This window comes from Methylobacterium haplocladii (assembly GCF_007992175.1).
GTDB classification, from domain to species: Bacteria; Pseudomonadota; Alphaproteobacteria; order Rhizobiales; family Beijerinckiaceae; genus Methylobacterium; species Methylobacterium haplocladii.
On sequence record NZ_BJZT01000018.1, the window covers coordinates 1 to 56,447 of the forward strand.

At 68.9% G+C, this 56,447-nt stretch carries 49 protein-coding genes and 1 pseudogene (1 of these 50 running past the window's edge); 20 read left to right on the plus strand and 30 right to left on the minus strand.

The annotated features are described in order from the left end of the window. Positions 1-73 precede the first annotated feature (73 nt). The 11 genes from surE to MHA02_RS09220 form a co-directional block, all read right to left on the minus strand. Positions 74-838, minus strand: coding sequence for a 5'/3'-nucleotidase SurE (gene surE / locus MHA02_RS09170; protein ID WP_147078345.1), 765 nt, complete (start codon positions 836-838; stop codon positions 74-76). Further along, positions 838-2,304 carry a serine--tRNA ligase gene (gene serS / locus MHA02_RS09175; RefSeq protein ID WP_147078346.1) on the minus strand — a complete coding sequence of 489 codons (1,467 nt, stop codon included), beginning with the start codon at positions 2,302-2,304 and terminating at the stop codon, positions 838-840. The genes surE and serS overlap by 1 nt, the downstream gene beginning before the upstream one ends. A gap of 199 nt (positions 2,305-2,503) precedes the next feature. Further along, on the minus strand, positions 2,504-2,716 hold the full coding sequence (locus tag MHA02_RS22105; RefSeq protein ID WP_170249137.1) for a helix-turn-helix domain-containing protein: 213 nt from the start codon (positions 2,714-2,716) through the stop codon (positions 2,504-2,506). A gap of 211 nt (positions 2,717-2,927) precedes the next feature. Next, positions 2,928-3,173: a type II toxin-antitoxin system RelE family toxin gene (locus MHA02_RS09185; protein WP_147078347.1), complete on the minus strand. Its 246-nt coding sequence runs from the start codon at positions 3,171-3,173 to the stop codon at positions 2,928-2,930. A 55-nt stretch (positions 3,174-3,228) separates the two neighbouring features. Further along, positions 3,229-4,029, minus strand: a complete 801-nt coding sequence (gene tatC, locus MHA02_RS09190; protein WP_147078348.1) for a twin-arginine translocase subunit TatC — start codon at positions 4,027-4,029, stop codon at positions 3,229-3,231. Next, positions 4,026-4,553 (minus strand): Sec-independent protein translocase protein TatB, encoded by a 528-nt coding sequence (tatB, locus tag MHA02_RS09195; protein ID WP_147078349.1) that lies wholly within the window; start codon positions 4,551-4,553, stop codon positions 4,026-4,028. Before tatB ends, tatC begins: the two co-directional genes overlap by 4 nt. Before the next feature lie 48 nt (positions 4,554-4,601). Next, a complete protein-coding gene (locus MHA02_RS09200; protein ID WP_147078350.1) occupies positions 4,602-4,871 on the minus strand; it encodes a twin-arginine translocase TatA/TatE family subunit in 270 nt (89 codons plus the stop codon). 148 nt (positions 4,872-5,019) lie between these two features. Further along, positions 5,020-6,027: a beta-N-acetylhexosaminidase gene (nagZ, locus tag MHA02_RS09205; protein WP_147078351.1), complete on the minus strand. Its 1,008-nt coding sequence runs from the start codon at positions 6,025-6,027 to the stop codon at positions 5,020-5,022. A gap of 371 nt (positions 6,028-6,398) precedes the next feature. Next, positions 6,399-7,817, minus strand: a complete 1,419-nt coding sequence (locus tag MHA02_RS09210) for an SPOR domain-containing protein (RefSeq protein ID WP_147078352.1) — start codon at positions 7,815-7,817, stop codon at positions 6,399-6,401. Positions 7,818-7,844: 27 nt separating this feature from the next. Beyond that, the gene (argS, locus tag MHA02_RS09215) at positions 7,845-9,602 is read right to left on the minus strand and encodes an arginine--tRNA ligase (protein WP_147078353.1); all 1,758 of its coding nucleotides are present in this window, start codon (positions 9,600-9,602) and stop codon (positions 7,845-7,847) included. A 166-nt stretch (positions 9,603-9,768) separates the two neighbouring features. Next, positions 9,769-11,340 carry a hypothetical protein gene (locus MHA02_RS09220; protein ID WP_147078354.1) on the minus strand — a complete coding sequence of 524 codons (1,572 nt, stop codon included), beginning with the start codon at positions 11,338-11,340 and terminating at the stop codon, positions 9,769-9,771. Between the two features lie 485 nt (positions 11,341-11,825). Between MHA02_RS09220 and MHA02_RS09225 the strand changes: the two genes are divergently transcribed. After that, the gene (locus tag MHA02_RS09225; RefSeq protein ID WP_176599792.1) at positions 11,826-12,371 is read left to right on the plus strand and encodes a hypothetical protein; all 546 of its coding nucleotides are present in this window, start codon (positions 11,826-11,828) and stop codon (positions 12,369-12,371) included. Between the two features lie 35 nt (positions 12,372-12,406). On the opposite strand, the gene MHA02_RS09230 is transcribed toward MHA02_RS09225, so the two are convergent. Continuing rightward, positions 12,407-13,672, minus strand: coding sequence for a deoxyguanosinetriphosphate triphosphohydrolase (locus tag MHA02_RS09230; protein WP_238180235.1), 1,266 nt, complete (start codon positions 13,670-13,672; stop codon positions 12,407-12,409). 152 nt (positions 13,673-13,824) lie between these two features. Here MHA02_RS09230 and MHA02_RS09235 point away from each other — a divergent pair, with 152 nt between their 5' ends. Continuing rightward, positions 13,825-14,151: a HesB/IscA family protein gene (locus tag MHA02_RS09235; RefSeq protein ID WP_147078355.1), complete on the plus strand. Its 327-nt coding sequence runs from the start codon at positions 13,825-13,827 to the stop codon at positions 14,149-14,151. A gap of 165 nt (positions 14,152-14,316) precedes the next feature. Beyond that, positions 14,317-16,197, plus strand: a complete 1,881-nt coding sequence (locus MHA02_RS09240; RefSeq protein ID WP_174804658.1) for an aq_1923 C-terminal domain — start codon at positions 14,317-14,319, stop codon at positions 16,195-16,197. A 20-nt stretch (positions 16,198-16,217) separates the two neighbouring features. Here the strand turns inward: MHA02_RS09240 and MHA02_RS09245 are convergent, their stop codons facing one another. Continuing rightward, on the minus strand, positions 16,218-16,505 hold the full coding sequence (locus MHA02_RS09245) for a hypothetical protein (RefSeq protein ID WP_147078440.1): 288 nt from the start codon (positions 16,503-16,505) through the stop codon (positions 16,218-16,220). Between the two features lie 136 nt (positions 16,506-16,641). Continuing rightward, positions 16,642-17,793 (minus strand): ribonuclease D, encoded by a 1,152-nt coding sequence (gene rnd / locus MHA02_RS09250; RefSeq protein ID WP_147078356.1) that lies wholly within the window; start codon positions 17,791-17,793, stop codon positions 16,642-16,644. A 157-nt stretch (positions 17,794-17,950) separates the two neighbouring features. Here rnd and aspS point away from each other — a divergent pair, with 157 nt between their 5' ends. The 6 genes from aspS (at position 17,951) to MHA02_RS09280 (ending at position 24,051) form a co-directional block, all read left to right on the plus strand. Further along, positions 17,951-19,765 (plus strand): aspartate--tRNA ligase, encoded by a 1,815-nt coding sequence (gene aspS / locus MHA02_RS09255; RefSeq protein ID WP_147078357.1) that lies wholly within the window; start codon positions 17,951-17,953, stop codon positions 19,763-19,765. A gap of 96 nt (positions 19,766-19,861) precedes the next feature. Continuing rightward, a complete protein-coding gene (locus MHA02_RS09260; RefSeq protein ID WP_147078358.1) occupies positions 19,862-20,740 on the plus strand; it encodes a glycosyltransferase family 2 protein in 879 nt (292 codons plus the stop codon). Next, the gene (locus MHA02_RS09265) at positions 20,737-21,807 is read left to right on the plus strand and encodes an acyltransferase family protein (RefSeq protein WP_147078359.1); all 1,071 of its coding nucleotides are present in this window, start codon (positions 20,737-20,739) and stop codon (positions 21,805-21,807) included. The genes MHA02_RS09260 and MHA02_RS09265 overlap by 4 nt, the downstream gene beginning before the upstream one ends. Positions 21,808-21,809: 2 nt before the next feature. Continuing rightward, positions 21,810-22,127 (plus strand): hypothetical protein, encoded by a 318-nt coding sequence (locus MHA02_RS09270; RefSeq protein WP_244612412.1) that lies wholly within the window; start codon positions 21,810-21,812, stop codon positions 22,125-22,127. Positions 22,128-22,210: 83 nt separating this feature from the next. Then, positions 22,211-23,290: a hypothetical protein gene (locus MHA02_RS09275; RefSeq protein WP_147078360.1), complete on the plus strand. Its 1,080-nt coding sequence runs from the start codon at positions 22,211-22,213 to the stop codon at positions 23,288-23,290. Further along, positions 23,287-24,051 carry a hypothetical protein gene (locus MHA02_RS09280; RefSeq protein WP_147078361.1) on the plus strand — a complete coding sequence of 255 codons (765 nt, stop codon included), beginning with the start codon at positions 23,287-23,289 and terminating at the stop codon, positions 24,049-24,051. The genes MHA02_RS09275 and MHA02_RS09280 overlap by 4 nt, the downstream gene beginning before the upstream one ends. On the opposite strand, the gene MHA02_RS22655 is transcribed toward MHA02_RS09280, so the two are convergent. The 4 genes and pseudogenes from MHA02_RS22655 to MHA02_RS09295 all read right to left on the minus strand — a co-directional run bounded on the left by MHA02_RS22655 (position 24,006) and on the right by MHA02_RS09295 (position 25,615). Then, on the minus strand, positions 24,006-24,374 hold the full coding sequence (locus tag MHA02_RS22655) for a YdeI/OmpD-associated family protein (RefSeq protein WP_238180238.1): 369 nt from the start codon (positions 24,372-24,374) through the stop codon (positions 24,006-24,008). The two genes, MHA02_RS09280 and MHA02_RS22655, sit on opposite strands and share 46 nt — an antisense overlap. Positions 24,375-24,413: 39 nt before the next feature. After that, positions 24,414-24,681 (minus strand): annotated as a pseudogene (locus MHA02_RS22660) (YdeI/OmpD-associated family protein); the annotation flags it as partial. 13 nt (positions 24,682-24,694) lie between these two features. After that, on the minus strand, positions 24,695-24,955 hold the full coding sequence (locus tag MHA02_RS09290) for a DUF3297 family protein (RefSeq protein WP_147078362.1): 261 nt from the start codon (positions 24,953-24,955) through the stop codon (positions 24,695-24,697). Positions 24,956-24,997: 42 nt separating this feature from the next. Further along, a complete protein-coding gene (locus tag MHA02_RS09295; protein WP_147078441.1) occupies positions 24,998-25,615 on the minus strand; it encodes a CatB-related O-acetyltransferase in 618 nt (205 codons plus the stop codon). Positions 25,616-25,678: 63 nt separating this feature from the next. Between MHA02_RS09295 and MHA02_RS09300 the strand changes: the two genes are divergently transcribed. Further along, positions 25,679-28,012 (plus strand): NADP-dependent malic enzyme, encoded by a 2,334-nt coding sequence (locus tag MHA02_RS09300; RefSeq protein WP_147078363.1) that lies wholly within the window; start codon positions 25,679-25,681, stop codon positions 28,010-28,012. Positions 28,013-28,055: 43 nt separating this feature from the next. Here the strand turns inward: MHA02_RS09300 and MHA02_RS09305 are convergent, their stop codons facing one another. Both MHA02_RS09305 and MHA02_RS09310 read right to left on the minus strand, forming a co-directional pair. Further along, positions 28,056-28,706, minus strand: a complete 651-nt coding sequence (locus MHA02_RS09305) for a response regulator (protein ID WP_147078364.1) — start codon at positions 28,704-28,706, stop codon at positions 28,056-28,058. Continuing rightward, complete coding sequence (locus MHA02_RS09310) at positions 28,703-30,130, minus strand: sensor histidine kinase (protein ID WP_147078365.1); 1,428 nt, start codon at positions 30,128-30,130, stop codon at positions 28,703-28,705. Before MHA02_RS09310 ends, MHA02_RS09305 begins: the two co-directional genes overlap by 4 nt. A 161-nt stretch (positions 30,131-30,291) precedes the next feature. On the opposite strand from MHA02_RS09310, the gene MHA02_RS09315 reads away from it, so the two are divergent. The 3 genes from MHA02_RS09315 to MHA02_RS09325 all read left to right on the plus strand — a co-directional run bounded on the left by MHA02_RS09315 (position 30,292) and on the right by MHA02_RS09325 (position 33,044). Continuing rightward, positions 30,292-30,498, plus strand: coding sequence for a hypothetical protein (locus tag MHA02_RS09315; RefSeq protein ID WP_147078366.1), 207 nt, complete (start codon positions 30,292-30,294; stop codon positions 30,496-30,498). Positions 30,499-30,501: 3 nt separating this feature from the next. Further along, on the plus strand, positions 30,502-32,010 hold the full coding sequence (locus MHA02_RS09320; RefSeq protein ID WP_147078367.1) for a sodium:solute symporter family protein: 1,509 nt from the start codon (positions 30,502-30,504) through the stop codon (positions 32,008-32,010). A 104-nt stretch (positions 32,011-32,114) separates the two neighbouring features. Beyond that, positions 32,115-33,044, plus strand: a complete 930-nt coding sequence (locus MHA02_RS09325; RefSeq protein WP_147078368.1) for a class I SAM-dependent methyltransferase — start codon at positions 32,115-32,117, stop codon at positions 33,042-33,044. Between the two features lie 22 nt (positions 33,045-33,066). Here MHA02_RS09325 and MHA02_RS09330 read toward each other — a convergent pair whose 3' ends face one another. From MHA02_RS09330 to leuC, 3 genes are all read right to left on the minus strand, one after another. Further along, entirely contained in the window at positions 33,067-33,984 is a 918-nt protein-coding gene (locus MHA02_RS09330; protein ID WP_147078369.1) for a DMT family transporter, read from the minus strand. A 227-nt stretch (positions 33,985-34,211) separates the two neighbouring features. Further along, entirely contained in the window at positions 34,212-34,463 is a 252-nt protein-coding gene (locus tag MHA02_RS09335) for a hypothetical protein (protein WP_147078370.1), read from the minus strand. Between the two features lie 87 nt (positions 34,464-34,550). Continuing rightward, the gene (gene leuC / locus MHA02_RS09340) at positions 34,551-35,966 is read right to left on the minus strand and encodes a 3-isopropylmalate dehydratase large subunit (RefSeq protein WP_147078371.1); all 1,416 of its coding nucleotides are present in this window, start codon (positions 35,964-35,966) and stop codon (positions 34,551-34,553) included. A 286-nt stretch (positions 35,967-36,252) separates the two neighbouring features. Here leuC and shc point away from each other — a divergent pair, with 286 nt between their 5' ends. From shc to MHA02_RS09355, 3 genes are all read left to right on the plus strand, one after another. Then, positions 36,253-38,259: a squalene--hopene cyclase gene (shc, locus tag MHA02_RS09345; protein ID WP_147078442.1), complete on the plus strand. Its 2,007-nt coding sequence runs from the start codon at positions 36,253-36,255 to the stop codon at positions 38,257-38,259. A gap of 183 nt (positions 38,260-38,442) precedes the next feature. Further along, the gene (locus tag MHA02_RS09350; protein WP_147078372.1) at positions 38,443-39,417 is read left to right on the plus strand and encodes a 2-hydroxyacid dehydrogenase; all 975 of its coding nucleotides are present in this window, start codon (positions 38,443-38,445) and stop codon (positions 39,415-39,417) included. Then, a complete protein-coding gene (locus tag MHA02_RS09355; protein ID WP_147078373.1) occupies positions 39,414-40,370 on the plus strand; it encodes an AprI/Inh family metalloprotease inhibitor in 957 nt (318 codons plus the stop codon). Before MHA02_RS09350 ends, MHA02_RS09355 begins: the two co-directional genes overlap by 4 nt. 61 nt (positions 40,371-40,431) lie before the next feature. Here MHA02_RS09355 and MHA02_RS09360 read toward each other — a convergent pair whose 3' ends face one another. Beyond that, a complete protein-coding gene (locus MHA02_RS09360) occupies positions 40,432-40,596 on the minus strand; it encodes a YqaE/Pmp3 family membrane protein (protein ID WP_147078374.1) in 165 nt (54 codons plus the stop codon). A 216-nt stretch (positions 40,597-40,812) separates the two neighbouring features. On the opposite strand from MHA02_RS09360, the gene MHA02_RS09365 reads away from it, so the two are divergent. Beyond that, complete coding sequence (locus tag MHA02_RS09365; protein WP_170249140.1) at positions 40,813-41,808, plus strand: DUF2336 domain-containing protein; 996 nt, start codon at positions 40,813-40,815, stop codon at positions 41,806-41,808. Between the two features lie 25 nt (positions 41,809-41,833). Here MHA02_RS09365 and MHA02_RS09370 read toward each other — a convergent pair whose 3' ends face one another. The 4 genes from MHA02_RS09370 to MHA02_RS09385 all read right to left on the minus strand — a co-directional run bounded on the left by MHA02_RS09370 (position 41,834) and on the right by MHA02_RS09385 (position 47,975). Beyond that, on the minus strand, positions 41,834-44,035 hold the full coding sequence (locus tag MHA02_RS09370) for a 3-hydroxyacyl-CoA dehydrogenase NAD-binding domain-containing protein (protein ID WP_147078376.1): 2,202 nt from the start codon (positions 44,033-44,035) through the stop codon (positions 41,834-41,836). A gap of 94 nt (positions 44,036-44,129) precedes the next feature. Beyond that, complete coding sequence (locus tag MHA02_RS09375) at positions 44,130-44,618, minus strand: DUF2059 domain-containing protein (RefSeq protein ID WP_147078377.1); 489 nt, start codon at positions 44,616-44,618, stop codon at positions 44,130-44,132. 108 nt (positions 44,619-44,726) lie between these two features. Then, positions 44,727-45,935, minus strand: a complete 1,209-nt coding sequence (locus tag MHA02_RS09380) for an acetyl-CoA C-acetyltransferase (protein WP_147078378.1) — start codon at positions 45,933-45,935, stop codon at positions 44,727-44,729. 249 nt (positions 45,936-46,184) lie between these two features. Next, on the minus strand, positions 46,185-47,975 hold the full coding sequence (locus tag MHA02_RS09385) for an acyl-CoA dehydrogenase C-terminal domain-containing protein (protein WP_147078379.1): 1,791 nt from the start codon (positions 47,973-47,975) through the stop codon (positions 46,185-46,187). 268 nt (positions 47,976-48,243) lie between these two features. Here MHA02_RS09385 and MHA02_RS09390 point away from each other — a divergent pair, with 268 nt between their 5' ends. The 3 genes from MHA02_RS09390 to MHA02_RS09400 all read left to right on the plus strand — a co-directional run bounded on the left by MHA02_RS09390 (position 48,244) and on the right by MHA02_RS09400 (position 53,285). Continuing rightward, positions 48,244-51,381, plus strand: a complete 3,138-nt coding sequence (locus tag MHA02_RS09390) for an SEL1-like repeat protein (RefSeq protein WP_147078380.1) — start codon at positions 48,244-48,246, stop codon at positions 51,379-51,381. Positions 51,382-51,635: 254 nt separating this feature from the next. Then, positions 51,636-52,073 (plus strand): DUF3429 domain-containing protein, encoded by a 438-nt coding sequence (locus MHA02_RS09395; RefSeq protein ID WP_147078381.1) that lies wholly within the window; start codon positions 51,636-51,638, stop codon positions 52,071-52,073. A gap of 57 nt (positions 52,074-52,130) precedes the next feature. After that, positions 52,131-53,285 (plus strand): FAD-dependent oxidoreductase, encoded by a 1,155-nt coding sequence (locus tag MHA02_RS09400; RefSeq protein ID WP_147078382.1) that lies wholly within the window; start codon positions 52,131-52,133, stop codon positions 53,283-53,285. Here MHA02_RS09400 and pdeM read toward each other — a convergent pair. Next, the gene (gene pdeM / locus MHA02_RS09405) at positions 53,282-53,995 is read right to left on the minus strand and encodes a ligase-associated DNA damage response endonuclease PdeM (RefSeq protein WP_147078443.1); all 714 of its coding nucleotides are present in this window, start codon (positions 53,993-53,995) and stop codon (positions 53,282-53,284) included. The two genes, MHA02_RS09400 and pdeM, sit on opposite strands and share 4 nt — an antisense overlap. A 35-nt stretch (positions 53,996-54,030) precedes the next feature. Then, positions 54,031-56,447: the 3' portion of a ligase-associated DNA damage response DEXH box helicase gene (locus MHA02_RS09410; RefSeq protein ID WP_147078383.1), read on the minus strand. Its footprint extends 268 nt past the window's final position; only the last 2,417 of its 2,685 coding nucleotides appear in the window; its start codon lies off the right edge, out of view; the stop codon is at positions 54,031-54,033.

A 56,447-nucleotide genomic window follows, 5' to 3' on the forward strand; every position in this document is an offset into this window, starting at 1 on the left:
GGGGCTCGCCTTCGGCGAGCCCCGGAATGACGGGGCGGTGCGCGAAATCCGACAGTCCCGCCATGGCAGGGCACTAGCCCTCGAAGGCCTGGGCGAAGCGCGTCAGCGTCGGCTCGTCGGTGAGGTTCAGCCGTAGCGGCGTCACCGAGATGCGGTTCTCGGCGATGGCCTTGAGGTCGGTGCCGTTGCCTGGTTCGAACCGCGCCTTGGCGAAGGCGAGCCAGAAATACGGGTTGCCGCGCCCGTCGTGGCGGGCGTCGATGGCGAGCAGCGCCTGATTGCGCTGTCCCTGCGCCGCCACCACCGTGCCCTGCACCTCGCCCGGCTCACAATCGGGAAAGTTCACGTTGACGACGATGCCGGGCTCGATGCCGGTCTCCAGGATCTTGCGCACGACGCCGGCGCCATGTTCGGCCGCGCACTGGAACTTGATGCCGGCCCGGCCGCCATGGCCGTAGGCCTGGCTCAGCGCGATCGATCGGACGCCGAGGATCGTCCCCTCCATCGCCGCGGCGATCGTGCCCGAATAGGTTACGTCCTCGGCGACGTTCTGGCCGCGGTTGACGCCGGAGAGCACGAGATCGGGCTTATGCTCGGCCAGGATGTGGGCGATGCCCATGATCACACAGTCGGACGGCGTGCCCTTCACCGCAAAACGCTTTTCCGCAATCTGGCGCAGCCGCAGCGGATCGTTCAGCGAGAGCGAGTGCGAGACGCCGGACTGATCGTATTCCGGCGCGACCACCCAGACATCGTCGCTGAGCTGGCGGGCGATGCCCTCCAGCGTTTCCAGGCCCGGCGCATGGATGCCGTCGTCGTTCGTGACGAGAATGCGCATCAGGTCCTTGGTCCCTCGATCCGGGTGAGGCCGCCCATATAGGGCTGCAGCACGGACGGGATCGTGACGCTCCCGTCCGGGTTCTGGTAGTTCTCCATCACCGCGATCAGCGCCCGGCCGACCGCGACGCCCGAGCCGTTCAGTGTATGGACGAAGGCCGGCTTGCCGTCCTTGCCGCGATAGCGCGCGTTCATGCGTCGCGCCTGGAAGTCGCCGCAGACCGAGCAGGACGAGATTTCGCGGTACGTCTGTTGGCCGGGCACCCAGACCTCGATGTCGTAGGTTTTTTGCGATGCAAAACCCATGTCGCCGGTGCAGAGCGTCATCACCCGGTAGGTCAGGTCGAGTTTTTTGAGCACCGCCTCGGCGCAGGCGAGCATGCGCTCGTGCTCCTCCGCCGATTTCTCCGGCGCCGTGATCGAGACCAGCTCGACTTTGTTGAACTGATGCTGCCGCAGCATCCCCCGCGTGTCGCGCCCCGCCGCACCGGCTTCCGCGCGGAAGCAGGGGGTGAGGGCCGTGAAGCGGAGGGGGAGTTCGTCTTCGGCGAGGATCGACTCGCGGACGAGGTTGGTGAGGGGGACTTCGGCGGTGGGGATGAGCCAGTGTTTTTGCGATTTTGGCACAAGAAGATAAGCTTCAATGCCCTTGGCAAATGCCTCTGATCTCAGCTCCCGCTGCCTGATATGTATTTCTTCATCAGAGGCTATCATCAGCTCTGTGCGCGCCAATCGCCCCATTATATCGCTAGTAGCGGAAACGGCGATTTCGATCTGCTCTTGTTCGGAAATTAATCTCGTTGCAGCAAACTGATCTTCTGTGAACTTTGGCAACTGAGCCGTGCCGAACATCGCCTCGTCCCGCACGAGGATCGGCGGCGCGACCTCCAGATACCCATGCTCGCTCGTGTGCAGGTCGAGCATGAACTGTCCGATCGCTCGCTCAAGCCGTGCGAGTTGACCCTTCAGCACCACGAAGCGCGAGCCCGACATCCGGGCCGCCGCCTCGAAATCCATCAGGCCGGTGGCTTCGCCGAGCTCGAAATGCTCGCGACCTTCGTTCAAGCGCTCGCGCGCGGAGTCGAAGCGGCGGTACTCGACGTTGCCGTGCTCGTCGGCGCCGGGCGGCACGTCGGCCTTCGGCCGGTTCGGGATTTTGGCCAGTTCGTCGTCGAGGATTTTCGCGGCCTGCGACTGCTCGCCGTCCAACCGCGAAGAATCCTCCTTGAGCCGGGCGACCTCGGTCATCAACTCGGCGGCCCGCGCCTCGTCCCGCGCCTTCTTGGCGCCGCCGATCTCCTTCGAAAGCGCGTTGCGCCGCTCTTGATTGGCCTGCGCCGCCGACACCGCGTTCTTGCGCGCATCGTCGAGGGCGATCAGCGATGTGGCAAGGGGTGCGAGACCGCGACGGGCGAGGTCGTCATCGAAAGCGTCCGGGTTTTCGCGGATGGCGCGGATGTCGTGCATGGGCCGGCCCAAAAGGCGTCATTCCGGGGCCGCGAAGCGGAACGCGGAATCCAGAACCGCCGCCGGCTCAGGCTTGGCGCCCTCGGCGTCTCTGGATTCCGGGTTCTCGCCTTTGGCGAGCCCCGGAATGACGGGGTGTGTGATCGCGCCCGCCTTCTGTCAGCAACCCGCCCGCATGTCCACGATCAGGGGCATGCGCTCACGCGTCGCCTTCGACGTACATCCGCCGGAGGATCCGCAGGTCCATGCCGACATCGGTCGAGATCGCATCGAGGGTCTCGGCCGGCGGCAACGCGGTGCCCTGCTCGAACCCCGCAAGCCGCTCCTCGGTGATGCCCGCCACCTGGGCCATCTTGGCCGACGATCGCGAAAAATGCTCGCGCACGGTCCGCAACGGATTGCGATTGGCCATCAGACCATCCGAGAACCAGACGGGGAGGAGAAATTCCTTGCCCGATGCGAGATCGGCGTGGGCTCTATCCGCTATCTCGCCGAGCAGTCGATCCTCTGCATCCTCATCGCCGAGACGAGCGAGCAATACGTCATAATCGCGTCGTGAAAGGACGACGAGTTCTTCGCCCAATGCTGTTTTCAGAAATTGAGGACCCACGATTCAGCTCCTCTCAACGGTAGACTTCGCGCCGATGCGCGACGGTAACGACAGTGAGCGATGTCGCGGATTCCTCGAATACAATACGATACTCGCCATCGCGCAGCCTCAGGCGATTGAAACCGGTCAAACGCTTGACATCACCAATGCCGGTCAGTCCGTACTGGTAGAGCTTCTGGGTCAAGCTTTCCTGAACCTCAAGCGGCAGTTTCCAGAACGCGCGCCCTGGCCCCACCGCGAAGATCAGAGTCTTGTTCATGTCGCTCGTCCGCGCGGTGCGAGACAATACGATTGCCGCTCTGGCTAGGGAAGCCCTACGGCTCCAACCCCGCAGCCACCCGCTTCGCCCGGCGCATCTTCTCCACCCGACCGACCGAGAACACCGAGGCCTCGTAGAGCAGCAGCATCGGCAGCGCGAGCGACAACTGCGAGATCACGTCGGGCGGGGTCAGGATCGCGGCGGCGACGAAGACGAGGACGATGGCGTAGCGGCGCTTTTCGCGCAGGAACGCCTGGTCGATGATGCCGACCTGGCCGAGCAGGGTCAGGATCACCGGCAGCTGGAAGGCGAGGCCGAAGGCGAAGATCAGGGTCATGATCAGCGAGAGATACTCGTCGACCTTCGGCAACAGCTTGATCGTCGGTTCGCCGGCGACGCCGACCTGCTGCAGCGAGACCGAGAACGAGATCAGCAGCGGCATCGCCAGGAAGTAGACGACGAGCGCGCCGAGGATGAAGAACACCGGCGTGGCCACCAGATACGGCAGGAAGGCCGAGCGCTCGTTGCGGTAGAGCCCCGGCGCAACGAAGGCGTAGATCTGCGTCGCGATCACCGGGAAGGCGAGGAAGGCCGCGCCGAAGACGCTGAGCTTGATGTTGGTGAACAGCTGCTCGAGAAAATGCGTCGCGATCAGCTCGGCATTGGCCGCGCCCACGATCGAAACGTAGGGATGCAGCAGCACGTTGTAGATGTTGCGGGAGAAGAAGAAGCACCCGAAGAACATCAGGATGAACGCGATCAGCGACTTGATCAGCCGCGAACGCAGCTCGATCAGGTGTTCGAGCAAGGGCGCGCGCGAAGCCTCGATCTCGGCTTCGTCCTGCTCGGTCTTCATGAAGGCTGGCCGTCGGATTTTTTCGGAGCGCCGGGTTCGGGATCGCCCGGCTGGGCATGCGGCCGCATGACGTCGGTCATCTCGGGCTGCACCACGTCGGACAGCTCCGTCGGCCGAGGGACGTCGTAACTGCCGCCTTGCGCGAGCCGCTCAGTGGCCGCGTCGCTGGCGCCGGCGATGGCGGCCGGCGCGGTGCTCTGCATCAGATCCGGCTTGGCCTCGCCCGCCCTGGCCCGGCCCTCGACGACGCTCTTCAGCTCGTTGCGGATGGTGTCGACCGGGTTGAAGCTCGGCTTGAAGCTCTCGGCCTGGCGCTTCACGTCCGCGACGTCACGCTTGATCTCGTCGAGCTCGGCCTCGCGGATCGCCTCGTTGAACTGGTGCTGGAACTCGCCGGCCATGCGGCGCACCTTGGTCGTGATCTGGCCGAGGGTGCGCAGCGCCTTCGGTAGATCCTTCGGCCCGATGACGATCAGGGCGACGCCGCCGATCAGCATCACCTCGCCCCAGCTCATGTCCAGCATGGCGTCTTCAGTCTCGCCTTGCGCGGCTGATCAGGTCGGCAGCGGGCTCTAGCTCACCCGGCGATCAGTGGCCGGCTGGGCGGGCGCATGGCCCGGCTCGGCCTGATGCGGAATCGTGCGGACCGGCTCGCTCGGCATCGTCGCGACCGGCGGCTGCTGGGGCTTCGGCGGCGTCTCGTCGTCCTCGGCCATGCCCTTCTTGAAGGCCTTGATGCCCTTGGCAACGTCGCCCATCAGCTCGGACACCTTGCCGCGGCCGAAGAGCAGCATGACGATCACCGCCACGACGACCCAGTGCCAGATACTCAAGCTGCCCATGGCGCACATCCCGCACCGCGCCGTCTCCGCCGCGGTGCTATCCCTGATCGATCGATTGGCGTGAACCTAAGGATCGGCCGGGGCGAACACAAGTTCGCCCGCGCGATCGAAGACGCGCGAAGGCGTGCCGGATCGTTGCAGTCCGCCCTCAGGCTGCCGCCGAAAGGCCTGCCTCGAACCGCGTGCGCGCCTCGGCCACGTCGAACGTGTCAGCGTTCTGCGAAAGCCGGGACATGGCGGCCTCGGCCCGCCGCAGAGCTTCGCCGACGAGCACAGGCGTGCCTTCGACCACGCCGCGCATCTGCCGCATCAGCCCGTTGCAGTGGAGCACGACGTCGATGCCGGCGGCGAAGGCCTGCTCGCTGCGCCGGCGGTAGGAGCCCTTGAGCGCCTTCATCGAGAGGTCGTCGCTCATCAGCAGGCCGTCGAAGCCGATGGCGCCGCGGATGATGTCGTCGATGACGATGCGCGAGAGCGTGGCCGGCCGTTTCGGGTCGAGATGGGGGTAGACCACGTGGGCGCTCATCGCGAGCGGCATGTCGTTGAGTGCCCGGAACGGCCGGAAGTCGGTCGCCTCCAGGCTCGCCCGGTCGGCGTCGACCACGGGCAGGTGGAAATGGCTGTCGCTGGTGGCGCGGCCGTGCCCCGGAATGTGCTTGATCACCGGCAGCACGCCGCCGGCCATCAGGCCTTCGGCGACCGCACGGCCGATCTCGGCGACGGAGTCGGCATCCTGCGCGTAGGCGCGGTCGCCGATGATGTCGTGGGTGCCCTCGACCGGCACATCGAGCATCGGCGCGCAGTCGACGTTGATGCCCACAGCGGCGAGATCATGCGCCATCAGGCGCGCGCCGAGCCAGGCCATGGCGCGAGCCGAGCCGTTGAGCCGGCCGAAGCGGGCGCCTGCCGGATACTTTGGCCAGTGCGGCGGCCCCATGCGCTGAACCCGGCCGCCTTCCTGGTCGATCAGGACGGGCGCGTCGGCGCGGCCCACGGTCTCGCGCAGGGACGCGGTCAGTGCGCGCACCGCGTCTGGCGAGCCGATGTTGCGCTTGAACAGGATGAAGCCCCAGGGCCGGACGTCGCGAAAGAACGCCGCCTCCCCTGCGGTGAGATGCGTGCCGGAACAGCCGAGGATCAGGGCGCGGCAGGTCATGACTTTTGCAGGAAATCCTGTGGCCGCGCGGCGGCGCGGAAGTTTCGAATCGTCGACGGCAACGCGTGAGAATCAGATGAGCCCCGCTCTGCCGCAAGGCGAAAGCAGTGCGGAGGCGCCGGTGGCTTGCCGGTGTTGCTTTCGGGAATCAGAGGGTCGGGTCGCGCGGTCGCTCATCTGCGCCGTGCAGATATCTCCTGATGGATCTGGAAACCGCTACCGTCATCCCGGGGCTCGCCGGAGGCGAGAACCCGGAATCCACCCGGCACGATGCGGCCAGTCGCGGGTCGCACGCTCTGCGCGCTCTTAGGGTCCGGGTTCCGCTTCGCGGCCCCGGAATGACGGGGCGCTCGCTTAAGTAGAACGGCCGCTCAGTTCTTCGCCACGAAGCACTGGCCACCCGCGCCCTTCAGGTCGGTGCAGAGGCTGTTGGCCTCGGCCTTGGCCAGGGGCCCGACGCGGACGCGGTAGATCGACTTGCCGCCGACCTCGGCTTGCTGGATCAGTTCCGGCTTGCCGGAAAGCTGGCTGAACTTGCCCTGCATCTGGCGGAAGGCCGAACGGGCGTCGGCATCGCTGGCGCGGACGCCGATCTGCACCGAGAAGCCGCCGACCGACGCGGTGGAGGCCGTCGCGGCCGGAGCCGCATCGGTGGATGCGGTGGTCTCGGGCGAGACGGAGGCGACGCGCTGGACCGCCTTGCGCGGTGCGGCCTCGGCGGCCGGCATCGGCGGGGTGGCGCCCGAAGCGTCGGCCGTCTGCACGGGAGCGGGCTTTGCCGGCACCGTGGTCGAGGCCAGGGCCCGCTGCGGACGACGCGAGGCCTGCGATGCGCTGCCCTCGGAGGCGTCCGGCATCATCATCGTCGGGATCGGCGAGGCCGGGGCCTGCCCGACGGGATCGGCCGAGGCCACCCGCTGGGTCTGCGGCTGGGCGGAGGGCTGAGACTGCACCTGGGAGGCCGCAGTCACCGGGGTATCCGGCTTCACGGACACGGTGCGGACGCGACGTGGTTCGCCGAGGGAATCGGTCAGCATGGCGGTGTTGCCGGGGGTGGTGCCGCCGGAAGCGCCGTCGCGGCCGGCCGAGCGCGCGGCCTGGGCCACGTCGAGGGGCTGCTCCTCGCGGTTGACGACCTTGATCTGGCCGTCCTTGGCGTTGCGCTCGTAGATCTGCTTGTTCTGGTCCGGGATCTCGACGCCGTCGGCGGCCTGCGGCGCGACCTTGAGCGGGGTCTTGTCGGCGAGCACCGTCACGGGACCGCCGCTGGAGCCGTGGCTGCCCATGGCCTTCCAGCCCAGGGCGCCGGTCACGCAGAGGACCAGCACGCCCAGGCCGGCGCCGACCTGCACGAGCTTCCGGCGCGGGTGCTGAGCGGCGACGGCGCGGTAGCCCTTGCCGGAATCGTCGAAAGCGGCCGGGTCGTGCTGGTCGTGGCCGTCATCCTCGGCGTAGGCACCCTGCTCGACGGTGGCGAGGTACTGATCGAAGGCATCGGCCGGAGACTGGGCGGGTTGTGCGGTGACTTCATGCTGCGCCTGGGGCGCATGGAAGAAGGCCGGCTCGATGCGGCCGGCCTGGGTCCCAGCCGAAACGCGTGCCCCGGGCTGAGCGCCCTGCGAGGCGAGGAGGGCGCGGAAGGGGTCGTCCTGACCGACGATGCGAGCGAGTTCGGCGAGGGGGTCGGCGCGCGACGGAGTCGGCGCCCCCGTCTGTGGCAGCGAGGACTGACGCAGATCACGCTCGAAGGCGTCGAAGTCGATCGGCGCACGCGAAGCGCTCGTCGTCATGGTCGATTCCTTTCCAACCCGGCCAGATCACCGCATTTCGTCCGGCGCGGTGACACCCAGAACCGCAAGACCGGAGGCGAGGACGCCGCCGAGAGCCTCCACGAGGGCCAAGCGGGCCCGGGTGGACTTTCGGTCGGTTGGATTAACAATCCGTAATTGCGGCAAGTCTTTGCCCTTATTCCAAAAACTGTGGAGCGAACTGGCCGTTTCGTAGAGATGGAAGGCGATTCGGTGTGGTTCGTGGGCAACGGCCGCCGATTCCAGCACGCGGGGATACTGCGCGATCAGACGCATCATCTCGATTTCCCCCGGGTCGGTGAGAATCGAAAGTTCGGCATCGGCCAGGAGCGCCGCCTTCGAGAAATCCTCGTCGGGCATGGCCTCAAGCGCCTGCCGCTTCACCGAAAAGCAGCGGGCGTGGCCGTACTGCACGTAGAAGACCGGGTTATCCTTCGAGCGCTCGACGACCTTGGCGAGGTCGAAATCGAGCGTCGCGTCGTTCTTCCGGTAGAGCATCATGAAGCGGATCGCGTCGCGTCCGACCTCGTCGATGACCTCGCGTAGCGTCACGAACTCGCCGGAGCGCTTCGACATCTTCACCGGCTCGCCCGCGCGCAACAGCCGCACGAGCTGGCACAGCTTCACGTCGAGGATCGCCTGTCCGTCGCTGACGGCCTTCACCGCCGCCTGCATGCGCTTGACGTAGCCGCCGTGGTCGGCGCCCAGCACGTCGATCAGCTCCGAGGCGCCGGCGAGCCACTTTTCGCGGTGATAGGCGATGTCGGAGGCGAAGTAGGTGAAGCCGCCGTCGGACTTCAGCAGCGGCCGGTCGACGTCGTCGCCGAACTGCGTCGCGCGAAACAGCGTCTGCTCGCGATCCTCCCAATCCTCGGGTACCTGGCCCTTCGGCGGGGGAAGCCGGCCCTCGTAGACGAGGCCCTTGTCGCGCAGGGCGGCGATCAGCTCCGCGACCTTGCCGCCACCCTCGCCCTGCAGGGTGCGCTCCGAAAAGAAGACGTCGTGCCGGATGCCGATGGCGGCGAGATCCGCGCGGATCATCGCCATCATCGCCTGGATGGCGGTCTCGCGGACGATCGGCAGCCATTCGTGCTCGGGCCTGTCGAGGAGATCGCGGCCATGCTCGTGGCTGAGCTGAAGCCCGACGGGCTTGAGGTAATCGCCCGGATACAGGCCCTCGGGGATCACGCCGATGTCTTCGCCCAGCGCCTCGCGGTAGCGCAGATAGGCGGAGCGGGCGAGTACGTCGACCTGAGCGCCGGCATCGTTGATGTAGTACTCGCGCGTCACCGCACGGCCGGCGGCGACGAGCAGGTTCGCCAGCGCATCGCCGAACACCGCGCCGCGCCCGTGCCCGACATGCATCGGCCCGGTGGGGTTGGCCGAGACGTACTCGATGTTGACGGCCCCGCCCGGCAGCTTCGCCCGTCCGAAGGCCTCGTCCGAAAGCGCGGCGCGGACGACGTCCTGAAAGACATCGGGTACGAGACGCAGGTTGATGAAGCCGGGGCCTGCGACGCTCGCCTCGACCACACGCGGATCCTTGCGCAGTTCGGTTGCCAGCGCTTCGCCGAGTGCCTTCGGATTGGCCTTGGCCTCCTTCGCCAGCACCAGCGCGGCGTTGGTGGCGAGGTCGCCGTGCGACGTATCGCGCGGCGGCTCGACCACGACGCGGGAGAGGTCGAGCCCGCCGGGCAGATCGCCGGACTGGACGAGCGATTCGAGGGCTTCGCGCACGCGCGCCTCGAACTGGGCGAAGATGTTCATGGGAAAGGTTGTCCGCTGGCGCGGCCACGTTGCGACGGCCGCCTGTTTCAGCGCGGCGGCATAGCAACGCGGGCGGGGGGTGTCACGGCGCGGCGTGCGAAACACGGGGCAGCCCTCCAGGCCCGAAAGGGCAGAGGCTGCGGACCTGCAGCCGGGAGTCCCGCCGTCATAGGAAGTCCGGTTTCGGTGGCCGCTTCGGCCTGCCGATCCCGACCCACCGCAGGGGCCGCGTGAGCCGCCAGCTCGCCGACGCGGCCGTGGAATCATGGAAAGCGAGGCTCCAATGGAGCAGTGCGTCGTATCGGCTCTCGACGCGTTGCCGCTCGCGCGCCGCCTCCTGCGTCGCCGCGCGTGCCGCGTCCCGCTCGCCGGTCAACTGGTCGCGGAGCGCCGCGAGCGACGCGAAATCCTGATCGAGCCGGCGATGCCGGCTTTCGATCGAAGTCCGGTCCCGAACGGCCGCATCGCGCTCGCTCCGAAGGGTCTCGGCCTCATGGCTGGCCTCCCGGGCCGCGCTCAGGGCTTCATCCTTCTCGGTCCCGAATCGGTCGCGCTCGCTCTGCAGGTCGGCGAGTTGCCGGCGCATGCTCTCGACAGCTGCGAGAGCCTCGTCCTTGGCCCTTCCGGAACGGTCGCACTCAGCCTGCAGATCAGCGGCCGAATCCCTCTCGGTTCCGGCCCGGTCGTGTTCACTCTGCAGGTCGGCTCCCTGCCGCCGTGCCTCCTCGGCGGCCGCGACCGCCTCGTCCTTGTCGCGCTGCATCGAGAACAGAACCGATCGCAGGCGCTTGCTGTAGAACTCGTGACGCTCGTACTCGTCCATGAGATCGGCGACGGCTTGCGCGGTGAATGTACGGCCACGCTCGGACGGCATTTTCCCGATGATCGCGTCGCTGATGATCTGAATTTGCTCGCGCATGTCGGCTCGGCAGGGGAAGGTCACCAGCGAATAGGCGGTGGACGGACAGGCGTTCGAGAAATCGACGCGGATGTTCTGCCCGTCGAACGTCTCCTCGATCTCGGCACGATACGGGGCGTCGCCGGACAGTCGGTCGACGTCGATCACGAGATCGGCCGCCGCGGTCGCGTGCGCGTAGAGATGAACGTGCAGAAAGATGAATAGATAGAAGGTGTTCATGTCGGTGGCCGAAGGCCTTTCGACGGGGAACACGCGAAGCAGGTCTCTGATCACCGGATCGTGCCGACTAAGCTCTGCGATTTTCGTGATCGTATCGAGAAAGTATGGATTTCCGCAGGTCGACTGCTCCGTATAGGAGCACCATTGCCGGAAGAGGTTGCGATAGAGGATCGCGTGCAGGCCCGGCGCGGCTGCTTTGAGGCCGGCGACCCGACCCAACGTGCGGGTATCCGTGAGAATGGGTATCCGGCCACGCTGTTCGGCGTGTTCGACGAGCGTCCGGACATAGGCCGATTCCGCCTCAGAAACCGGTCCGCTCGGGCCGGAGGGCGGTATGAACCGCTCATAGCTCAGCGACGGATCGAAGCCTGCAATGCCGCCCTGCTCCCGGATCAGGGGCAGATACTCCAGAAAGTAGGGTGCACCGGGCGGATGCTTGGAGTCCCAGGAACTCGCTTTCGCGGAAGCGATTTGCTGCTGAGAAGTCGATGCAAGTGTTTCGTGAAATATTTCGTAGTAAGTCACGCAGTTTTGTATTTTTCGAAAACGAGACCAGATATAGGTGCTCGATGTTCTGAAGCTTGAGTGCAGAAATATCATAAATTGGTGCCTATCAAAACTTGATGGCGGATTTTGCGGCTCTCGACGCCCTTAGATGCAACTTCAAGTAGTTTTGACGTTGACGCGACGCTTTTGGAGCATGCCGATCTCTTTAGTTCGAAACATCAAACACAATTCTTCCCATAAATATACACGCGAGTACACATATCCGATCAGGATCGATTAGTTTGTAACCTGTAGTAATAAGTATCTAGACATTCTCTACTTGGAATTGCATTCATTTGGCGTTTCGCCACGGCTTGGTCCGACGGGTGCGACCAGCGCGGTTCGCCAAGCCAGCGGCAGCGGAAGGGGGCGGCGTGCAGGTGATCGGCGCGAATGAGCGGCAGCCAGTCTCCACGCTTCATCATGTCTTCGCTTCGCGGGGGATGAGTCACGCTCTCGGTAGACTGACCCGTTGTACCGGCGCGGCCCCGACAGCCCTGATGAACCCGCCTTTTCCGTTCAGTGACCAGGGGTTCTCGATGAAAGCTTTTCTCGTTGCAGGTGCGGCCCTCGCCGCCCTGATGGTCGTGCCGGCGACCGCCGATGCGGGCGGGTTCGGCCGGGGCGGATATGGCCGCGGCGGTTTTGGTGGGCATCATGGTGGGTTCGGGGGCCACCGTAGCGGCTTCGGTGGCTACGGCCGTAGCGGCTTCGGCGGCTACCACCGCGGCGGGTTCGCCGGGCGCGGCGGTTACTACGGCGGCCGCGGCTACGGGCGCGGGCTCGGCTACGGTCTGGCCGGCGCCGGTGTCGGCCTTGGTCTCGGTCTCGCAGCCGGCGCCCTCACCGGCGGCTACGGTTACGGCGGAGGCTACGGCTCGTCGTACGGGTACGGCGGCGGTTACGCCGCGACGGGCTACGGCGCGTCCTATGGCGGCAGCTACGGCGGCTATGCGGCGACCGGCTACGGCGGATGTGGCGGCTGCGGCTATCGCAGCTACGTGCCGGCCGTCAGCTACGGCGGATGCGGCGGCTACGCCTACGCCGCGCCGAGCTACTACTACCGCTCGCCCTGCGGCTACTGAGGACCATGTCGGGGCGGACTCGATCCGCCCCGCTCCTATGCTTCCGCGAGCGGCAGGCCGCGATCCGCCGGACGCCAGTGCAGGCTCGGCGTCGTTGCGAAGAACTTGCCGTGTTCGAGCACCGCGTAGGTGTCGGTCATGCCGGCGATGTAGTCGGCGACGCGGCGGGCCAGACGTCCCTCCCCCGCCCCGTCGAGGCCGGCCTGCCATTCCTGTGGCATCCGGCGCGGATCGGCCACGAAGGCCGCGAACAGGTCCGTGACGATCGTGTTGGCCTTGGCCCGCACCGCCATGACCTCGGGATTGCGGTACATCCGCGCGAACAGAAACGTCTTGATCTCGGCATCCGCCGCCGCGATCGTTTCGGAGAATGCCACGACGGCCGAACTCGCCCCACGGATGTCCTCGACATTTCCAGGTTGTAGTGCCGCCAGCCGCCGCTCGCTCTCGACGATCAGATCCTCGACGAAACGGGTGATCACCCGCCGGGCCAGCTCGTGAATTCTTCGCGATGGCTCCAAGTTCGGGTGGCGCGCCTCGATCTCGTCGAGGAGTCCCCGCAGGAACGGCACCGTCTCGAGGTCCGCGAGATCGAACAGCCCGGCGCGCAGGCCGTCGTCGAGGTCGTGCGCGTCGTAGGCGATGTCGTCGGCGAGCGCCGCCGCCTGCGCCTCCGGCCCGGCGAAGCGCGCGAGTTCGAGGTGATTGATCGCGTCGTATTCGAGGATCGCCGCCGGGATGCCGGAGTGGCGGTAGCGCGGGGCCGGATGGCCGGCCGCGTCGAGCAGCGGGCCGTTGTGCTTGACCAGCCCCTCCAGCGTCTCCCAAGTCAGGTTGAGGCCGTCGAACTCGGCGTAGCGCCGCTCCAGCCGGGTGACGATGCGCAGGGCCTGGGCATTGTGGTCGAAGCCGCCGTGCTCGGCCATGCAGGCATGCAGCGCGTCCTCGCCGGTATGGCCGAAGCAGGTATGGCCGAGGTCGTGCGAGAGCGCGAGCGCCTCGGCGAGATCCTCGTCGAGGCCGAGCGCGCGGGCCAGCGCCCGGGCGATCTGGCTGACCTCGAGGGTGTGCGTCAGCCGGGTGCGGTAGTGGTCGCCTTCGTGATGCACGAAGACCTGAGTCTTGTGCTTCAGCCGGCGGAACGCGGTGGAGTGGACGATGCGGTCGCGGTCGCGCTGGAAATCGCTGCGCGTCGGCGAGGACGGCTCCGGGATCAGCCGCCCGCGCGTCGCCGCCGGATCGGTGGCGTATCCCGCCCGCCAGCGGTCGCCCGGGCGTCTCGTCGCTCTGTCCTGCACCACGTCCCGCACTGCCTTCAGACTTGCCCCCGCGCCACGCCGCGTTGCGGTGCGTCGGCCTACCCCATATCTTGTCCAGAGGTCCCGTCCGGCAATCGCGCATCCCGCGTGCGATCACGCTCGAAGGGGATCGCACCACGAAGCCGAGCTCGACCATGGCCGACATCCAGCTGACCGCCCGCGCCGCCAAGCGCATCAAGGAGATCATGAGCGCCGAGCCCCCCGGCAGCTCCCTGCGCATCAGCGTCAATGGTGGCGGCTGCTCGGGCTTCTCCTACGCCTTCGACATCGAGCAGACCCGTACCGACGAGGATCTGGTGATCGAGCGCGACGGCGCCACGGTGCTGCTCGACCCGGTCTCGATCGAATACATGGGCGGCTCGGTCATCGACTTCGCCAACGACCTCATTGGCCAGTCCTTCAAGATCGAGAACCCGCAGGCGACCTCGTCGTGCGGATGCGGGACGTCGTTCTCGCTCTGATCGCGCGAGGCCGGATTTCGTCAGAGAGCGCCGGACGATGACCGGCGCCTTGCCGTGGCTTGGGCGCAATTGCCTGCTCTTGGATTCTGCGGCAGTGCATGGCGCCCGTGCGAACGGGCCGCGATGCCGCCTCGACTTGTCGCGTCCCAGCTCCCGGACACCATCATGATCGCAATGAACGGCCGTCTCGGCTTCAGGCGGGCGGTACTCGTGTCGGCCTGCAGCCTCGCCGTCCTGTCCGCGCTTCCTGCGGCCGCGCCCGTCCGAGCGCAGGAGGCGGCCTCGGCGGTGCAGGACGTCGCGCTGCAGGACGTGGTGCTGACGATCGGCGGCACGCGCTTCACGGCGCCGCGGATGACGGCCAGCGGGACGCGCCTGTCGAAGGACGACCTGATCGCGATTTTCAGGGCCGACGGGAAGGAGCCCTGGGCGACCCGCCTCGCCCGGCTCGATGCGGGCAGCCTCGCGATCCCAGAACTGCGTGTCGAGCAGACCACCGGCGGCATGCGGCAGGCCGTCGTCTATCGCGACGTCGTCGCACGGGGCGTCCATGGCGGACGCATCGCCGAACTGACCTCGGCCGGCGCGGCTGTCACCGTCGCCGGCACCGTCGAGGGCAAGGCGGCCAACGGCGACGGTTCCTACGGCAAGATCCGGGCGGAGGACGTCGATCTCGCGGCGATGGCGCGTCTCTCCAGCGAGCCCGGCGACGGCAAGGGACCGTTCCAGCGCCTCTACGCGGCCTTCTCGCTGGAGACGATGGCGTTCACCGACGAGCACGGCACGCGGGTCAGCCTCGCCCGCCTCTCGGGGCGCGATTTTTCCGGCCGCCAGGTGCCGGCGACCTGGACCGGCGCGCTCGACGCCTTCAAGGCGCTGGACTTCGACGGCGAGGATGCAGCCGCGCGCGCCAAGGCCGCCGGCAACGCCGCGGACCTGATCGAGGCCGTCTCCATCGGCAGTCTGGAGGCGACCGGGCTGCGCGTTCAGGATACCCAGGGCGACAAGCCCGTCGACCTCGCCATCGGCCGCTTCGCCTACGCTGCGACCGGCACCGATGCCGGCCTCTCGCTCGACGACATCAGCTTCTCGGGAACCGGCACCCGCTCGACGATCGCCAAGCTCTCGCTCAGCGGCACCTCGCTGGCGCCGACGATCGCGACGCTGCGGCGTCTCGCCAAGCCCACAGAGGCGTCGACCGAGGCGGACATGCGCCGCCTGACACCGGTGATCGGCACCGTGACGCTCTCGGGGCTGAGCCTGGACGTTCCGGCCGACGGCGCACGTGCCGGCAGGGAGCGCCCGGCGGGCGCAACCAAGCCCGCACTGCCGACGCCCTCCACCGATCCGCTCGCCACGCCCGCGTCCGGCACGCTGCATGTCGGCCTGCGCGACGCCACCATGACGTTCGGTCCGCCGAAGGATGGCGTGCCGACCGCGAGCCGCCTGTCGCTCTCGGGACTGACCATGCCGTCCTCCGCCGTCGCCGGCCTCCCCGGCCTCGGCTCCCTCGGGCTCTACGGCTACCGCGACCTCGACCTGAACGTGGTTGCCGACTCCGCATGGAACGAGGGCGCGAAGGAGCTCGCGCTGCGCGAGGTCTCGGTCTCGGGCAAGGACATGGGCACCCTGCACATCAACGCGACACTCGGTGGAATCGGGCCGGAGATCTTCGATCCCGACGCGGCCTCCTCCGGCCTGGCCATGCTCTCGGCGACCGCCAAGACGGTCGACCTGAAGCTCGAGAACGGCGGGCTCTACGAGCGCTTCATTGAAGCACAGTCGAAGTCGCTCAGCCTTAAGCCGGACGAGCTGCGCAAGGAATATGTCACCGCCTGCCTGATCGGCATTCCGGTGATCCTCGGCAACTCTCCCGCGGCCAAGACCATCGGCGCGGCCATGGGCAAGTTCGCCGCCAAGCCCGGCACGCTCTCGATCAGTGCCAGGGCCAAGAGCGACGGCGGGCTCGGCGTCGCCGATTTCAGCACCGCCGGCAGCCCGGGCGCCGTGCTCGACAAGCTCGAAGTGAACGCCAAGGCGGAGTGACGCGCCTCCGCCATCTCTCTTCAGGTTGGCGAAACCGGGCCCGTGCTCTCGAACTCCGCCACGTCGCCGACGAGGTCGGTGATCGAGATCTCGATCCGGCGGCCGTTCTTGAGGCGCAGCGTCGCGTCCGGAACGAGCCAGACCGGCTTCAGGCTGGCATGGCTGCCGGTCAGCGTGCCGGAGGCGACGACGCTGCCTTCGCGGCGTTCGACGACCACGCGGTAGCGCACACGGACCGCATCGATGCCTTCGGCGGAGACATGGCCGCGCCCGGTCAAGGTCTGCAGGACTTCGTTCGGCTCGAACATCGGGGCTGGCAAGGTCGGGAAATTTCGGCAATCACTTTGCCGCTTAATCCCGATCTAGGGGAGTCCCGCTCCGAAAGCCATCCTCAACAGATTGAAGCGTCGAGCGTTTTCTTGCGCGGCGCGGGTGGTCGTCGCCTCAGGGCAGCTCGCGTACGATGACCCGGCCGCCCTCTGTGGAGAGGGCCAGCCGGCCGGTCTTGAGGGCGAGCGCCTTCTCGCCGAACAGAGTCCGGCGCCAGCCCTGCAGTACGGGCACGTCCGCCAGATCGTCGTCGGCGATGGCTTCGAGCTCGTCCACCGTGGCGATGATCTTCGGGGCGATGCCCTCGGCCTCGGCAACCGCCTTGAGCAGCACCTTCAGCAGTTCGACCACGGCGGCGTTGCCACCGCGCGAGCGTCCTCGTTCCGGCAGCTTGATGTCGGCCGTGTCCCGCGCGAAGCCCCGCTCGACGGCGGCCAGGATGTCGGTGCCGGTGCGCGAGCGCTCGAATCCGGTGGGGATGCTGCGCAGCCGCCCCAGCGCCTCGACGCTACGCGGGGCCGACGAGGCGATGTCGATCACCGCCTCGTCCTTGAGGATGCGCCCGCGCGGCACGTTGCGCGTTTGGGCCTCCTTCTCGCGCCAGGCTGCCACCTCCATCAGCACGGCGATCTCGCGGGGCTTGCGCATCCGCCCCGAGAGCCGGCGCCAAGCCTGGGCCGGATCGGCGCGATAGGTCTCGGGGGAGGTCAGCACGCCCATCTCGTCGTCGAGCCAGGCGCCGCGATCGGTCTCGACGAGCTGTGCGACGAGCAACTCGTAGACCTTGACCAGATGCGTCACGTCGGAGAGCGCGTAGGTGAGCTGCGCCTCGGAGAGCGGCCGGCGCGACCAGTCGGTGAAGCGCGAGGACTTGTCGATCTTGGCCTTGGCGAGGTCGTTGACGAGCTGCTCGTAGGACACCGAGTCCCCGTAGCCGCAGACCATGGCCGCGACCTGCGTGTCGAAGAACGGATGCGGTAGCATCTCGCCCATCATCCAGACGATCTCGAGATCCTGTCGGGCCGAGTGAAACACCTTCACCACGCCCTCGTCCGCCATCAGATCGACGAAGGGCTTGAGATCGATGTCCTTGGCCAGCGGATCGACCAGGACCGCGAACCCGTCCGGCGCCGCCATCTGGATCAGGCAGAGCTTCGGGTAATAGGTCGTCTCGCGCATGAACTCCGTGTCGACGGTGACGAAGGGCTGCGCGGCGAAGCGGGCACAGGCGTCGGCAAGGTCCGACGTGGTCGAGATCAGGTCCATGCCTTCGGCTATATCGGAGGTTGACGCGCCTTGCGAGGCGACGCCCGCCAATCGGGCGTGGACGTTTCGCGGGGCGAAACACCTTCCGCGAGGCCCGCGCCTTGACTTCGACCCCCTCGCGTGAATGGTGCCGCCCTCAAATCCCTCAGAGCCGGCCATGCATCGTTACCGTTCCCACACCTGCGGGGCGCTTCGCCCGTCCGACGTCGGCGCGAGCGTCCGCCTCTCCGGCTGGTGCCACCGCATCCGCGACCATGGCGGCGTGCTCTTCGTCGACCTGCGCGATCATTACGGCCTGACCCAGTGCGTGGTGGATTCCGATTCCAAGGCGTTCAAGGCGGTCGACGCCGCCCGCTCCGAGTGGGTCATCCGCATCGACGGCCGCGTGCGCACCCGCCCCGCCGGCACCGAGAACCCCGAACTGCCGACCGGTACGATCGAGGTCTATATCGACGATCTCGAAGTGCTCGGCCCCGCGGGCGAGCTGCCGATGCCGGTCTTCGGCGACCAGGAATACCCGGAGGAGACGCGCCTCAAGTACCGCTTTCTCGACCTGCGCCGCGAAAAGCTCCACGCCAACATCATGAAGCGCGGGGCCATCGTCGACAGCCTCCGCCGCCGCATGCGCGAGGGCGGCTTCTTCGAGTTCCAGACCCCGATCCTGACCGCGTCCTCGCCGGAGGGGGCCCGCGACTACCTCGTGCCGTCCCGCGTGCATCCGGGCAAGTTCTACGCGCTGCCGCAGGCGCCGCAGCAGTTCAAGCAGCTGACGATGATCGCCGGCTTCGACCGCTACTTCCAGATCGCGCCGTGTTTTCGCGATGAGGACGCGCGGGCGGATCGGTCTCCGGGGGAGTTCTACCAGCTCGACATCGAGATGAGTTTCGTGACGCAGGAAGACGTGTTCCAGGCGGTCGAGCCCGTCCTGCACGGCGTCTTCAAGGAGTTCGCCGGGGCGAAGCGCGTCACCGACGTGTTTCCGCGGATCACCTATGCCGACGCGATGCTGAAATACGGCGTCGACAAGCCGGACCTGCGCAACCCGCTCATCATCGCCGACGTCACCGATGAGTTCGCCGACGACTCCGTGGAGTTCAAGGCGTTCAAGGGCGTCATCAAGTCGGGCGGCGTCGTGCGCGCCATCCCCGCCACCGGGGCGGCCGGCCAGCCGCGCTCGTTCTTCGACAAGCTCAACGACTGGGCACGCTCGGAAGGCGCGCCAGGCCTCGGCTACATCGTGTTCGAGGACGAGGGCGGCACGCTCACCGGCAAGGGGCCGATCGCCAAGTTCATCCCCGCCCAGATCCAGGCCCGCATCGCCGAGAAGGCCGGCGCCAAGGCCGGGGACGCGGTGTTCTTCGCGGCCGGCACCGAGGCCAAGGCCGCTGGCCTCGCCGGCAAGGCACGCGTGCGCATCGGCGACGACCTCGGCCTCTGCGACAAGGACCAGTTCGCGTTCTGCTGGGTCATCGACTTTCCGATGTACGAGTGGAACGAGGACGAGAAGCGCATCGACTTCTCCCACAACCCGTTCTCGATGCCGAACTTCGACCGCGACGACTTCCTCGCGCTCGGCGATGGCGACAGCGAAAAGATCCTCGGCATCAAGGCGTTCCAGTACGACATCGTTTGCAACGGCATCGAGCTGTCCTCGGGCGCGATCCGGAACCACCGCCCCGACGTGATGGAGAAGGCTTTCGCCATCGCCGGCTACGGCCGCGACGTGCTGGAGGAAAAGTTCGGCGGCATGCTCAACGCGCTGCGCCTCGGCGCCCCGCCGCACGGCGGTATCGCGCCGGGTGTCGACCGCATCGTGATGCTGCTCTGCGAGGAGCCGAACATCCGCGAGGTCGTGCTCTTCCCGATGAACCAGCGCGCCGAGGACCTGATGATGGGCGCCCCCGCCGAGGCGACCCCGAAGCAGCTCCGCGAACTGCACATTCGGCTCAACCTGCCCGAGAAGAAGGCCTGAGGGCCGGACGGGCACGGTGAGACGCGCCGGCATCACCCTGTCCCCTCTCCCGCGGAGGGGACAGGGGCTGCCGCCTGACGGCAGCGGTCGTACACCATGACCCCCACCGCCGTCGTCGTCTCGCACGACAGCGCCGAGGCGCTGCCGGACTGCCTTGCCGCGTTGGAACGCGAACAGGTCCCGACGATCGTCGTCGACAATGCCAGCCGCGACGCCTCCGTGCGGATCGCCCGCGCGGCGGGCGCCCGTGTCATCGAGAATCCCCGCAACGAGGGCTACGGCCGGGCCAACACCCTCGGCGTGCGGGCGGCGGAGGGCGCGAGCCACGTCCTGATGCTCAACCCCGACCTGATCCTGCAGCCGGGTGCCGCCGCCGCGCTCCTGACTGCATCGCGAAAATGGCCGGATGCAGGGCTGCTCGCCCCGCGCATCGTCGAGCCGGACGGGCGCTTCTTCTACCAGCCGCGCTCGCTGCTCGCGCCCTACCTGACCAATCCCGGCGGCCGGCTCGCGCTGCCCGAGGGCGACGCCTGCGCGCCGTTCCTGTCCGGCGCCTGCCTGATGGCGGATCGCCGGCTCTTCCTCGACCTCGGCGGCTTCGACCCGGACATCTTCCTGTTCTACGAGGATGACGACCTCTGCCGCCGCGTCGCCGATACCGGCCGGTCGCTGATCCACGTGCACGACGCCGTGGCCCTGCATGGGCGCGGGCGATCCTCGGCGCCGGAGCGGGGCCGGGTGTTCCGCACGCGCTGGCATCAGGCTTGGTCGCGCGCCTACGTCGCGCGAAAATACGGCCTGCCGGATCCGAGCCTCGGTATGCTCGCGGTCAATGCCCCGAAGGCCCTGCTCTCCGCCATCGTCGGCCGCCGCTCCGGCGTCGAGCGCTACGGCGGCTCGGCCGCGGGAGCCTGGGCGGCCCTGCGCGGCCGCAGCGCCCTCGCCCGCGAGAACCTCGACGAGGCCGGCCGATGAGCGCAACCATCGCCGAGGCGATCGGCCGTCTGCACAACGCCTTCTCGGCCCTGCGGCTGGTCCTGGCGCTCGCCGTCGTGGTCTCCCACGCCTTCAGCGTGGCCAGCGGCGATCCGGCGGCCGAGCCGCTGGCCCGCGCCACCGGCTTTGCCCTGGGCGAGCACGCGGTGAACGGCTTCTTCGCCGTGTCCGGCTTCCTGGTCACCATGAGCATGGACCGGCGCGGGGCGCGCGACTACGTCATCGCCCGCAGCTTGCGCATCCTGCCGGGCCTCGTAGCCGCGACGCTGCTGGTCTCGCTCGTGCTCGGCGCGGCGCTGACCCGGTTGCCGCTGGCGGAGTACTACGGCTCGCCCGAACTGCGCCGCTTCATCACCGGCACGCTGACGGCCTTCAAGAGCAACGCCGCCCTGCCCGGCCTCTTCGAGGCCAATCCCTACCGCAGCCCCCTCGGCACGGTCTGGACCCTGAAATACGAATCCCTCTGCTACCTCGCCGTCCTCCTATCGGGTGTCTTGGGAATTTTGCGCTGGCGCTGGCTATCGCTGGTGCTGGTCGGAGGGTTGGCTGCCGCCCTCGTGGCGGTCGAGTTCGCGCATCCCGACCTTCCGAAGGGCATCGAGACGGTGCTCCGTCTGCCGATGATCTTTGCGACAGGCGCGGCGCTCTATCTCTGGCGCGACCGGGTGCGGCTCTCGCCCTGGTGGCTCCTCGCCCTCCCCGCCGCCCTGCTCCTGCAGGGCACGCCGCTCTACCGGAGCGCGCTCTTCCTCGCGGAGGCCTACGCGGCGGTCGGCATCGCGCTGCTGCCGGCGCTCGCCCGGCCCAGCCTCGATCCGCCGGCCGACCTGTCCTACGGCGTGTACCTCTACGGCTGGCCGATCCAGCAGGTGCTGCACGCCCTCTGGCCGCAGGGCTCGGGCTGGGTGCTGCTCGGACCATCGATCGTCCTCGCGCTCTGCGTCGCGGCCGTCTCCTGGTACGCCATCGAGAAGCCGGCGCTCGGCCTCAAGGCCCGGGCGCTGGGCCGGCGCACGCTCGGCACCATCGAGCCGGCGGGGCCGTGACGGTGCTGGCCCCCGCAGCGGCCATCGCGCTCGCGGTGCGGCTGCTGGAAGCCGCGGGGTTCGCGGTCACCGCCCGTAACGAGCGCGGCGACAGCGTCTATTGCCGGCGCTCGCCGGACTCTCCCGCGATCCGGGTCTCGAACCATGCCCGCACGCCAAAGCAGCGTCAGAAGCACCCGGACGTGGTGACGAGCCTCGTCTTCCGCGCGCCGAAGACGCCGGAGCAAGTCGCGGTGATGGTGGAAGATGCGCGGCGCGTGTGTTGTGGGGCGGCTGCCCGCAGGACGCCTCCGGATCGCGACGCGTCGCGGCAAGGCTGAACGAAATAGGTATTTATTAACATCAATAGGTATATTTGCTAAGCGCTGATCGGAGTTGCCTGCCTACGAAGGGCTTCCGTCCGATGTCGTCGCCCACCTGTCACCACCGCGATCTGAACGAAATCCGCGCGAGCCTCGCTGGACTGACCGTCGAGACCAAGCCGCTCCGGATCGGGTGGCTGCTCTCTCAGAAATACGATCCGGATCAGCCGCGCGAACCGGCCGGGCAGCCCGGCGGAGGGCGCTGGACGTCCGGCGATCCGACGGCCGCCGGGCCGCTTGCCGGAGGATACGATCCCGAGACCACCGGATCGATCGGCGGCGGTTCTGCCCCATCGACGACGCAGGAAGAGGTCGTGACGGCGGACGGTTCGCGCGTCCTCTCGATCCGGATCCGCAGCAACCCCCACGCCGCGTGGGACGAGCAGCACACGGTCACCGCGCCGGACGGCACGCGCACGGTCTTCGAAACGTCCGGTCTGACGCAGACGATCCGCGACGGCGAAAGCGGGGAGATCCTGGGGCGGAGCACGCTGACTGAGGCCGGCGCGGAGCCGTTCGTGCAGACGGTTGGCGGTCGCAGCACCGTTCTTCGGCGAAGCCCCGGCTCCTTGGGCTCAGCCGCTCTCGCAATTTACAATGCGCTCGTACAGACAGGGAACGCGCTTTCGAACGTCATCTTTGCCGCGCCCGCAACCGAGTACCGATCGAACGCCGACATACGGATCGCCGGGTATTGGGTCGGCGCTGTCGAACAGGAGGAACTCAACAGCGCCTGCCCCCGGAACGGCGAAGTTCAATCGATTGCCGATCGAATTGCAGCTCATGTCAGATCTTCGGGGATCTACCTGAGCCCACAAGATCTCGGCAATAGGGTCCACAAGCTCATTGCCGAGGAAATAAATTCGATGGGAGATCCCGATCTTATTGCAGAAATTTCTTATGTCGATCCAGCTCAAGACAAAGTCTCATACGGCACAGCCGGCTCGATAAGAGTAGACATTCTCGAACGGAGCGCACCTGCAACCGTGTGCGTCTACGATCATAAAACCGGCAAGAAAGGGCTGACGCCCAAGCGAGCTGCAGAGATTGCTATCATGGTTCAGCGCAATTTCCCCGGTGCCCGGCGCATCATCTTGATCGAAGTGAGACCAAAATCGTGACGACCCAGCGTCAGGCCGAACGAATTTTTCAGATTCTCACGCAACGTCACCCCGGCTTCAAGACTACCGGTATGCGTTCTCTTTATAAACTGCCCGTGCAGCACCTTGCCGGGCGCGTCTTCGTCGAGAGAACAGGTCTCGGCGACGACTTTCGCCTGATGTGGACGGTGTCTGCCCTGTTTCTCCCGCAGATCAACATCGGTCGCAGCATCGGAACGTATCGGGAGGAGTTGTACAGGTCGGATTGCCCTTCGCAGCGCTCGTCACCGCGGTCCAAACCCATGATGTTCTCCGAGAGGCTGGAGCTTATCGAAGCGGGCGTGCCGCTGCCGACTTGGCGCTGGTCCGATCCCACGACGATCGCCGACGCGGTCGCGATGATCGAGACACATGCTCTGCCGAAGCTCTTGGTCTACAGTACGCCGGAAGGTTACGTGAGGCTACCGCATAGAGCTAACTGGATTTTTTACGAACCGCGCGAGGATCGCATGCTTGCCTATATCGCGGCCGGCGATCTCGATGCTGCGCGCACAATCTGGCTTGAGCAGGAGCCGCTGTATCGCGGCAAGGCATACCATCCGGGCTCGCTCCCGTATCGCTGGCACATGCAGCTCTCCGCCGTGGCCGAGCCCCTCCTGGACGGCGACCGTCGGGCGCTCGCCCGCATCCTGCACGGATGGGAGGCGGCCAATGTCCGCGGGACGTCGATCGAGCCCTACTGGGAACCGACGCCGTTTCCCCTCGAAGCCGGGCTCGACTGAGGAGCCTGCTCCGCCGTCGTGTCTTTCGAAGCGGGCCGCTTGCTCTTCCTCGGACACGGCGCCTCCCCCCGCTCCAGCATCGCCACGAAGCCCGCGATGCGCCGGGCGCGCGTCTCCGGCTTCTTCGCGTCCTGAACCCGGTAGAGGATCGCGTAGCGGTTCGTGCGGTCGAGGGTCTCGAAGGCCCGCTTCGCCTCCGGGGATGCGGCGAGCGCAGCCTCGAGGTCCGCCGGCACCTCGGCCCGGCTCGCGGGCGCGTAAGCCGCTTCCCAGCGGCCGTCGGCCTGAGCGGCCGCGATCTCGGAGAGACCGGCCTCGCGCATCCGGCCGGCGGCGATCAGCGCCTGCGCCGCGACGCGATTGACCTCAGACCATTTCGACCTCGGGCGCCGCGGCGTGAAGCGGACCAGAGGAACGTTCGTCGTACGGCGCGGCCTGCCCGTCGATCCAGCCCTGGCAGAGCGCCCCCGCGATCGCCTCGGGCCGCGTCACGCTGGCGACTCCTGAACCCTGTTTCGCGATCCGGAGCCAGAGTCCCGCCATGGTGCGCGGCGCGGCGGCCAGCCAGGCCTCCCACTCACGGGGCGAGGCGAAGGCGAGGATCGGGAGCCCGGCCTTCTCCTCCGGCATCGGCCGCCGGGTCCTACGCGTCGTCGCGCAGATACGGCTCCACCGGACCTTTCAGCTTCACCGTCATCGGGTTGCCGGCGCGGTCGAGGGTCTTGCCGGCGGAGAGGCGGACCCAGCCCTCGCTGACGCAGTATTCCTCGACATTGGTCTTATCGACGCCCTTGAAGCGGATGCCGATGCCGCGCTCCAGCAGCGCCTCGTCGTAATACGGGCTGTTCGGGTTGACCGAGAGGCGGTCGGGCAGGGCCGGGGCGGTGTCGGGCGTGTCGGTCATGGTCGGGCTCGGGTCTATGCAGTTCACGGTTGGGTAAGGGATTCACCCCGCCGCCGCAACGCCGTGCGCCTGCGCCGCTGCGGCGATCACCGCCTCCGTCCGCCCGCTGGAGAGCAGCGGCACCAGCCGGCTCACGGCTTCGTGCGGCAGGTCCCACCACGCCGTTGCGATGAGACGGGCAACGGTTTCCTCGTCGAAGCGCCGCCGCACGATCTTGGCCGGGTTGCCGGCCACCACCGCGTAGGGCGGCACGTCGCGGGTCACGACCGCGCGGGCCGCGACCACGGCCCCGTCCCCCACCGTGACGCCCGAAAGAATCATGCAGCCGGAGCCGAGCCAGACGTCGTTGCCGATCGTCACGTCGCCGCGCGAGGCGTGGTAGTCCGCCGGGGCGTCGGCATCGGGCCAGAGCCCCGCCATGGCAGCGAACGGGTAGGTCGAGACCCAGTCGAGCCGGTGGTCGCCGCCGAGTAGGATCTCGACCTTGTCGGCGATGGAGCAGTAGCGCCCGATCGTGAGCCGCCGGCCGGATTCGGGGAACCGCACCTTGGGGCAGCCATAGGAATAGGCGCCGATCGCGAACTTCCAGCGCCGCGCGAGCTTCGCCATGTGCAGGCGCGTCTCGTTGTGCGGGTTGCGCCCCCGCCGCAGCCGTTGCAACAGGTCGTTCAACGGCGCGCCCCGGGACGAAGCGCGCGCGCTCCAGGAGAGGAATCGCAGGTCATGGCCGACAACATGTCCGAGGACCTCAAGGCCGGAGCGCTCGTCTATCACCGTCTGCCCAAGCCCGGGAAGCTCGAGATCCAGGCGACCAAGCCCCTCGGCAACCAGCGCGACCTCGCATTGGCCTATTCGCCGGGCGTCGCGGCGGCTTGCGAGGCCATCGCCGCCGACCCGCAGGATGCGGCGACGCTGACGATCCGCCAGAACCTCGTCGCCGTGCTCACCAACGGCACCGCGGTGCTCGGCCTCGGCAATATCGGCCCTCTGGCCTCGAAGCCGGTGATGGAGGGCAAGGCGGTGCTCTTCAAGAAGTTCGCCGGGATCGACGTGTTCGACATCGAGGTCGACCAGAACGACGTCGACAAGCTCGTCGACGTCGTGTGCTCGCTCGAGCCGACCTTCGGCGGCATCAACCTCGAGGACATCAAGGCGCCGGAATGCTTCGAGGTCGAGGAGCGCTGCCGGGCCAGGATGAACATCCCGGTCTTCCACGACGACCAGCACGGCACCGCGATCATCGTCGCTGCGGCCGTCCTCAACGGCCTCGAACTCGCCGGCAAGAACCTTTCCGATGTCCGCATCGTCACCTCCGGCGCGGGCGCTGCGGCGCTGGCCTGCCTCAATCTCCTCGTCTCCCTCGGGGCGAAGATCGAAAACATCACCGTCACCGACATCAAGGGCGTGGTCTACAAGGGCCGGCCCGAGCTGATGGACCGCTGGAAGGACGTCTACGCGCAGGAGACGCAGGCCCGGACGCTCGCCGAGGTCATCCCCGGCGCCGACGTCTTCATCGGCCTCTCGGCCGGCGGCGTGCTGAAGCCCGAATACCTGGAGACGATGGCCGAGAAGCCGCTGATCATGGCGCTTGCCAACCCGTATCCGGAGATCATGCCCGACTTGGCGCAGGAGAAGCGGCCCGACGCGATGATCTGCACCGGGCGCTCGGACTTCCCGAATCAGGTCAACAACGTCCTCTGCTTCCCCTACATCTTTCGCGGGGCGCTCGATGTCGGTGCGCGGGCCATCAACGAGGAGATGAAGAAGGCCGCGGTGAAGGCCATCGCCGCCCTCGCCCGCGAGGCGCCCTCCGACGTCGTCGCACGTGCCTATGGCGGCGAGGCGCGGCCCTTCGGCCCGCAATCGCTGATCCCGAGCCCGTTCGATCCGCGCCTGATCCTGCGCATCGCCCCGGCCGTCGCCCAGGCGGCGATGGATTCCGGCGTCGCCGGGCGCCCGGTGGAGAACATCCACGCCTATACCGAGTCGCTCGACCGCTTCGTCCACCGCTCCGGTTTCATCATGAAGCCGCTCTTCTCGAAAGCGAAGGCCGACCCGAAGCGGGTGATCTACACCGAAGGCGAGGACGAGCGCGTGCTGCGCGCCGCCCAGGCCATCGTCGAGGACGGCGTCGCCCGGCCGATCCTGGTCGGCCGCCCGCGGGTGATCGAGGTGCGCGTCAAGCGCTTCGGCCTGACCCTGCGCCAGGGCGAGCATTTCGACCTGATCGATCCCGAGGACGATCCGCGCTACCGCGACTACGTCGCGACCTATCTCGACGTCGCCGGCCGCAAGGGCATCACGCCGGACCTCGCCCGCACGCTGGTGCGCACCAACACCACGGTGATCGGTGCGCTCGCCGTGCGCCGCGGCGAGGCCGACGCGCTGATCTGCGGCCTGGAGGGGCGCTTCGACACCCGGCTCCGGGTGATCCGCGACATCATCGGCCTCGCGCCGGGCGTGCTCGACCTCGCCGCGATGAGCCTGATCGTCACCAAGAAGGGCGCTTTCTTCCTCGCCGACACGCATGTGCGCCAGGACCCGAGCGCCGAGGAGATCGCCGACATGGCCATCGCCTGCGCCGGCCATGTCGGCCGCTTCGGCCTGACCCCGAAGATCGCACTGCTCAGCCACTCCGATTTCGGCCAGTCCGACGACGCGTCGTCCAAGAAGATGCGCCGCGCCCTCGACCTGATCCGGGCGCGCGACCCGAAGCTTCAGGTCGACGGCGAGATGCAGGCGGATTCCGCCCTCTCCGAGATCCTGCGCGACCGGGTGCTGCCGGGCTCGCGCTTCAAGGGGGCGGCCAACGTCCTCGTCTTCCCCAACCTCGACGCCGCCAACATCGCCTTCCAGTTCGCCAAGGTGCTGGCCGACGCCCTCCCCGTCGGCCCCCTCCTGATCGGGCCGGCCAAACCCGCCCACATCCTGACGCCCTCGGTGACGGCGCGCGGCATCGTCAACGTCACCGCCGCGGCGGTGGTCGAGGCGCAGGCGAGCCGGCGGCTGACGACGTTGGAGGCCGGGGAGCCGGGGGCGGCGCTGGCGACGGAGTAGGCGGGCGACCGCCTGGATGTCGAATATCGGTCGGACGCGGTCCTCAAACCGCCCGCTCGACCCCTAGCAACCCCGCCCCGATCGCGAGCCAGACCAGATGCGCATCGGTGCGCGCGCCGATCTTGGCCTTGATGCCGTAATGGTAGTTCTGCACGGTCTTGGGGCTGAGATTGAGCTGCCGGGCGATGCTGTCGGTGGTTTCGCCCGAGGCGACGAGGCGCAGGATTTCGACCTCGCGGGTGCCGAGGTCGCGGATCACGGCGTGGCCGCTGGAGAGGCGGTCGGCGGCGATCTCGCGGGTGATGTCCTCGCTGAGCGCCCGGCCGCCGCGGGCGACCGTGCCGACGGCGCGGACGAGTTCGGACGGGGCGCTGCTCTTGGTGACGTAGCCCGAGGCGCCGGCCTCGAAGGCCTTCAGCGCGAAGGCCGCGCCGCCATGCATCGTGAAGACCAGGATGTGCGCATGGGTATCCCATTGCCGGATATGGCGCAGCGCCTCGATGCCGCTCGGGCCGGGCAGTGAGATGTCCATCACGACGATGTCGGGGGAATGCAGCTTGTACGCGCGATAGGCGCCGGCGGCATCCTCGGCCTCGGCGACGACGCGGTACCCGGGCTGGCGCTCCAGCAGCAGCCGGTAGCCCTCGCGCACGACGGGATGGTCGTCGACGAGGAGGATCGCGAGGCCGCTCACGCCGCCGCCGGAACGGCAGGAACGAGGCGCGGTCCTCGGAGCGGAATCACCGCGGCGATGCGCAGGCCGCGTTCGGCCCTGGCGATCGACAGGCTGCCGCCCAGCGACGCGATGCGCTCGCGGATGCCGAGGATGCCGCGGCCCGTGGCGCAGTCGAGGCGGGCAGGATCGCCGCCGCCCTCGTCCTCGACGACGAGGCGCAGCCGGCCCTCGGCCGCCTCGGCGTGCTCGATCGTCAGCCGCACCTCGGCCGGGCGGCCGTCCGCGCGCGGCAGGCCGTGGCGGGCGGCGTTGGTGAGGCATTCCTGGGCGATGCGATAGACGCTGACGGCCGCCTGCGCCGGCACGGCGGCGAGGTTGCCGGCGACATCCAGCCGGAAGACCGAGCGCGGCTGGCCACGATGCCGGCTTCTGGCGTTCCAGCCCGAGACGAGCTGGGCGAGGCTCGCCTCCAGGCCGAGCTCGTCGAGGTCCTGGCTGCGCAGGCGCGACAGGGCCTCCTTCAGGCTCTCCATCATCCGCGCGGTCACCCGCGAGACGGAGCGAGCCTGGGCGGCGAGGTCCGGCCGGTCCGGCTCGGCGCCGGCCTCGATCGCGGCGGCCAGCGCCGCGGTGGCGGTGAGGCACTGGCCGAACTCGTCGTGCAGGTCGCGGGCGAGCGCCCGGCGCTCCTCCTCCTGGACCTGGAACAGCCGCTTGGTGAGGGCGGCACGCTCGGCCGTGGTGCGGGCGAGACGGCCGGCGAGGTCGTCGACCGCGCGGCCGATATGGCGGAACTCCGCCGTCGCGAAGGCCGGCAGCCGCAGGCCGTATTCGCCGGATTCCAGCCGGCGCAAGGCGCGGGCGATGGTCCGGGCCGGCATCACGGCGTGGCCGATCAGCAGCGCCGCGAGCAGGCCGATCCCGGCCGCCATCGCGGCGGCGATGCCGGTGACGATCCGCACTTGGCCCCAGACCTGCCGCAGGGCTGCCGTCGGCTCGGGCGCGGCGGTGATCGTGCCGGCCTGAAGCTGGCGTACGGTGAGCGGCAGGCTTGCGGACGGATGCGCGCCGAAGGCCGTTTCGTAGGCGCCCGCGAACCAAGCCGGCGGGCTCGCGCCGACGCCCTCGACCTGGCTGCACAACGCCTTCGGGTCACCGTTGGCGGGCGCGAAGGTCACGCAGATGCCCGGGGAGACGACGCGCAGGGTCTGCACGGTCTGCCATTCGGGCAACGGCAGCAGCGGTGTCTTCTCCAGTCCGCCGCGCCAGAGCAGCTGGCGCCAGTACAGGGCTTGGAGGTCGCGGGCGACGCGGGCCGCCGAGGCTTCGGTCTCCACCCGGATGCCCTCCTTCGCCTCCCACACGATCCAACCGATCGCACAGGCGAGGCAGAGCAGGACCACGCCGACGAGGCGTAGGATCAGATGAGCCAACAGACGCACGGCATCCTCCCGGAAATCCGTCCGAGTTGGAACCGGCGGCGCGGCCCCTGGCAAGAGCGGGTCGGCGGCTTCGGGCAAATTGCCCGGCCTCATGCGGGCACCCTGCCCTGTCGGCAGCAGCGTCGCGCGGCGACGGTCCGCGAGCCGAAACGGAGACGCCGATGCCACTGCCCCGCTTCATTCAGGCTTGGTTCGCCCTCGACCTGATCCTCGCCCTGCTGCCGCCGCTTCATTGGCATTTCGGCGTGGCGGAGCCGGTGCTCGGGGTTCCGACCACCCTCGCCTACCTCTGGGGCGCCAGCCTGTTCATCGCGGCGAGCGTCGTGGCGGCCTATCTCGCCGATCCCGCGCACGCCGGGGGACGCTGAGCCATGGGCATCCTCGTCACCTACGGTGCGCTGGCGCTGTTCTTCGCGATCGTGGTGCTGATCCTGCAGCGCTCCTACGTCGCCGACCGCGACTTCTCGGATTTCACGGTGGCGGGCCGCTCCTTCGGCGGCTTCTTCCAGGCGATGGCGTTCTTCAACACCTACCAGCCGGGCACGGTGTTCCTCGGCGCCTTCGGCTTCATCGTCGGCAGCGGCGTGATAGGCCTCGGCGTCTCGACGCTGCTCGCGCCGGTGGTGATGTACCTGATGGCCTCCCGCGTCTGGACCTGGGGCGCGCGCCACGACCTCAAGACCCAGCCCGACCTCATGGCGCTCCGCTACGATTCCCGCGCCATCCGCGTGGTCGCGGCGCTGATCGGCGTGCTCGGGCTATTTCCGTGGATGGTGCTCGGGATGCAGTCGCTCGGGGCCGTGTTCTACGCCCTCGGCCTCGGACATCTCGGCTTCACCACCTCCGTCGTCATCGGCGTCGCGGTGATGTCGCTGCGTCAGATCTGGACCATCCGCATGGGCATGCGCGGCATCGTCATCTCCGACGTCTTTCAGGGCATCGTCGCCTACATCCTCGGCAGCGCCCTGATGATCGGCCTGATCGTCTGGCTGTTTTCGCAAGGGGTGTCGCTCGATGCGGTGCCGGCGGCGAAGCTCGCGCTGCCGGGTGCCGGCTCGGACGTGCCGCTGCTGTTCTTCTCGCTGACGCTTCTGCCGCTGCTCTGCTCGCTGTGCTGGCCCGACCTGTTCATCCGGCTCTATACCGGCTCCGGCGTCGAGGCGGTGAAGCGGTCCTCGGCCTATTGCGCGCCGCTCTCCCTCGTCTTCGTCACCAGCCTCGGCTTCCTCGCGCTGCTGGCCTCGTCGCGGCCGGATGTTCTGGCGAGCCCGGAGACGGCCTGGTTCACGCTCAACCAGGCGGCGGGCGGCGTTCCGCTGCTGGCGCTGGCCGGCGTCGTCGTCTTCGCCGCCTCGATGGGCAACATCGACGCCACCGTGCAGTCGATGGGCGCGCAGATCGCCAACGATGTCGTGCATCCCTACCGGCCCTTGAGCGAGCGCGGATTGATGCTGACCTCGCAGGTCGCCATCGCCGCGATCACCGGACTTTCGGCGGTCGTCGCCTGCCTGCCCCTGCCCTCGCTGTTTTCGATCGGCCTGTTCGCCTTCCAGGTGATGGTGCAGATCGCCGTGCCGCTCTACCTCGGCATCTTTTCGAAGATCGGCAACGCCGCGGGTGCGCTCGCGGGGATGCTCGCCGGCATCGCGGTCGTGGCGGTGCTTCAGGTCGCTTACCCGCTCGGCATCCCCTGGGCCTGGGGCCTGACGTCCGGCTTCGTCGGGCTGATCGTCAACCTCGCGGTTTTTCTAGGGGCCGCCGCGGTCCTCCCGCGTGGAGCGACGGAGCAGGCCCGGCTGGATGCGCTGTTCGGCGGCGCCGGCAGTCTGTCGTCGGCTGCGGGCGATGCCGGACAGGGTCTGAGGGTGAACCCGATCTGACGAGCTTGGCTGCTTGCGAGGAGCCGCGTCCTGTCCCAGGATCGCGCCGCCCCGGAAACCGGGCGGTGCCGGTCGCGTCCGGCGTCGCCGTTTGAAAGCCCTCGATGACCCCTCCGCCGTGCCCGATCACCGGCGAGCCGGCGATCCGCCTCGTGCAGTGGGTCAATGCCGGCTTCCTCGCCGACCTCTGGCGCATCATGCTGCGTGTCGACGTGCTGCCAAGCTTCAAGGGGACGACACGCTTCGGATTGTGGGAGTCCGCGACGGGTCTCTACTTCTTCGATCCGATGCTGGAGGGCGATGCCGGGTTCTACAGGTCGCTCTACGAGCGGCTGAGCAGCCGTTACTACCCGCGCGAAGGCCATCCGCGCGCCGAGTTCACGCTCGCCGCGCGCTATGTCCGGACGAACGAGCGCGTCCTCGACGTCGGCTGCGGCTTTGGGGCTTTTCGCCACGCGGTACGCCATGCGCGCTATACCGGTCTCGATCCGCACTTCTCCGGTGAGCCGGGATCGGACTGGGCGCGCATCGAGACACTGACCGATCACCTGGCTGCCCATGCCGGCGCCTACGATGTCTGCACCGCGTTCCAGGTGCTCGAACACGTCGAGAAGCCGGCGGCGATGCTCGAGGCCATGATGCGGGCGGTCCGGCCCGGCGGCCGGGTGATCATCGGCGTGCCGCATGTGCCGGCGGCCCATACCCGGATCCCGAACTACCTGATCAACGCCGTGCCGCATCACTTGACGTGGTGGACGGCGAACGCGCTGACGGAGATCGCATCCCGCGTCGGCCTCGTGAACGCGACGGTCGAGACGGCCCCCTGGGCCGATGTCGATGGACTGGTCTACTGGATGGCGCGCTGCTCGCCGGTGAAGTGCCGCGACCGGCACTTCAGGCATTCCTGGGCCTGGCATGCCTCCACCGTGCTCGGCTTCCTCGGCGGCTACGCGATGTGGACGATCAAGCCGACGCCGAAGGCGACAGACGAGGGAGCGTCCCTGCTCCTCGTGGCCGAGACACCGGCCGGATAGGTGGCCCGGTCCTCGAAAAGCGTCACCGCGTCCGGCGCGGCCGGAAGCGCTCGGCGACGGCGATGCCGCCGAGGACCAGGGCGAGCGCGGTCGCCTGCGTCGCGCCGAAGGGTTCGCCCAGGAGCAGAACCGCGAGCCCGGCGCCGAAGACCGGTACGAGGTTCACGAACAGGCCAGCCCGGTTCGGCCCGATCAGCTCGACGCCTCGGATGAAGAAGAGTTGCGCGGCCAGCGTCGGGCCGATCGCGACGAAGGCGACGATGGCCCAGCCCTTGGCCGTGGGCCAGATCAGGTGGCCGGTGGCCCACTCGACGACGAGCGGCGGCAACGAGGTGAGGAAGGCCGTCGCGGCGATCGCCGTGAAGAAGGCCAGTCCCGCCACCTTGGGCCGGGAGGCCAGCCCCACGGTGTAACCGGCATAGAACAGGCAGGCGGCCAGCATCAGCCCGTCGCCGAGATTGAACGACAGGGTCCGCAGGACGCTCCAGTCGCCATGGGTCGCCGCCACGCTGGCGCCCAACAGGGTGATCGCGGCGCCGACGGCCTGTCCGCCGGTCACCGGCGTCCGGCTGACGCAAAAATTCATCAGCATGACCAGCACGGGGATCGAGCCCTGGAACAGGGCGAGGTTCGTCGCGGTCGTGTAGGTGCCGGCAAGGTAGAACAGGCTCGCATAGGCGGTGAAGCCGCTGGCGCCCATGACGACCAGGTAGACCGGCCGCCGCGCCAGCAGGCGCCAGTCCTCGGCCGATTGGCGCGGCGCGATCAGCGCCAGCACAGCGAACCCGATCGCCCAGCGCAGCGTCGTCAGCACCTGCGGCGAGACCTCGCCCGTCGCCCATTTGCCCGCGACCGCGTTGCCCGCCCACATCAGCGTGGTCAGGATCAACAGGGGGTAGGCGAGCGCTGCCGGATTGGCGCGGTGAGTGCCGGTCGTCACGATCCCCTCGGTTTCATGCGGGTGGCTCCGCCGCCGGCAACTTGACTGAAAGCCTGTCGAGCCCGCCCGTGCCCGCATCCTGAGGAGCCGCGCGGCGGCCTCGAAGGACCTTCGGTTCGCTCGGTGATCGCCGAAAGCCCTTCGAGGCCTCCGCTTCGCCTCGGCACCTCAGGATGAGGGCGAAGGTTGAGTGCGCCGCGAATTCGGTTGCGGGCGAGCGACGATGATTAGCGCCGGACCGGCCGGTCGTCCCAGCGGATGGCCGGGTCGTATTTGCGCGAGCCCCCGGTCTCCTCCGGAGCGGCCCGCTCGACCCGGCTGCCGAAAAAATCTTCCAGCACGTCGCCGCTGTCGCCGTGGGAGAGGAAGCCCTGCAGGCGCTCCGGCGGCTTCGGCGCGACGGCGGGAACGGCCTCTTCGGCAAAGGCGCCGGAGGCTGCCAGGACCGTGATGAGGATGAGCGCCGATCGTCCCGTCACGCGCCCGTCTCCGACTGCCGAGATGCACCGCCCCCCTTCCTACGCGCGAATGCGGCGAAGGGCGATGCCGGCCCGCTGCCGCGAGGATCAGGCCTGCCCGCGCCAGTCCCGGATGTCGACGAAACGGCCGGCCACCGCCGCCGCCGCCGCCATGGCCGGGGAGACGAGGTGGGTGCGCCCGCGATGGCCCTGGCGGCCCTCGAAATTGCGATTCGAGGTCGAGGCGCAGCGCTCCAGCGGGCTCAGGCGGTCGGCGTTCATGCCGAGGCACATCGAACAGCCCGGCTCGCGCCAGTCGAAGCCGGCCTCCTTGAGGATGCGGTCGATGCCTTCCGCCTCGGCCTGCGCCTTCACCAGGCCCGATCCCGGCACCACCATCGCCGAGATGCTCTCGTGCACCTTCCGGCCCTCGACCATCTGCGCGACGATGCGCAGGTCCTCGATGCGGCCGTTGGTGCAGGAGCCGATGAAGATGCGGTCCAGGGTGATGTCGGTCATCCGCGTGCCGGGGGTCAGGCCCATATAGGCGAGCGCCTGCTCCTTCGACTGCCGCTTGTTCTCGTCCGAGATGACGGACGGGTCCGGCACGACGCCCTGGATCGAGACCACGTCCTCGGGGCTCGTGCCCCAGGAGACGATCGGCGGCAGGTTGGCTGCGTTCAACCGCACCTCGCGGTCGAAATGCGCGCCTGCGTCCGTGACGAGGCCCTCCCAATAGGCCCGCGCCTTGGCGAAGGCCTCGCCCTGCGGCGCCTTCGGCCGGCCCTCGACATAGGCGAAGGTGGTGGCGTCCGGCGCGACGAGGCCGGCACGGGCGCCGCCTTCGATCGACATGTTGCAGATCGTCATCCGGCCCTCCATCGAGAGGGCGCGGATGGCTTCACCCGCGTATTCGATGACGTGGCCGGTGCCGCCGGCGGTGCCGATCTCGCCGATGATCGCGAGCACGATGTCCTTGGCGCTGACATGCGCCGGCAGGGTGCCGTCCACCGTCACGCGCATGTTCTTGGCCTTGCGCTGGATCAGCGTCTGCGTGGCGAGCACGTGCTCGACTTCCGACGTGCCGATGCCGTGCGCGAGCGCGCCGAAGGCCCCGTGCGTCGAGGTATGGCTGTCGCCGCAGACGATGGTCTGGCCGGGCTGGGTGAACCCCTGCTCGGGGCCGATGATGTGGACGATGCCCTGGCGCCGGTCGAGGGCGTCGTAGAACTCGATGCCGAAGTCGCGGACGTTCTCGGCGAGCGCCTCGAGCTGCGTGCGGCTCTCGGGATCCTCGATGCCCTTGGAGCGGTCCGAGGTTTGGACGTTGTGGTCCACCACCGCGAGCGTCTTTTCGGGAGCGCGCACCTTGCGGCCGGCGACGCGCAGCCCCTCGAAGGCCTGAGGGCTCGTCACTTCGTGGACGAGGTGGCGGTCGATGTAGAGCAGCGTGTTGCCGTCGGGCAGCGTCTCGACGACGTGGTCGTCCCAGATCTTGTCGTAGAGGGTGCGGGGAGCGGTCATGGCGCTGTCGGTCGATCGGATTGCGTTGGGCGGATCGAACGCGCGCGGTCGGTCGGTTCGAACGATCGCGTGGGCCGAGCCTCGACCCTTCTAGTAGTGCTCCGTGCGCCTTTTCGAAAGGGGCGCGGCCACCGCCGCCGGCCTGCACCGCTCAGCAGTCATCCGTCGGTCGATATCCCTGACAAGGATCGATATCGCCCTGTGGCGTGCGGTGCTGCACTGTCGGGATGCAGACTTGAGCGCTAGGGTTGTAGTGTAGAATGCGCTCGGACTCTCCGAGGGAATGATGTCGAGACCGCTGGAGGCCTTCACGTCCCCTCATCTCCCCGTGGCCGACCCGCTGGGGCATGGGGACACGTTGCGCGACGCGTCGGCGACGGCGATCCGCCGGGCCGTGACGGCGCTCGGCCGGCGGCGGCGGCCGGACGGGCATTGGGTGTTTCCGCTCGAGGCCGACGCGACCATTCCCGCCGACTACGTGCTCCTCCAGCATTACCTCGACCGGATCGACGCGCCGCTGCAGGCGCGGATCGGTATCTACCTGCGCCGGATCCAGGCCGACTCGGGCGGCTGGCCGATGCATCCGGGCGGACGCTTCGACCTGTCGGTGAGCGTGAAGGCGTACTTCGCCCTCAAGGCCATCGGCGACGCGGCGGACGCGCCGCACATGGTTCGGGCGCGCGCGGCGATCCTCGCCCATGGGGGAGCCGAGCGGGCCAACACGTTCGCCCGCATCCAGCTCGCGCTGTTCGGCGCAATCCCCTGGCACGGCATTCCGGCGATGCCCGTCGAGATCATGCTGCTGCCGGAGCGCTTCGTATTCAGTCTCTGGCGGGTGGCCTATTGGTCGCGCACCTTCATCGCCCCGCTCGTGGTGCTTCAGGCCCTGCGCCCGCGCGCCCGCAATCCGCGCGGCGTCGACATCGCCGAGATCTTCTGCACGCCGCCCGAGAGAATCCGCGACTGGAACCCCGGGCCGTCCCGGTCGCCCTGGAGCGCGGTGTTCAAGCGGCTCGACGCGCTCCTGAAACGTGCCGAACCGCTGCCCCGCCGCCGGCTGCGCGACCGCGCCGTTGCCAGGGCACAGGCCTTCGTGGAGGCACGCCTCAACGGCGAGGACGGGCTCGGCGCGATCTACCCGCCGATGGCCTACACGATGATGATGTTCGACGCCCTCGGCTACCCGGCAGACCACCCCCAGGTCACGACGGCCTGGGACGCCCTCACCCGCCTCGTCGTCGAACAGGGCGAGGAAGCCTATTGCCAGCCCTGCGTCTCGCCGGTCTGGGACACCTGCTGGGCCGCCCTCGCCATGGCCGAGGCCGATGCGGCCGGTCTCGGCGAGGCCGGTCCCGAGATCGCGGCGGCCTGCACCTGGCTCGCCGAACGGCAGATCACCGCGGTTTTCGGAGATTGGTCCGTGGTCCGTCCCGGCGTGCCGCCGGGCGGCTGGGCCTTCCAGTACCGGAACGACCATTACCCCGACGTCGACGATACGGCCGTGGCCGGATTGCTGCTGCACCGCCACGGCGGGCTGGACCATGCGCAGGCGGTAGAGCGGGCGCGGCTCTGGATCGTCGGGATGCAGAGCCGCAACGGCGGCTGGGGTGCCTTCGACGCCGACAACGATCTCGACATCCTCAACCACATCCCCTTCGCCGACCACGGCGCGCTGCTCGACCCGCCCACCGTCGACGTCACCGCCCGCTGTGTCGCGTTCCTGGCCGAGCTCGATCACCCCGAGGACCGGCCCGTCGTCGCGCGGGCGCTGGCCTATCTGCGTGCCGAGCAGGAGCCGGACGGGAGCTGGTTCGGCCGCTGGGGCACCAACCACGTCTACGGCACCTGGTCGGCCCTCGTCGCGTTGCGCGCCGCCGGGCTCCCACCGAACGATCCCGCCATGCGCCGCGCCGCCGACTGGCTGCTGACGATCCAGCAGCCGGATGGCGGCTGGGGCGAGGATCCGTCCAGTTACGAGGCCGGGCAGTACCGCCCGCACGATGGCAGTCTCGCCTCGCAGACGGCCTGGGCGATGCTCGGACTTCTGGCGGCCGGCCGGTCCTCGGAACCGGCGCTCGACCGGGCCGCCGCGCTTCTGGTGCGCACGCAGACGGAGGCGGGCTGGGCCGAGACCGGCTTCAACGCCGTCGGTTTTCCGCGGGTGCTCTACCTGCACTATCACGGCTACCCGATGTATTTCCCGTTGCTGGCGCTCTCGGCCTTCCATCGGTTGCGGGGTGAGCGAGCAGCGGAACGCTTCGCATGGTTCGGCGAGGCCGACGCGGGCGTCTGATATCGTTCGAGGTTGATCGGTTCGGTTATGCGTTATCCCTCTCCTCGGTTCACGGCGTGGAGGATGCGCGCGTCGCGAGCGACAATGCCGATCCGTCCGACGGTGGCAAATAGGCCTCCGCTGGACCGCCATCCGACCCGGCGCTAAGCCGGCGGGAACACACACACACGGGACTCCCGGCCAGTGCCCGACTCCACGACAACCGACATCCTGACGCTCCGCTACCTGCAGCCCGACATCATCGCGGCGCTCGACGCCCGCTTCCGGCTGAGCCGCCTCGATCAGGCGGTCGACCCCGAGACCTTCCTCGCAGAGGTTGGGCCGCGCATCCGGGGCCTCGCCGTAGGCTCGCAGACCGTGGTCGATGCCGCCCTGTTCGACCGGCTTCCGCAACTCGAGATCGTCTCGAATTTCGGTGTGGGCTACGACACCATCGATGCGGCCGAGGCCGGGCGGCGCGGCATCGTCGTCACCAACACGCCCGACGTGCTGTCCGACGAGGTCGCCGACCTCGCCCTCGGGCTGCTGCTCGCCACCGTGCGCCAGATCCCGCAGGTCGACCGCTATCTGCGCGCCGGCCGCTGGCCGGAAAAGCCCTATCCGCTCACCGCCTCCCTGCGCGAGCGCCGGGTCGGCATCCTCGGCCTCGGCCGGATCGGGCAGGCCATCGCCCGGCGCCTCGAAGGTTTCGACGTCGCGATCCATTATCATGGCCGCAGCCGGAGGCCCGAGGTCGCCTACCCCTACCACGCCACGCTCATGGAGATGGCGCAGGCCGTCGACGTGCTGATGGTGGTGGCGCCCGGCGGCCCCGGCACCGACGGCATGATCGACGCCGCGGTGCTGGCGGCGCTCGGTCCGGACGGAATCGTGATCAACGTCGCCCGCGGCAGCATCATCGACGAGGCCGCTCTGGCCGAGGCCCTTCGGTCCGGCACGATCCACGGCGCCGGGCTCGATGTCTTCGCCAACGAGCCGCACGTGTCGCCGGAGCTGCTGGCCCTCGACCACGTCGTGCTGCTGCCGCATGTCGGCTCGGGCTCGGTCCACACGCGACGGGCGATGGGCCGGCTGCTCGTCGACAACCTCGTCGCGTGGTTCGACGGCAAGGGGCCGCTGACGCCGGTGCCCGAGACGCCGTGGAGCCGCGGAGCATGATCCGCGGTGCAACTGCCGGGCTCGCGATCCTGATGGTGGCCGGCCTGCCCCTGCAGGCACAGGAGACCCCATCGCGCGGTGACGAGCCACCGGCTGCCGTGCCCGAGATGCCACCGACGCCGGCCTCTCTCCCGGCCCTGAAGACGCTTCCGGAAACCCTCGGCGACGCCGTCGGCATGTGGGACATGTCGCTCGACGGCAGCAACCGGCGCTGCGAGCTGACGCTCTCGGCGGATAGCGGTCCGGACGGCCGCGTCCTGCGCTTTCCGGCCGGCTGCCGCAGGGCGCTGCCGATCCTCTCCGAAGCGGCCGGCTGGCTCTTCGCCGAGAAAGGCATCCGCCTCGTCGACCGCAACGTGCGCCCGGTCATCACCTTCACGCCGCGTGCCGACCAGGGCAGCCTTGGCGGGACGGCCGAGCGCGGCGGCACCTACAGTCTCGTGCCGCTGCAGACGCTGGCGATGCTGCCGCCTCCGCCCGCTGTCGACGGCGCGGTACCGGGCGGCATTCCCGACGTCGCCTTGTCGCGCGACATCCCGGGCTCGCAGCCGGTGCTCGGTTCAGGGATGCTGGCGAAGCCGGACATTGCGGCCCGCGCCGACGCGTCGGCTGGGCTCCGGCAGGAGCGCTCCGAGCGCCCGGCAGTGGGAACCTACGCCCTCGACCGCTTCGCCGAGAAGGATGTCTGCCGGATCGTGCTGGATTCTCGGCCGTCCACCGCGAAGGCGGAGCGCGAGCCGGTCAAGGAACTGTCGCCCGCCCACCTCCTGCCGGGTTGCCGCGACGGCGGGATCGCGACGTTCGATCCCGTCTCGTGGCGCTACGCCAGCGGTCACCTCACCCTGAAGGCGCGGCGCGGCCACGCCATCAACCTCGTCCCCACCGGCGAGGGAAGCTGGCGGCGCGATCCCGATACCGGCACGACGCTGGTGCTGCGCAAGGTCGCGCCCTGAACGGGTCAAGGGGAAGCGCTGACGCTTCCCCTGGCGATGGCTCCCCCCTCGATGCCGTCGCTCAGCGGTCCCGCAGAACCAGATAGAGGGCGTGGATCGAGCCCGGGAGATAGAACAGCAGGCAGAGCAGGATGTTGAGCAGGAACTGCAGGCCGAAGCCGTTCGTCATCAAAACGGAGATCGGCGGCAGGAAGAACGCGATCAGGACTTGTACGAGAGTCGACACGAGAGCTCCGTCGATGAGGGTCGTCGCCTGAACGCAAGCCTGGGCATTCCGTTCCTATTTGTGGTTGTCCTGGCGGCGATTTGTAAACCTGTTGCCTCCAGAATCCGGTTCAGGCCGATTGATTTCCGCGAAGCGATGATGGTGTCCCTCGCTCATGACGTAGAGAATGCCGTCGCCAACGGTGACCCCGCGGCGCGCCGGATCATGCTTCTCAGGATGACCGACCTCTTCGTCGACAACGCCGATAGGCTTCGCGACGATCAGGTCTCGACCTTCGATACCGTGATCCTGAAGCTCGCCCGGAGCGTCGAGAGTGCCGCCCGCGCGGCTCTCTCGGAGAGGCTTTCCGACATCGCCAACGCCCCGCGCACCGTCGTGCTCGATCTCGCCAACGATGCGGACGTGTCCGTCGCCGGTCCGGTGCTGTCGCGGTCGGTGCAGGTCGCGGAGGGTGAACTGCTGCGCATCGCGGCGGAGCGCGGCCAGGGCCACCTCCAGGCTCTCTCCCGCCGGCGCTCCCTCTCCGAGCGGGTCACCGACGTGCTCGTCGCGCGCGGCGACACCGAGGTGTTGCGCACGGTGGCGGGCAACGCAGGCGCTCGCCTGTCGCCGAAGGGCTTCGATACGCTGGCCGTCCGCGCCGAAGCCGACGATGCCTTGAAGGCGGCGCTGACCCTGCGCCGCGACATCCCGGCCCACCATATGGCCCACCTTGTCGAGACGGCCCGGTCCCGCGTGACGCGCAAGCTCGGGAGCGAATTCGGCAACGAGGTCGCCGCGATGGCGGTGTCGCGGGCGGCGCGCACGCTCGGCGGCCCGTCGCTCTCGCTGCAGGAAGCCGCCGTGATCGTCGATGCGGCGTTGCGCGCCGGCGGCGCCGACCAGCCCGAAGAGGGTGAGCTCATCGCCTGGCTGGCCGAGGGCCGCGTCATGGAGGCCCTGGTCGGGCTGGCTCGCGCCGCTGCGATGCCGCCCGAAATGGTGCTGCGCGCCTACCAGGGCGCCCATTCCGACCCGCTGCTCTTCCTGATCCGCTCGCTGCGCTACGGCTGGGGAACGTTCAAGGCCTTCCTGCAATCGAAGACGGACGCGGAGCCGTCGCCCGAGGAGTGGCGTGGGCTGTTCGAAGCCTTCCAGGCCCTGTCGGTGACCACCGCGCAGCGCGTGGTGCGCTTCACGGCGGCCCGCGACCAGCTGCAGAAGGCCGGCTGACCGGCCTTCCGCTTCGTGCGGCGGCTCAGGCCGCCTTCTTCAGCGCGTCGTAGAAGCGGCCGCCGCTCTCGGCCATGGCGGAGAGCGTCTCCGGCACCGCGAAGCGGGCGCCATGCTTGGCCTCCAGATCGCGCGCCAGGGCGACGAAGCGCTTCGGCCCCATGAAGTCGATGTAGGACAGGGCGCCGCCGGTGAACGGCGCGAAGCCGAAACCGAGGATCGAGCCGACATCGGCCTCGCGCGGATCGGTGATCACGCCCTCGCCGACGGTCCGCGCCGCCTCGAGCGCCTGCACGACGAGGAAGCGGAGCTTCAGCTCGCCGACGTCGATCGCGTCGGCCGGAAGACGCGTCGCCTGCATCTCCTTCAGCGCCGGCCAGAGACGCTTCTGGCCGCCCTCCGGGTAATCATAGAACCCCTTGCGGTTCTTGCGGCCGAGGCGGCCCTGGTTCTCGACGAGTTCGGTGAGCAGCGCCTTCTGCGTCGGATCGACGGCATCGGGGCCAAGCTGCGCCTCGGTGGCCTTCAGGATCTTCAGGCCGAGGTCGATGCCGACCTCGTCGTTCAGGGAGAGCGGGCCGACCGGCATGCCGGCCATCTTGCCGGCATTCTCGATCATCGCAGGCGGCACGCCCTCGGCGAGCATCCGGTGGCCCTCGTCGAGATAGGCGATGACGCAGCGGTTGGCGAAGAAGCCACGGGAGTCGTTGACGACGATCGGCGTCTTCTTGATCGCGCGGACGAAATCGAGGGCGGTGGCGATGGCCCGGTCGCCGGTCTCCGCGCCCTTGATGATCTCCACGAGCAGCATCTTCTCGACCGGCGAGAAGAAGTGGATGCCGACGAAATCCTTCGGCCGGGCGGAGGCCTTGGCCAGCCCGGAGATCGGCAGCGTCGAGGTGTTGGAGGCGAAGATCGCGCCTTCGCCGATCACGGCCTCGACCTTGGCGATCACCTCAGCCTTGACCTTCGGATCCTCGAACACCGCCTCGATCACGAGATCGCATTCGGCGAGGTCGGTATAGGCGTCGCTGGCATGGATGCGGGCGAGCAGGGCGTCGCGGTCGGCGGCCTTGGCGCGGCCCTTGTTGACCCGGTCGGTGACGAGCTTCTGGGCGTGGGCCTTGCCCTTCTCGGCCGCCTCCAGGCTCTGGTCGACGAGCACGACCTCCATGCCCGCATCGGCGCTGACATAGGCGATGCCGGCCCCCATGAAGCCGGCGCCGACGATGCCGATCTTTTTCAGCTTGGTCGGCGGGACGTCCTTGGGGCGACGGGCGCCCTTGTTGATCTCGCCCATGGAGATGAACAGGGTCCGGATCATCGCCTGCGCCTCCTTGGTGCGCAGGATGTTGGTGAAGTACCGGCTCTCGACCTTGAGCGCGAGGTCCATCGGCAGCTGCAGGCCCTCGTAGACCGAATGCAGGATCGCCTTGGCGGCCGGGTAATTGTCATGCGTCTCGCGGCGATAGATCGCGTTGGCCGGCGGCCAGATCATCATCCCGGCCGGCGAATAGACCTTGCCCGAGGGCGGCTTGAACTTCGGCACGTCCCAGGGCGCCACGGCCGAGCCGCCGTCGCGGATCCAGGCCTTCGCCGTCTCGACGATGTCCTCGCGTTTCGTGACCGCGTGGACGAGGCCCATGCCCTTGGCCATGGGGGCGCGGATCTGCTCGCCCTTGAACAGCATCTGCAGGGCATCGCCCGTCTGCATCAGGCGCGGCACGCGCTGCGTACCGCCGCCGCCGGGAAACAGCCCGACCTTGATCTCGGGCAGGCCGACACGGGTCTTGTCGTCGTCGGACAGGACGCGGTGGTGACAGGACAGGGCAAGCTCGAACGCGCCGCCGAGACAGAGCCCGTGGATCGCCGCCGCGAACGGCTTGCCGCAGGTCTCGAGCCCGCGGAAGACGAGGTTGAGCCGGCGCGCGCCGTCGAAGAAAAAGCGCATCGCCTCCTCTTCGCCGGCCGTGGCCTTGAGCTTTTCGTATTCCGCGCCGAGCCCCTGGAGCATGGTCAGGTCGGCCCCCCCCGAGAACGCCTCCTTCCCGCTCGTGATAACGCAGCCCTTGATCCCGGCGTCGCCCGCCACCGCCTGAACGATCCGCTCCAGCTCGTCCATCACCGCCATGGTAATGACGTTCATCGAGCGGCCCGGCATGTCCCAGGTCGCCAGGGCGATCCCGTCGGCATCGGTCTCGAAGCGGAAGTTCGTGTAGGCGCTCATCGCGGATCCTCTGGCGTGGGCGGCGGCCGGCGCCGTCGCTGCGTATCGGCGGGCGCGGCCTCGATGCCGCGCCCGCGAGCCGTGGGTCAGTGGCTCACTTCGGCATCTGCATCTGTTGCTGACCGGGGATGCCGCCCTTCTGTTCGCCGGCGGCCGCCAGGGAGAGCATGTTCAGGAGCCGCGTGACGGCCGCCTGCGAGATCACGTTGATCTCCGACTTCGGATCGGCGTTGATCGCCTGATACTTCTGGTAGATCGGGTCGTCGTAGATGCCCTGCAGGTGCTTCAGGTCGGCGAGGCTGAACTTCTCGGCGTAGTGCTTGGAGATGCCCTCGAGCAGCCCCTTGCGCTGGGTGTCGAACTCGGCGCGGGCGTCCTTGCGGATCTTCTCAGCCTTGTCTTCGGGCATCTGCGCGACGGTCTTCTCCAGGGCGCCGGCAAAGCCCGTGTCGAGCGTCTTCAGGATCGTCTTGTCGACGAGCGTCTTCGCCACGGCGACCTTGTCGGCCGTGTCGTCGGCATGTGCGGCGAGCGGCATGCCGAGCGCGAGCGCGAGGCCGGCGGTTGCGAACAGTCTCATCATCTTGGCGTTTCTCCGTTTCTCACGGCTGCGCGCTTCAGCGGGCGCCGGGTGGCCGCCTTTACCAGCCTTTGCGGGCCGGCTGCCACCTCTCGGCCGGTCGCACCCTTCTCAGACCCGTTCTATGATGGTGGCGGTGCCCATCCCGGCGCCGATGCAGAGCGTGATCAGCGCGCGCTCCTTGCCGGTGCGCTCCAGTTCGTCGAGCACCGTGCCGAGGATCATCGCCCCGGTGGCGCCGAGCGGGTGGCCCATGGCGATGGCGCCGCCGTTGACGTTCACCTTGGCCGGGTCGAGGTCGAAGGCCTGCTGGAAGCGCAGCACCACGGCGGCGAAGGCTTCGTTCACCTCGAACAGGTCGATGTCGTCGAGGCTCATCCCGGCCCGCGCCAGCACCTTCTTCGTCACGTCGACGGGGCCGGTGAGCATCAGCGCCGGGTCGGAGCCGATATTGGCGAAGGCTCTGATGCGCGCCCGCGGCTTGAGCCCCGCGCCCTTGCCGGCCTCGGCCGAGCCGATCAGCACGGCCGCCGCGCCGTCGACGATGCCCGACGAGTTGCCGGCATGGTGGACGTGGTTGACCGCCTCGACCTCCGGGTGCGCATCGATCGCCACCGCGTCGAAGCCGCCCATCTGGCCCATCTGCACGAAGGAGGCCTTGAGGCTCGCCAGCGACTGCATGTCGGTGGAGGGCCGCATGTGCTCGTCGCGTCCCAGAAGCGTGATGCCGTTGATGTCGCGCACCGGTACGACCGAGCCGTCGAAATGCCCGGCATCCCAGGATTTTCCGGAGCGCTGCTGCGACTGCACGGCGTAGGCGTCGCAATCATCGCGGCTGAAGCCGTACTTGGTGGCGATCAGGTCGGCCGAGACGCCCTGCGGCATGAAGTAGGATTTGACCGCGATGGCCGGATCGACCGGCCACGCGCCGCCCGAGGCGCCGAGGCCGACGCGGCTCATCGACTCGACGCCGCCGCCCACCGTCATGTCGTGCTGTCCGGCCATGACCTGCGCCGCCGCGAAGTTGATCGCGTCGAGGCCCGAGGCGCAGAACCGGTTGATCTGAACGCCCGGCACGTGCGTGCCGTAATCGGCCACCAGCGCCGCCGCGCGGGCGATATCGCCGCCGGCCTCGCCGACGGGGTCGACGCAGCCGAGCACCACGTCGTCGATCCGCTTCGTGTCGAGGTCGTTGCGGTCACGGAGAGCCCGCAACGCGACTTCGGCCAGGCGCAGCGCCGTGACCTCGTGCAGCGCCCCGTCCGGCTTGCCGCGGCCGCGTGGCGTGCGGACGTGATCGTAGATGTAGGCGTCTGCCATGTGCGCTTCCTCGTTTCCCTCGTCGCCCTGGCGGTAGCCCCTCTCCCCTCTGCGGGAGAGGGTGGCCCTCGCGTGAGCGAGGGTCGGGAGAGGGGATCGCGCTATCCGGAGAGTTCGGAGCCGATCCCTCTCCCGCCCGCTCCGCGGGCACCCTCCCCCACCGATCCCGGGCTTGCCCGGAATCGGCAGGCATTTGCCGAAGTCGGGCAGGCCCGACTTCGGTCGGGGGTGGGTTCTGCTCGCGGCTGCTTAAAACGCCTCCGCCGCCAGCGCCATCGTCGTCTCCGAGCCGGCCTTGATGCGGATGAGCCGCAGGGCCGTCTCCGGCAGCATCCGCTCCATGTAGAAGCGGCCGGTGGCGAGCCGCGCCTCCATCCGCGCCGCGTCGCCGCCCTCGGCGGCCTTCGTCGCCGCGGCCTTGGCGATCCTGCCCCACATATAGCCGATGGCGACGAGGCCGAGGAGGTGCATGTAGTCCGTGGCGCCGGCGCCGGCGTGATCGGGCTTCGCCATCGCGTTCTGCATCAGCCACATCGTGGCGGCCTGCAGGTCGTTCACGCCGGCCTGGAGCGGGCCGGTGAAGCTCTTGAGCGCCGCGTCTTCGTCGTGATCCTTGATGAAGCCCTGGACCTCGCCCAAAAACGTCATCATGGCGCGACCGCCGTCCTTGGGCAGCTTGCGGCCGATCAGGTCCATCGCCTGGATGCCGTTGGCGCCCTCGTAGATCATCGCGATGCGGGCATCGCGCACGAACTGCGACATCCCCCATTCCTCGATGTAACCGTGGCCTCCGAACATCTGTTGCGCCTCGACCGCGTTGGCGAAGCCCTTGTCGGTGAGCACGCCCTTCACCACCGGCGTCAGCAGCCCAAGCAGGTCGTCGGCCGTCCGGCGTTCCTTCTCGTCGCCGGAGCGGTGGGCGATGTCGGATTGGAGGGCGGTCCAGAGCATCAGCGCACGGGCGCCCTCGTTGAAGGCGCGGATCTGCATCAGCGTGCGGCGCACGTCCGGGTGCACGATGATCGGGTCGGCAGGCTTGTCCGGGCTCTTGGCGCCGGTGAGCGAGCGGCCCTGGAGGCGCTCCCGCGCATAGGCCACTGCGTTCTGGTAGGCCGCCTCGGACTGCGCCAGGCCCTGCACGCCGACGGCGAGCCGCGCCTCGTTCATCATCACGAACATCGCGGCGAGGCCCTTGTTCTCCGCGCCGACGAGCCAGCCCCTGGCCCCGTCGTAGTTCATCACGCAGGTGGCGTTGCCGTGGATGCCCATCTTGTGCTCGATCGAGCCGCAGGACACGCCGTTGCGCTCGCCGACCGAGCCGTCTTCGTTCACCAGGAACTTCGGCACCACGAACAGCGAGATGCCCTTTGTGCCGGCCGGCGCGCCCTCGATCCGGGCGATGACGAGGTGGACGATGTTGGAGGCGAGGTCGTGCTCGCCGGCCGAGATGAAGATCTTGGTTCCGGTCAGTGCGTAGGAGCCGTCGGCGTTCGGCACGGCCTTGGTCTTGAGCATCCCGAGGTCGGTGCCGCAATGCGGCTCGGTCAGGTTCATGGTGCCGGTCCAGGCGCCCTCGACCATCTTCGGAATATAGGTCTGCTTCTGCTGGTCGCTGCCGTGGACGAGGAGCGCCGCGATGGCCCCCTGCGTCAGGCCTGGATACATCGTGAGGGCGAGGTTCGCGCCGCTGGCGAACTCGGAGATCGCGGTGTTCAGCACGTGCGGCAAACCCTGGCCGCCATATTCCTCCGGCACCGAGAGACCGGCCCAGCCGCCCTCGGCATAGGCCTTGTAGGCGGCTTTGTAGCCTTCCGGCGTCGTGACGCTGCCATCGGGATGGCGCTGGCAGCCCTCCTGGTCGCCCTCCAGGTTGACCGGGGCGAAGACGCTGCCGGCGAGCTTACCGCCCTCGTTGAGAAGCGCTTCGAGCACGTCCTCCGAGGCGTCGGAAAACCCCGGCAGGTTGTCGTAGCGACGGATCGCGAGAACGTCGTTCAGCAGGAACAGCACGTCCTCGACCGGTGCCCGATAGCTCGGCATCTCGTTCTCTCCCCGTGCGCGCATCGACGACGCGCTTCGATGGTTCACATGTAAACTATCTCGGATGGGCCGGTAAAGGCCTCCAACCGCGCGATCGTCCTCGTCGATCGCTTCCGGCGCGGCCCCATTGCGCGTGCCGGGCCTATTAACCCGGAATTTACCAAGATTGTTAAAGGTCTGCCCGACCGTTCCGGTCTTCGCCCATTCTGTGCGTTCCTGCCAGTGGGAGACGATCGACCGAACGAAGCTTCCGACCCCGGGTCCGACGATGAGACGCACCGCGACGCTCAGCCTCGAAGGCTTCGACCCCGACGTGATCGAGGCGGCGCGCGAAGTTGCGCAGCGTGCCGGGGTGCCGTTGGAGACCTGGATCGAATCCGTCGTCTCGCCCGACAAGCAGCCGGCACGTCCGGCCGCGAGCCGCCAGCGGACCCGCGTCGCCGTGCGTGAACCCGCCCTGATCACGCCGCCGGAGCCGGAGGTCGCCGCGCCCGCGGCTCCCGAACCCGCGCCTGCTCCCGTCCCTGCTGCGATCAAGCCGCCCAAGCCGAAGGCCGTGAAGCCTGCCGAGCCGCCCCCCGCCGCCACTCTGGCAGCGGAGCCGGCCGGCGCCTCGATCGGCGAGATGATGCGCCGCCTGGACGCCCTCGACCGCTCCCTCAACGAGGACCGCAGCGCCCAGCGCGCGGACGCGGCGGGCGATCAGCCCGGGCGCGTCGATCACGTCGCCGAACGCCTTGCCGAGATCGAGCGGCGGATGGGCGACATCAGCGCCCAGATCGGCGGCCCCCGCCCGCTCGGGCGCCGCGGTCGTCCCATCGCCACGGAGATGCGCGAGGCCGTCGACGAAGTCCGCCGCCGTCAGCGCGAGCTCGACGCCGCGGGATCGTCCCGGGAGCCGGCCGTCCGTACCGAGGCCGAGGCCGCGATCCCCTCCCCGGCCATCGCCGAATTGCAGGCCGAGACGAGCCGCCTGCGCGAATCGCTCGGAGGCCTCGCCACGGGCCGCGACGTCGGTGCGCTGGAGCAGGCCATGCGCTCGCTCTCCACCGACGTGCAGCGGGCTCGCGAGCCGGCCGAACTCGCCACGCCGATCGCCATGATGCGCCAGCAGGTCGAGGGCCTGGCGGCAGAATTCGCCGACAACGTCCAGGCACGTTTGGCGGGAGAGGCCGAGCGCTTGGCGAACCGTGCCGATGGCACGCTCGCCGCCGTCGCCAGCCATGCCGACCGCAGCGCCCTCGACGGCGTGCACGGCGAACTCGACGAGATCCGCCAGATGATCGCGGGGCTCGCCGGCCCCGATCGCATCCAGAGTCTCGCCCACGGTCTCCAGGCCGTCAGCAGCCAGATCTCCGATCTGCAGGCTCAGGTCGACGTCAATCCGGTCCGCGACCTCATCGGGCGCCTGGAGACGATCGGCGAGACCCTGCATCGGCCGGTGGCACCCGGCGCCGATCTCGCCGCGATGAACGCCCTGCTGCGCGGCCTCGCGGAGAAGGTCGACCGCGTCGGTTCCGGCGGCGGCAACCTCGACGCGCTGGAGAACCAGGTCGTCACCCTCGCGCAACGCCTCGAGACCCGCGGCGCCGATCCGGCGGTGGCGAGCCTCGAGCGCACGATGGACGAGCTGCTGACGCAGATCGTTTCGCTCCGCGACGAGACCTCCGTGGAAGCCGCCGTCGAGCGGGCCACGCGCAAGGCCATCGCCGAGACGATCGGCGCCGACGGCCAGGGCACCGCGTCCGGACGGATCGACGCCTTCCGCTCGGATCTCGACGACCTGCGCGCTCGGCAGATCTCGGCCGATCAGCGCATGCAGGCCACGATGGAGGGCCTGAACTCGGTGCTGTCGCGGCTGGTGGACCGCCTCGGCATGCCCGAGACCGGCCCTGTCATCCGCACCGCCATGCCCGAGGAGAACGTCTCGCTCGGCGAGCAGCTGCGCGCCTCGACCACCCTCGGTGCTCCGAAGCCCGAGACGATTCCCGTCTCCGCCCCCCGCAGCCGTATCGCGCGCCGGCCCGAGCCCTCGCTCGACACGAGCGGTCTCGGCGACGAGTTGCTGGAGCCGGGTGCGGGCCGTCCGCTCCATGCACGCGGGGCCGTCACCGACGCGTCGGGTGCATCGGCTGCCGGTGACATCAAGACCAACTTCATCGCCGCCGCCCGCCGCGCCGCCCAGGCCGCGCAGGCCGACATCGCCGCCGAGGCGCCGACCGCCCCCGAGAAGCGCGATGCCCCCCGCCTGCGCATGCCCGCTGCCGCCGAGGCGACACCGGGTCTCGTCAGCCGCCTGCTCGGCGGCCTCGAGAAGCGCCGCCGCCCCCTGATCCTCGGCCTCGCGGCGGTGGTTCTCGTGCTCGGTGCCCTCCAGGCGTACCAGATGAACTTCGCCGGCAGCGAGGCGTCGTCTCCGGCCTCGCCCGTCGTCAGCGCCAAGCCGTTCACGAGCGAGCCGCCCGTCACCGAGGCATCCGCCGCTCCCGACGCGCCCGCGGTGGCCGTCGCGCCCGCCGCTCCGGTCGCCGGACCCCAGACGACGCAGTCGCTCGCCGATGCCGGCACTGCGCCCGCCAAGCCTCCTGCCGGCGAGGAAAGCGCCGCCGCGATTCAGCCTGCCCCCATCCAGGCCGCGATCCCGAAGGTGGCGTCCATGGCGTCCCTCGGCCGCGAATTGTCCTCCGTCCCGGCCGGGCTCGCGGCCCTCAAGGATGCCGCACTCGAAGGCGACGGCGCCGCCATCTATGAACTCGCCGCCCGCGAGGCCGATGGTCGCGGCATGCCGCGTGATTTGGCGCTCGCGGCCCGGCTCTACGAAAAGCTCGCGGAGACCGGCTACGCGCCGGCCCAGTTCAAGCTCGGCAGCTTCTACGAGAAGGGCTCCGGCGTGATCCGCGACCTCGCACAGGCCAAGACCTGGTACGGCCGCGCCGCCGACCGCGGCAACATCCGCGCGATGCACAACCTCGCCGTACTGAACGCCGAGAACCCGGGTGCCAGCGGCAAGCCGGACTTCGCGACCGCCTCCTCCTGGTTCCGCCGCGCGGCGGAGTACGGGGTGCGCGACAGCCAGTACAATCTCGCCGTCCTCTATGCGCGCGGCCTCGGCCTCGGTCAGGACCTGATACAGTCCTATGCCTGGTTCTCGGCCGCTGCCGTTCAGGGCGACGAGGAGGCCGGCAAGAAGCGCGACGACGTCGCGGCCAAGCTCTCGCCGAAGGACCTGGCCTCGGCCAAGGCCGTCGCCTCGGCCTACAAGCCGAAGGTGGCCGACCCCTCCGCCAACGACCTGCCCCCCGCCAAGGCGGCCGCTCCGGCTGCGGTGTCGCTGCTGACGGCTCCCCCGCCCGGCTCGGCTTCGGCGGCGAGCTTCAGCCGTTCCGCGTCCCGCACCGGCGTCTGATCCATCGGGGATCGGCGCTCCGGCTGGTCGAGAGCCGTTGGTCTGTGCCGAAACGCCCCGGTTGCCGGGACACGCCATATCTGCGCGTGTAGGCGCGTCGGCAACGGATTGGGCTACGGCCGGCGATACGGGCGATCGCGCGCCAATTCTCCGGCGTGGTAGACGGCCTCCGCGGCGTCGAGGGCCATTGATTTGATGCATGGGCAGAGCCGAGTGAGCGCGGAACGTCGGCTCCGCTTCGATCGGGAGGCCGCATGGCGCGCCTGACCACGGTGTCGATGGGTGCCGTCGTTCTCGGTATCGCCGGTCTGATTCCGTTTCTCGGCTTCGCGGCGCTCGCCGTCAGCGGTTCGGATGGCGGTCTCGGCACGATCGGCCTGTCGCCGCGCACGATCCTCTCGGCCTACGGCGCCGTGATCGCCTCTTTCCTCGGCGGTATCCGCTGGGGCGCGGCCGCGGCGCGGGGCGCCGGCAACGCCGATTATCTTCTTGCGGTGATCCCTTCGCTCCTTGCCTGGGCGGCGCTGGCCGCGCCGGCCCCCTGGGATCTGCGCATCCTGGGCGGCCTCGTGCTGCTCTGGGGCGTCATCGACCAGGACCTGACCCGGCGCGGGCTGACGCCGGTCTGGATGGGGCGGCTGCGCCTGATCCTCTCGGCGCTCTCGGGCATAACGCTGCTCATCGCCGCCTGACATCGACTCGCGCCGATTCCCGCCGTTACTCTCGTGAACGGTGAACGGAGGTCGGTCATGGTCCTTCCCGCACAAACCGAGGTCTTCATCTGCGGTGCCGGCCCGGCCGGCCTCGCCCTGGCCATCGGACTGTCCCTGAAGGGCGTGCCGTTCGTGCTCTGCGACAAGCTCGCCGAGGGCCAGAACACCTCGCGCGCCGCCGTGGTCCATGCCCGCACGCTGGAGCGCCTGGAGACGGTCGGGGCGAGCGCCCCCCTCGTCGCCGCCGGCAATCCGGTGCCGACCTTCGCCGTCTGCGCGGGCGACCGGCGCCTCCTGACGATCGATCTCAGCGGCTTGGAGACCGCCTATCCCTACGGTCTGATCCTGCCGCAGGACCGCACCGAAGCGATCCTGCGCGATCGGCTCGCCGAGCTCGGCGGAGCCGTGAGCTGGCGCCATGCGGTCGTCGGGCTCGTGCGGACCGATGCCGGTGCGACGGTCGGCGTGCGGAGCGACGACGGTGCCGTCCGCGAGGTGCGGGCCCGCTTCGTGATCGGTACGGACGGGTTCCACAGCACCGTGCGGGATGCGGCCGATATCCCATTCGCTCACGGCACTTACGCGCAGTCCTTCATTCTCGGTGACGTCGAGGGGCACTGGCCGCTGCCGCCCGACGTGATCCAGCTCTATCTCGACGCGGCCGGCCTGATGGTGGCGGCGCCCTTCGGCCCGGGCCATCTGCGGATCGTCGCGACCTGCGACGAGGCACTCGAGCACCCGTCCCTCGACGCCCTCAATGCCGTCGCCGCCGCGCGGGGTCCGAAAGGCGCACGGTTCGAGCGGCTGATCTGGTCGTCGCGCTTCCGGGTGCATCACGGCGTGGCCGCGCGCTATCGCGACGGGCCGTTCCTGCTCGCGGGTGACGCCGCCCATGTCCACAGCCCGGCCGGCGGCCAGGGTATGAACACCGGCATCCAGGATGCCCTGAGGCTCGCGGAACTGCTGGCCGAGACGATCCGCGACGGCCGGCCCGACGCCCTCGACGCCTACGAGCGCGAACGCCGTCCGGTCGCCGAAGGCGTGGTGCGGATGACCGACCGGATGACCCGCATCGCTTCCCTGACCGGACCGCTGAGTGCCGGCCTGCGCAACCTCGCCTTGCGGGCCGTCGGGATGAGTCCCGGCATCCGCCGCACGATCGCCCGGCAACTCGCCGAGCTGAACGTCTAATCCTTGCCGAGCATGTTGCGGCCGATCGCAAACACCCGACCGTCGCCGAGCAGGTGCGCGGTGAAACCCTTGGGAAACAGCGGCTCGAAGACCGCGGCGCGGACGTTCAGTCCTCCGGTGAAGGCCCCGAAGGCCGGCATGACGAGCCGGCGCTCATCGGTCACGAAGCAGCGTCGGCGCACGCTGCGGCCCCGCATCGTGACCTTTCCGCAGGGATGGAGATGGCCGGCGATCTCGCCTTCCGCAGCGCTCACCGAGGGCTCGTGCCGGAGCGTCAGGCCGCCGACCGCCAGCGCCGCCGCATAGCGCCCACCGACGCCCTCGCTGACAGCCGCGTCGTGGTTTCCGGCGATCCAGATCCAGTCGCGGCCCTCCTGAAGGGCGGCGACCATGGCGCGGTCGCCCGGCTCCAGCCGCTCCGGCCCGCGGGCGTCGTGGAAGGAATCGCCGAGCGCCACAACGCAGGCGGGGTCGAGACGGCAGACCACCTCGTGCAGGCAGGCCAGGGTCTCGCGGGTGTCGTAGGGCGGCAGGAACTGGCCCGAGCGGACGGCGAAGGACGACCCTTTCTCCAAGTGGAGATCGGAGACGACGAGGGTGCGATGCGCCTCCAGCCAGAGAGCCCCCGTGCGGTCGAAGGTCAGAATTTCTCCGGCGAGCATCAGGCCGGCGGCTTTGGTGGTCTTTTCGAGTCTCAGGCCGAGCGCCAAAATCGTTTCCTCGTTGAGCGGAAGGGACGCCTCGGTCACGCCAGGGCCTCTCCGAGAAGCTCCGCCTCGGCCTCGGCCAGAATCTCGTCGGCCCCCTCCCCGTAGACCCGCTCGCGCCCGATCTCGAGCATGACGGACACGGAGAGCGGCGAGACGCGGTCGAGTGCCTTGTGGGTGATTCGCCCCTTGATGCGCCTCAGCATCATGCCGAGGCGGGCCACGTCGAGGAGTCCGGTTGCCGCATCCTGCCGCGCGGCCTGCAGCAGGAGGTGGTCCGGCTGGTGTTTGCGCAGCACGTCGTAGATCAGGTCGGTCGAAATCGTGACCTGCCGGCCGGTTTTTTTCTGGCCCGGATAGCGGCGCTCGATCAGGCCCGCGATCACCGCGCACTGGCGAAACGTGCGCTTCATCATCGCGGATTCGTCGAGCCAGGCCTCCAGGTCGTCGCCGAGCATGTCCTCGTCGAAGAGGGCTTGGGTGAAACCGGGGGCCATGGCGATGCGCTCGCCGACGTCGCGGCTCGTCCAGATCGCGATGCCGTAATCGTTGGCGGCGAAGCCCAGCGGGCGCAGGCCCGCCCGCTCCAGCCGCCGCGTCAGCAGCATGCCGAGGGTCTGGTGGGCGAGCCGGCCCTCGAACGGGAAGGCGGTGAGGTAGAAGCGGTTACCCCGCGGAAACGTCTCGACCAGCAGATCCTTTTCGCCCGGCAGGATGGAGTGCTTGCGCTGCTGCAACAGGTATTTCGCGAGCTGCGGCGGCAGCCGGTCCCATTCGAACGGATCGGCGATGATTGCCCGGACCCGCGCGGCCAGGAAGGTCGAGAGCGGAAATTTCGAGCCCGCATAGGAGGGGATCGCCGGATCCTCCGCACCCTTCGCGCGAGTGACGAGGCATTCGTCTTCCGAGAGCCCTTCGAAGCGCAGGATTTCCCCGGCGAACAGGAACGTGTCGCCCACCGTCAGCGTCTCGCCGAACTCTTCTTCGATCTCGCCGAGCACGCGGCCCGATTTCGGCACCACCGTTCCGGGCTTGCCGCGCAGGTGCCGGGTGAGCCGCACCTTGACGCGCGCCGCCTCGACGATGGTGCCGACATTCATGCGGTATTGCTGGGCGATGCGCGCGTCGCGCACCCGCCACAACCCGTCGGGACCCCGAAGAATCTTGGCGAAGCGCTCATAGGCACGCAGCGCGTAGCCGCCGGTGGCGACGTAATCGACCACCATCTCGAACATCTCCCAGGTCAGCCATTGGTAGGGCGCGGCGGAGACGATTTCGTCGAAGAGGTCGTTCGCGTCGAAGGCGTCGGCGCAGGCCATGCCGAGGACGTGCTGGGCGAGCACGTCGAGGCCGCCGAGCCGCACGTCCGGCGTGTCCTGCGCGGCCTCCTCGACGGCGTCGAGGGCGGCGCGGCATTCGAGCATCTCGAAGCGGTTGCCCGGCACGAGATAGGCCTTGGACGGCTCGTCCATGCGGTGGTTGGCGCGGCCGATCCGCTGCATGATCCGGCTCGCGCCCTTCGGCGCGCCGATATTCACGACGAGGTCGACGTCGCCCCAGTCGATGCCGAGATCGAGGGTCGCGGTGCAGACGATCGCCCGCAGCTGCCCCGCCGCCATCGCCGCCTCGACCCGACGGCGCTGCGCCGCATCGAGCGAGCCGTGGTGGATCGCGATCGACAACGTGTCGTCGTTGAGCCGCCACAGCTCCTGGAAAGTATACTCGGCCTGCAGCCGCGTGTTGACGAAGACCAGCACCGTGCGGTGCGCGCGGATCAGCTCGTAGATCGCCGGCATCGACTGCCAGGCGGTGTGGCCGGCGAGCGGCAGGGTCAGGCCCGTGTCGAGCATGTGCAGGTCGGCCTTGGCACCCCCCTGCACGACGATGAGGTCGGCCATGGACCCACCCGGCCCTCCCCCCTCTCCGGGGGAGGGTGGCCCTCGCGTCAGCGAGGTTCCGGAGAGGGGAGCGCCCTCTCCGGAACCGTCGCTCCCCTCTCCCGACCCGCTTCGCGGGCCACCCTCTCCGGCAGAGGGGAGAGAGATTGCTGCGGCGACCCCCTGCCCGACCAGATACCGCCGCAGCGCGTCCGGCTCGCGTACCGTCGCGGATAGTCCGATCGTGGTCGCGCCGGGGCTCAGCCGGCGCAGCCGCGCCAGCGCCAGCGAGAGCAGGTCGCCGCGCTTCGAGGTGACGAGGGCGTGCAACTCGTCGAGCACGATGTGCCGCAGCCCGCCGAACAGGTCCGCGGCTTGCGCGTGTGCCAGCAGCAGGGAGAGCTGTTCGGGGGTGGTCAGCAGGATGTCCGGCGGCCGTGCGACCTGCCGGGTGCGCTTGTGCGAGGGTGTGTCGCCTGTGCGGGTCTCGACCCGGATGTCCAGGCCCATCTCGGCGATCGGCGCATCGAGATTGCGTGCGATGTCGACGGCCAGCGCCTTCAGCGGCGAGACGTAGA

What these genes read in the sequence shown, in the direction of transcription:
- surE (WP_147078345.1), bottom strand. Translation starts at nt 838, where the DNA reads ATGCGCATTCTCGTCACGAACGACGACGGCATCCATGCGCCGGGCCTG.
- serS (WP_147078346.1), bottom strand. Translation starts at nt 2,304, where the DNA reads ATGCACGACATCCGCGCCATCCGCGAAAACCCGGACGCTTTCGATGAC.
- MHA02_RS22105 (WP_170249137.1), bottom strand. Translation starts at nt 2,716, where the DNA reads ATGGCCAATCGCAATCCGTTGCGGACCGTGCGCGAGCATTTTTCGCGA.
- MHA02_RS09185 (WP_147078347.1), bottom strand. Translation starts at nt 3,173, where the DNA reads ATGAACAAGACTCTGATCTTCGCGGTGGGGCCAGGGCGCGCGTTCTGG.
- tatC (WP_147078348.1), bottom strand. Translation starts at nt 4,029, where the DNA reads ATGAAGACCGAGCAGGACGAAGCCGAGATCGAGGCTTCGCGCGCGCCC.
- tatB (WP_147078349.1), bottom strand. Translation starts at nt 4,553, where the DNA reads ATGCTGGACATGAGCTGGGGCGAGGTGATGCTGATCGGCGGCGTCGCC.
- MHA02_RS09200 (WP_147078350.1), bottom strand. Translation starts at nt 4,871, where the DNA reads ATGGGCAGCTTGAGTATCTGGCACTGGGTCGTCGTGGCGGTGATCGTC.
- nagZ (WP_147078351.1), bottom strand. Translation starts at nt 6,027, where the DNA reads ATGACCTGCCGCGCCCTGATCCTCGGCTGTTCCGGCACGCATCTCACC.
- MHA02_RS09210 (WP_147078352.1), bottom strand. Translation starts at nt 7,817, where the DNA reads ATGACGACGAGCGCTTCGCGTGCGCCGATCGACTTCGACGCCTTCGAG.
- argS (WP_147078353.1), bottom strand. Translation starts at nt 9,602, where the DNA reads ATGAACATCTTCGCCCAGTTCGAGGCGCGCGTGCGCGAAGCCCTCGAA.
- MHA02_RS09220 (WP_147078354.1), bottom strand. Translation starts at nt 11,340, where the DNA reads ATGATATTTCTGCACTCAAGCTTCAGAACATCGAGCACCTATATCTGG.
- MHA02_RS09225 (WP_176599792.1), top strand. Translation starts at nt 11,826, where the DNA reads ATGAAAGCTTTTCTCGTTGCAGGTGCGGCCCTCGCCGCCCTGATGGTC.
- MHA02_RS09235 (WP_147078355.1), top strand. Translation starts at nt 13,825, where the DNA reads ATGGCCGACATCCAGCTGACCGCCCGCGCCGCCAAGCGCATCAAGGAG.
- MHA02_RS09240 (WP_174804658.1), top strand. Translation starts at nt 14,317, where the DNA reads ATGATCGCAATGAACGGCCGTCTCGGCTTCAGGCGGGCGGTACTCGTG.
- MHA02_RS09245 (WP_147078440.1), bottom strand. Translation starts at nt 16,505, where the DNA reads ATGTTCGAGCCGAACGAAGTCCTGCAGACCTTGACCGGGCGCGGCCAT.
- rnd (WP_147078356.1), bottom strand. Translation starts at nt 17,793, where the DNA reads ATGGACCTGATCTCGACCACGTCGGACCTTGCCGACGCCTGTGCCCGC.
- aspS (WP_147078357.1), top strand. Translation starts at nt 17,951, where the DNA reads ATGCATCGTTACCGTTCCCACACCTGCGGGGCGCTTCGCCCGTCCGAC.
- MHA02_RS09260 (WP_147078358.1), top strand. Translation starts at nt 19,862, where the DNA reads ATGACCCCCACCGCCGTCGTCGTCTCGCACGACAGCGCCGAGGCGCTG.
- MHA02_RS09265 (WP_147078359.1), top strand. Translation starts at nt 20,737, where the DNA reads ATGAGCGCAACCATCGCCGAGGCGATCGGCCGTCTGCACAACGCCTTC.
- MHA02_RS09275 (WP_147078360.1), top strand. Translation starts at nt 22,211, where the DNA reads ATGTCGTCGCCCACCTGTCACCACCGCGATCTGAACGAAATCCGCGCG.
- MHA02_RS22655 (WP_238180238.1), bottom strand. Translation starts at nt 24,374, where the DNA reads ATGCGCGAGGCCGGTCTCTCCGAGATCGCGGCCGCTCAGGCCGACGGC.
- MHA02_RS09290 (WP_147078362.1), bottom strand. Translation starts at nt 24,955, where the DNA reads ATGACCGACACGCCCGACACCGCCCCGGCCCTGCCCGACCGCCTCTCG.
- MHA02_RS09300 (WP_147078363.1), top strand. Translation starts at nt 25,679, where the DNA reads ATGGCCGACAACATGTCCGAGGACCTCAAGGCCGGAGCGCTCGTCTAT.
- MHA02_RS09315 (WP_147078366.1), top strand. Translation starts at nt 30,292, where the DNA reads ATGCCACTGCCCCGCTTCATTCAGGCTTGGTTCGCCCTCGACCTGATC.
- MHA02_RS09320 (WP_147078367.1), top strand. Translation starts at nt 30,502, where the DNA reads ATGGGCATCCTCGTCACCTACGGTGCGCTGGCGCTGTTCTTCGCGATC.
- MHA02_RS09325 (WP_147078368.1), top strand. Translation starts at nt 32,115, where the DNA reads ATGACCCCTCCGCCGTGCCCGATCACCGGCGAGCCGGCGATCCGCCTC.
- leuC (WP_147078371.1), bottom strand. Translation starts at nt 35,966, where the DNA reads ATGACCGCTCCCCGCACCCTCTACGACAAGATCTGGGACGACCACGTC.
- shc (WP_147078442.1), top strand. Translation starts at nt 36,253, where the DNA reads ATGTCGAGACCGCTGGAGGCCTTCACGTCCCCTCATCTCCCCGTGGCC.
- MHA02_RS09355 (WP_147078373.1), top strand. Translation starts at nt 39,414, where the DNA reads ATGATCCGCGGTGCAACTGCCGGGCTCGCGATCCTGATGGTGGCCGGC.
- MHA02_RS09365 (WP_170249140.1), top strand. Translation starts at nt 40,813, where the DNA reads ATGACCGACCTCTTCGTCGACAACGCCGATAGGCTTCGCGACGATCAG.
- MHA02_RS09370 (WP_147078376.1), bottom strand. Translation starts at nt 44,035, where the DNA reads ATGAGCGCCTACACGAACTTCCGCTTCGAGACCGATGCCGACGGGATC.
- MHA02_RS09375 (WP_147078377.1), bottom strand. Translation starts at nt 44,618, where the DNA reads ATGATGAGACTGTTCGCAACCGCCGGCCTCGCGCTCGCGCTCGGCATG.
- MHA02_RS09380 (WP_147078378.1), bottom strand. Translation starts at nt 45,935, where the DNA reads ATGGCAGACGCCTACATCTACGATCACGTCCGCACGCCACGCGGCCGC.
- MHA02_RS09385 (WP_147078379.1), bottom strand. Translation starts at nt 47,975, where the DNA reads ATGCCGAGCTATCGGGCACCGGTCGAGGACGTGCTGTTCCTGCTGAAC.
- MHA02_RS09390 (WP_147078380.1), top strand. Translation starts at nt 48,244, where the DNA reads ATGAGACGCACCGCGACGCTCAGCCTCGAAGGCTTCGACCCCGACGTG.
- MHA02_RS09395 (WP_147078381.1), top strand. Translation starts at nt 51,636, where the DNA reads ATGGCGCGCCTGACCACGGTGTCGATGGGTGCCGTCGTTCTCGGTATC.
- MHA02_RS09400 (WP_147078382.1), top strand. Translation starts at nt 52,131, where the DNA reads ATGGTCCTTCCCGCACAAACCGAGGTCTTCATCTGCGGTGCCGGCCCG.